The 56,683-nt window shown below is 72.6% G+C and carries 46 protein-coding genes and 3 pseudogenes (2 of these 49 cut by a window edge); 25 read left to right on the top strand and 24 right to left on the bottom strand.

The genetic code is table 11. From position 1 onward, the window contains the following. From AC0OLQ_RS25975 to AC0OLQ_RS25965, 3 genes and pseudogenes are all read right to left on the bottom strand, one after another. Positions 1–437 carry the 5' portion of a tetratricopeptide repeat protein gene (locus AC0OLQ_RS25975; RefSeq protein ID WP_484528459.1) on the bottom strand. It extends 91 nt beyond the left edge of the window, so 437 of the gene's 528 nt are visible here — the first part of the coding sequence; its start codon is at positions 435–437; its stop codon lies beyond the left edge, outside the window. A 91-nt stretch (positions 438–528) separates the two neighbouring features. Then, positions 529–1,506 (bottom strand): HEAT repeat domain-containing protein, encoded by a 978-nt coding sequence (locus tag AC0OLQ_RS25970; RefSeq protein ID WP_484528458.1) that lies wholly within the window; start codon positions 1,504–1,506, stop codon positions 529–531. 166 nt (positions 1,507–1,672) lie between these two features. Beyond that, positions 1,673–2,772: pseudogene (locus AC0OLQ_RS25965) on the bottom strand (serine hydrolase domain-containing protein). Between the two features lie 285 nt (positions 2,773–3,057). Here AC0OLQ_RS25965 and AC0OLQ_RS25960 point away from each other — a divergent pair. Continuing rightward, positions 3,058–3,939, top strand: a pseudogene (locus AC0OLQ_RS25960) (fructosamine kinase family protein). Between the two features lie 25 nt (positions 3,940–3,964). Here AC0OLQ_RS25960 and AC0OLQ_RS25955 read toward each other — a convergent pair. The 4 genes from AC0OLQ_RS25955 to AC0OLQ_RS25940 all read right to left on the bottom strand — a co-directional run bounded on the left by AC0OLQ_RS25955 (position 3,965) and on the right by AC0OLQ_RS25940 (position 9,040). Next, complete coding sequence (locus tag AC0OLQ_RS25955; protein WP_484528457.1) at positions 3,965–4,573, bottom strand: GNAT family N-acetyltransferase; 609 nt, start codon at positions 4,571–4,573, stop codon at positions 3,965–3,967. A gap of 1 nt (position 4,574) precedes the next feature. Further along, positions 4,575–5,201 carry a CGNR zinc finger domain-containing protein gene (locus tag AC0OLQ_RS25950; protein ID WP_484528456.1) on the bottom strand — a complete coding sequence of 209 codons (627 nt, stop codon included), beginning with the start codon at positions 5,199–5,201 and terminating at the stop codon, positions 4,575–4,577. Positions 5,202–5,276: 75 nt separating this feature from the next. Then, positions 5,277–5,807: a hypothetical protein gene (locus AC0OLQ_RS25945; RefSeq protein ID WP_484528455.1), complete on the bottom strand. Its 531-nt coding sequence runs from the start codon at positions 5,805–5,807 to the stop codon at positions 5,277–5,279. Between the two features lie 377 nt (positions 5,808–6,184). After that, complete coding sequence (locus AC0OLQ_RS25940) at positions 6,185–9,040, bottom strand: aconitate hydratase (protein ID WP_484528454.1); 2,856 nt, start codon at positions 9,038–9,040, stop codon at positions 6,185–6,187. A gap of 155 nt (positions 9,041–9,195) precedes the next feature. Between AC0OLQ_RS25940 and AC0OLQ_RS25935 the strand changes: the two genes are divergently transcribed. Both AC0OLQ_RS25935 and AC0OLQ_RS25930 read left to right on the top strand, forming a co-directional pair. After that, positions 9,196–9,552 carry a VOC family protein gene (locus AC0OLQ_RS25935; protein ID WP_484528453.1) on the top strand — a complete coding sequence of 119 codons (357 nt, stop codon included), beginning with the start codon at positions 9,196–9,198 and terminating at the stop codon, positions 9,550–9,552. Positions 9,553–9,575: 23 nt separating this feature from the next. Further along, positions 9,576–10,232 carry a DedA family protein gene (locus tag AC0OLQ_RS25930; RefSeq protein WP_484528452.1) on the top strand — a complete coding sequence of 219 codons (657 nt, stop codon included), beginning with the start codon at positions 9,576–9,578 and terminating at the stop codon, positions 10,230–10,232. 70 nt (positions 10,233–10,302) lie between these two features. Here AC0OLQ_RS25930 and AC0OLQ_RS25925 read toward each other — a convergent pair whose 3' ends face one another. Next, positions 10,303–10,953 carry a C39 family peptidase gene (locus tag AC0OLQ_RS25925; protein WP_484528451.1) on the bottom strand — a complete coding sequence of 217 codons (651 nt, stop codon included), beginning with the start codon at positions 10,951–10,953 and terminating at the stop codon, positions 10,303–10,305. Positions 10,954–11,830: 877 nt separating this feature from the next. Further along, complete coding sequence (locus tag AC0OLQ_RS25920; RefSeq protein ID WP_484528450.1) at positions 11,831–12,556, bottom strand: alpha/beta hydrolase family protein; 726 nt, start codon at positions 12,554–12,556, stop codon at positions 11,831–11,833. 79 nt (positions 12,557–12,635) lie between these two features. Between AC0OLQ_RS25920 and AC0OLQ_RS25915 the strand changes: the two genes are divergently transcribed. Then, entirely contained in the window at positions 12,636–13,004 is a 369-nt protein-coding gene (locus AC0OLQ_RS25915; protein ID WP_484528449.1) for an ArsC/Spx/MgsR family protein, read from the top strand. Between the two features lie 15 nt (positions 13,005–13,019). Here AC0OLQ_RS25915 and AC0OLQ_RS25910 read toward each other — a convergent pair whose 3' ends face one another. Then, positions 13,020–13,214 carry a hypothetical protein gene (locus tag AC0OLQ_RS25910; protein WP_357346182.1) on the bottom strand — a complete coding sequence of 65 codons (195 nt, stop codon included), beginning with the start codon at positions 13,212–13,214 and terminating at the stop codon, positions 13,020–13,022. Between AC0OLQ_RS25910 and AC0OLQ_RS25905 the strand changes: the two genes are divergently transcribed. Both AC0OLQ_RS25905 and AC0OLQ_RS25900 read left to right on the top strand, forming a co-directional pair. Further along, positions 13,213–13,872 (top strand): hypothetical protein, encoded by a 660-nt coding sequence (locus AC0OLQ_RS25905; protein ID WP_484528448.1) that lies wholly within the window; start codon positions 13,213–13,215, stop codon positions 13,870–13,872. The two genes, AC0OLQ_RS25910 and AC0OLQ_RS25905, sit on opposite strands and share 2 nt — an antisense overlap. A gap of 40 nt (positions 13,873–13,912) precedes the next feature. After that, on the top strand, positions 13,913–14,302 hold the full coding sequence (locus tag AC0OLQ_RS25900) for a hypothetical protein (RefSeq protein ID WP_357346174.1): 390 nt from the start codon (positions 13,913–13,915) through the stop codon (positions 14,300–14,302). 59 nt (positions 14,303–14,361) lie between these two features. Here AC0OLQ_RS25900 and AC0OLQ_RS25895 read toward each other — a convergent pair whose 3' ends face one another. Further along, positions 14,362–14,529, bottom strand: a complete 168-nt coding sequence (locus AC0OLQ_RS25895) for a hypothetical protein (RefSeq protein ID WP_484528447.1) — start codon at positions 14,527–14,529, stop codon at positions 14,362–14,364. A gap of 172 nt (positions 14,530–14,701) precedes the next feature. Here AC0OLQ_RS25895 and AC0OLQ_RS25890 point away from each other — a divergent pair, with 172 nt between their 5' ends. Both AC0OLQ_RS25890 and AC0OLQ_RS25885 read left to right on the top strand, forming a co-directional pair. After that, the gene (locus tag AC0OLQ_RS25890) at positions 14,702–15,598 is read left to right on the top strand and encodes an IS982 family transposase (RefSeq protein ID WP_484532264.1); all 897 of its coding nucleotides are present in this window, start codon (positions 14,702–14,704) and stop codon (positions 15,596–15,598) included. 148 nt (positions 15,599–15,746) lie between these two features. Then, on the top strand, positions 15,747–16,622 hold the full coding sequence (locus AC0OLQ_RS25885) for a hypothetical protein (RefSeq protein ID WP_484528446.1): 876 nt from the start codon (positions 15,747–15,749) through the stop codon (positions 16,620–16,622). Positions 16,623–16,677: 55 nt separating this feature from the next. Here AC0OLQ_RS25885 and AC0OLQ_RS25880 read toward each other — a convergent pair whose 3' ends face one another. Next, on the bottom strand, positions 16,678–18,135 hold the full coding sequence (locus AC0OLQ_RS25880) for an APC family permease (RefSeq protein ID WP_484528445.1): 1,458 nt from the start codon (positions 18,133–18,135) through the stop codon (positions 16,678–16,680). 370 nt (positions 18,136–18,505) lie between these two features. Between AC0OLQ_RS25880 and AC0OLQ_RS25875 the strand changes: the two genes are divergently transcribed. The 3 genes from AC0OLQ_RS25875 to pulA all read left to right on the top strand — a co-directional run bounded on the left by AC0OLQ_RS25875 (position 18,506) and on the right by pulA (position 25,596). Then, a complete protein-coding gene (locus AC0OLQ_RS25875; protein ID WP_484528444.1) occupies positions 18,506–19,177 on the top strand; it encodes a cellulose binding domain-containing protein in 672 nt (223 codons plus the stop codon). Positions 19,178–19,267: 90 nt separating this feature from the next. Next, on the top strand, positions 19,268–19,954 hold the full coding sequence (locus tag AC0OLQ_RS25870; protein ID WP_484528443.1) for a cellulose binding domain-containing protein: 687 nt from the start codon (positions 19,268–19,270) through the stop codon (positions 19,952–19,954). A gap of 143 nt (positions 19,955–20,097) precedes the next feature. Further along, positions 20,098–25,596 carry a pullulanase-type alpha-1,6-glucosidase gene (pulA, locus tag AC0OLQ_RS25865; RefSeq protein WP_484528442.1) on the top strand — a complete coding sequence of 1,833 codons (5,499 nt, stop codon included), beginning with the start codon at positions 20,098–20,100 and terminating at the stop codon, positions 25,594–25,596. A 65-nt stretch (positions 25,597–25,661) separates the two neighbouring features. On the opposite strand, the gene AC0OLQ_RS25860 is transcribed toward pulA, so the two are convergent. The 3 genes from AC0OLQ_RS25860 to AC0OLQ_RS25850 form a co-directional block, all read right to left on the bottom strand. Then, a complete protein-coding gene (locus tag AC0OLQ_RS25860) occupies positions 25,662–27,551 on the bottom strand; it encodes a hypothetical protein (RefSeq protein ID WP_484528441.1) in 1,890 nt (629 codons plus the stop codon). Between the two features lie 294 nt (positions 27,552–27,845). Then, the gene (locus AC0OLQ_RS25855; RefSeq protein WP_484528440.1) at positions 27,846–29,774 is read right to left on the bottom strand and encodes a hypothetical protein; all 1,929 of its coding nucleotides are present in this window, start codon (positions 29,772–29,774) and stop codon (positions 27,846–27,848) included. 300 nt (positions 29,775–30,074) lie between these two features. Further along, positions 30,075–31,550, bottom strand: coding sequence for an aminopeptidase P family protein (locus tag AC0OLQ_RS25850; protein ID WP_484528439.1), 1,476 nt, complete (start codon positions 31,548–31,550; stop codon positions 30,075–30,077). Positions 31,551–31,661: 111 nt separating this feature from the next. On the opposite strand from AC0OLQ_RS25850, the gene asnB reads away from it, so the two are divergent. Further along, positions 31,662–33,623 carry an asparagine synthase (glutamine-hydrolyzing) gene (gene asnB, locus AC0OLQ_RS25845; RefSeq protein WP_484528438.1) on the top strand — a complete coding sequence of 654 codons (1,962 nt, stop codon included), beginning with the start codon at positions 31,662–31,664 and terminating at the stop codon, positions 33,621–33,623. 57 nt (positions 33,624–33,680) lie between these two features. Here asnB and AC0OLQ_RS25840 read toward each other — a convergent pair whose 3' ends face one another. Beyond that, on the bottom strand, positions 33,681–34,829 hold the full coding sequence (locus AC0OLQ_RS25840; protein WP_484528437.1) for a lytic polysaccharide monooxygenase auxiliary activity family 9 protein: 1,149 nt from the start codon (positions 34,827–34,829) through the stop codon (positions 33,681–33,683). Positions 34,830–35,124: 295 nt separating this feature from the next. Between AC0OLQ_RS25840 and AC0OLQ_RS25835 the strand changes: the two genes are divergently transcribed. Continuing rightward, positions 35,125–36,054, top strand: coding sequence for a carbohydrate kinase family protein (locus tag AC0OLQ_RS25835; protein WP_484528436.1), 930 nt, complete (start codon positions 35,125–35,127; stop codon positions 36,052–36,054). A 13-nt stretch (positions 36,055–36,067) separates the two neighbouring features. On the opposite strand, the gene AC0OLQ_RS25830 is transcribed toward AC0OLQ_RS25835, so the two are convergent. Next, the gene (locus AC0OLQ_RS25830) at positions 36,068–37,315 is read right to left on the bottom strand and encodes a multidrug effflux MFS transporter (RefSeq protein ID WP_484528435.1); all 1,248 of its coding nucleotides are present in this window, start codon (positions 37,313–37,315) and stop codon (positions 36,068–36,070) included. Between the two features lie 57 nt (positions 37,316–37,372). Between AC0OLQ_RS25830 and AC0OLQ_RS25825 the strand changes: the two genes are divergently transcribed. Beyond that, positions 37,373–37,819, top strand: a complete 447-nt coding sequence (locus AC0OLQ_RS25825) for a MarR family winged helix-turn-helix transcriptional regulator (protein ID WP_484528434.1) — start codon at positions 37,373–37,375, stop codon at positions 37,817–37,819. A 14-nt stretch (positions 37,820–37,833) separates the two neighbouring features. On the opposite strand, the gene AC0OLQ_RS25820 is transcribed toward AC0OLQ_RS25825, so the two are convergent. Together AC0OLQ_RS25820 and AC0OLQ_RS25815 are read right to left on the bottom strand one after the other, a co-directional pair. After that, the gene (locus AC0OLQ_RS25820; protein WP_484528433.1) at positions 37,834–38,664 is read right to left on the bottom strand and encodes an MBL fold metallo-hydrolase; all 831 of its coding nucleotides are present in this window, start codon (positions 38,662–38,664) and stop codon (positions 37,834–37,836) included. After that, positions 38,661–39,065 carry a thioesterase family protein gene (locus AC0OLQ_RS25815; RefSeq protein ID WP_484528432.1) on the bottom strand — a complete coding sequence of 135 codons (405 nt, stop codon included), beginning with the start codon at positions 39,063–39,065 and terminating at the stop codon, positions 38,661–38,663. The genes AC0OLQ_RS25820 and AC0OLQ_RS25815 overlap by 4 nt, the downstream gene beginning before the upstream one ends. Positions 39,066–39,214: 149 nt before the next feature. On the opposite strand from AC0OLQ_RS25815, the gene AC0OLQ_RS25810 reads away from it, so the two are divergent. Continuing rightward, positions 39,215–40,303 carry a phosphatase PAP2 family protein gene (locus AC0OLQ_RS25810; protein WP_484528431.1) on the top strand — a complete coding sequence of 363 codons (1,089 nt, stop codon included), beginning with the start codon at positions 39,215–39,217 and terminating at the stop codon, positions 40,301–40,303. Positions 40,304–40,315: 12 nt separating this feature from the next. Here the strand turns inward: AC0OLQ_RS25810 and AC0OLQ_RS25805 are convergent, their stop codons facing one another. The 3 genes from AC0OLQ_RS25805 to AC0OLQ_RS25795 all read right to left on the bottom strand — a co-directional run bounded on the left by AC0OLQ_RS25805 (position 40,316) and on the right by AC0OLQ_RS25795 (position 42,863). Next, positions 40,316–41,611, bottom strand: coding sequence for a PH domain-containing protein (locus tag AC0OLQ_RS25805; protein ID WP_484532433.1), 1,296 nt, complete (start codon positions 41,609–41,611; stop codon positions 40,316–40,318). A gap of 485 nt (positions 41,612–42,096) precedes the next feature. After that, positions 42,097–42,624, bottom strand: coding sequence for a PH domain-containing protein (locus AC0OLQ_RS25800; protein WP_484532432.1), 528 nt, complete (start codon positions 42,622–42,624; stop codon positions 42,097–42,099). An 8-nt stretch (positions 42,625–42,632) separates the two neighbouring features. Further along, a complete protein-coding gene (locus AC0OLQ_RS25795; RefSeq protein ID WP_484528430.1) occupies positions 42,633–42,863 on the bottom strand; it encodes a hypothetical protein in 231 nt (76 codons plus the stop codon). 241 nt (positions 42,864–43,104) lie between these two features. On the opposite strand from AC0OLQ_RS25795, the gene AC0OLQ_RS25790 reads away from it, so the two are divergent. Genes AC0OLQ_RS25790 through AC0OLQ_RS25780 form a run of 3 tightly spaced genes read left to right on the top strand, consistent with a single transcriptional unit; the run spans position 43,105 to position 46,129 of the window. Then, positions 43,105–44,211 (top strand): AAA family ATPase, encoded by a 1,107-nt coding sequence (locus AC0OLQ_RS25790; RefSeq protein WP_484528429.1) that lies wholly within the window; start codon positions 43,105–43,107, stop codon positions 44,209–44,211. Then, on the top strand, positions 44,190–45,182 hold the full coding sequence (locus AC0OLQ_RS25785; protein WP_484532431.1) for a DUF58 domain-containing protein: 993 nt from the start codon (positions 44,190–44,192) through the stop codon (positions 45,180–45,182). Before AC0OLQ_RS25790 ends, AC0OLQ_RS25785 begins: the two co-directional genes overlap by 22 nt. Then, on the top strand, positions 45,179–46,129 hold the full coding sequence (locus AC0OLQ_RS25780) for a VWA domain-containing protein (RefSeq protein WP_484528428.1): 951 nt from the start codon (positions 45,179–45,181) through the stop codon (positions 46,127–46,129). Before AC0OLQ_RS25785 ends, AC0OLQ_RS25780 begins: the two co-directional genes overlap by 4 nt. 516 nt (positions 46,130–46,645) lie before the next feature. Here the strand turns inward: AC0OLQ_RS25780 and AC0OLQ_RS25775 are convergent. Beyond that, positions 46,646–48,796 (bottom strand): BTAD domain-containing putative transcriptional regulator, encoded by a 2,151-nt coding sequence (locus tag AC0OLQ_RS25775; RefSeq protein ID WP_484528427.1) that lies wholly within the window; start codon positions 48,794–48,796, stop codon positions 46,646–46,648. 177 nt (positions 48,797–48,973) lie between these two features. On the opposite strand from AC0OLQ_RS25775, the gene AC0OLQ_RS25770 reads away from it, so the two are divergent. The 6 genes and pseudogenes from AC0OLQ_RS25770 (at position 48,974) to AC0OLQ_RS25745 (ending at position 55,417) form a co-directional block, all read left to right on the top strand. Further along, on the top strand, positions 48,974–50,359 hold the full coding sequence (locus tag AC0OLQ_RS25770; RefSeq protein WP_484528426.1) for a hypothetical protein: 1,386 nt from the start codon (positions 48,974–48,976) through the stop codon (positions 50,357–50,359). 49 nt (positions 50,360–50,408) lie between these two features. Beyond that, positions 50,409–51,077: pseudogene (locus AC0OLQ_RS25765) on the top strand (hypothetical protein); the annotation flags it as partial. A gap of 926 nt (positions 51,078–52,003) precedes the next feature. After that, the gene (gene fabG, locus AC0OLQ_RS25760; protein WP_484528425.1) at positions 52,004–52,708 is read left to right on the top strand and encodes a 3-oxoacyl-ACP reductase FabG; all 705 of its coding nucleotides are present in this window, start codon (positions 52,004–52,006) and stop codon (positions 52,706–52,708) included. A 23-nt stretch (positions 52,709–52,731) separates the two neighbouring features. Beyond that, positions 52,732–53,499 (top strand): enoyl-ACP reductase FabI, encoded by a 768-nt coding sequence (fabI, locus tag AC0OLQ_RS25755; protein ID WP_484528424.1) that lies wholly within the window; start codon positions 52,732–52,734, stop codon positions 53,497–53,499. Positions 53,500–53,570: 71 nt separating this feature from the next. Beyond that, complete coding sequence (locus tag AC0OLQ_RS25750; protein WP_484528423.1) at positions 53,571–54,602, top strand: ferrochelatase; 1,032 nt, start codon at positions 53,571–53,573, stop codon at positions 54,600–54,602. Further along, positions 54,551–55,417, top strand: coding sequence for an HAD-IIA family hydrolase (locus tag AC0OLQ_RS25745; protein WP_484532430.1), 867 nt, complete (start codon positions 54,551–54,553; stop codon positions 55,415–55,417). The genes AC0OLQ_RS25750 and AC0OLQ_RS25745 overlap by 52 nt, the downstream gene beginning before the upstream one ends. A gap of 7 nt (positions 55,418–55,424) precedes the next feature. Here the strand turns inward: AC0OLQ_RS25745 and AC0OLQ_RS25740 are convergent, their stop codons facing one another. Beyond that, complete coding sequence (locus tag AC0OLQ_RS25740) at positions 55,425–56,219, bottom strand: hypothetical protein (RefSeq protein ID WP_484528422.1); 795 nt, start codon at positions 56,217–56,219, stop codon at positions 55,425–55,427. A gap of 161 nt (positions 56,220–56,380) precedes the next feature. Between AC0OLQ_RS25740 and AC0OLQ_RS25735 the strand changes: the two genes are divergently transcribed. Then, positions 56,381–56,683: the 5' end (the start) of a DUF3097 domain-containing protein gene (locus AC0OLQ_RS25735; RefSeq protein WP_484528421.1), read on the top strand. It continues 510 nt past the right edge of the window; 303 of the gene's 813 nt are visible here — the first part of the coding sequence; the start codon lies at positions 56,381–56,383; the stop codon falls past the right edge of the window.

The following is a 56,683-nucleotide window of genomic DNA, read 5'->3' as shown; positions in this document are numbered from 1 at the left end:
ACGACGGTGAGCAACTCGGCCACCGCCTCGTCCGGCCGCTGGGCGTCGTTGAGGGTCAGGGCGCGGAAGACGCGTACGGAGTCGGAGTCGGGGAACTCCCTGCGGGCCCGGTCGAGCACCGCCAGCGACTCGTCCAGCTCGCCGAGCCACCGCAGGGTGCTGGCGTACTGGCACAGGCACCGGCGCAGGACGTCGCCGTCGAGGCCGAGGGCGAGCGCCCGCTCGTAGTAGCCGCGGGCGGTCTCCTCCTGGCCCGCGGTGTCGTAGGCGCCACCCACCTCGTACACGAGGACGGGGTGGTCAGGGTGTTCGGCGAGCAGCGCCTGGAAGTAGGCGATCGTCGGCGCCATGTTCGCCCGGTCGCGCTGGTCGTAGCCGCGCTGGATCGCCTCGGCCAGTTCGGGCGTCACGTCGGTCGTCACTGCGGTAGCCCCCATGCGTACCAGTTGAAGATCAACTCACCCTATCGCAGGCCCAACGAGCGCGCGCCGGGTCGGCCGCCGCGAATGTCACCAGTTCTGGCCGGTGTCATTCGGAGGCGCGCAGTGCCGCCGTCGCGGTCTCCCGCACGGTCGGATTTGTGTCGTCGGTCAGTTGGGCCAGCAGCGGACGTGCGGGCGGCCAGCGTCGCAGATTGGCGGCGAGGACATTCGCGACCGCAGCGCGGACCCACCAGTCCGGGTCGTCCGTCCTGGACTGCAGCGCGTCGAGCGACACGCCCAGCAGGCCGAGGCCGCGGGCCGCCCCGGCCCGCACCGACGCCTCGGAGTCGGCGAGCAGCTTCCGCAGGGCGGCGGCTGCGGCCGGGACGCGATCGGAGTTCGCGGCCCGGCGGCCGATCGCCTCGCCCAGCGCCGAACGGACGTACCAGACGGGATCGGAGGTCAGCGGAACCAGATGATCGACGACCGCCGGCGGGGCGGACCAGGCCAGCAGGAGCACGGCGTCGTGCCGGATCCAGGCGTCCGGATCCTGCAGGGCCGTGACGACGAGCTCATATGCCTGCGGGTTCTCGTCCACCCTCGGCAGTGAGTTGAGGGCGGTCCGCCGGATCGCCGGATCGGTGTCGCCCAGCGCCTCGCGCAGCGTCCCCATGTCGGGCGACTCGAACACATCGCGGAGCGCCCACAGCGCGGCTCTGCGCAAGTCGGGATCATCGGCGGCGAGCATCGGGAGGATGACGGCCCTGCAGCCGACCCGATCGGCTCGCATGGCAGCGCTCAACGCCATGCCCAGTCGTTCCCCGTCATCGTCGTCCTCGCCGCGCAGCGCGTCAGCGAAGACCCGCAGGAACAACGGGAACACCTCGGCCCCGGACAGCCCGGCCAGGACGTGCGCCATCAGGTCCCGGCCGTACCAGTTGCGCTCGCGGGCGTAGCGTTCCAGCGCGGCCTGCACGGACGGTGCCGCCGCGCGATCACCGCTCGCAGCCAGCTCCCGCACGAGCGGCCACGGATCATCATCCAGCGTGCCGTCGGCGTACCGGAACAGGTCGGTCAGTGTCACCGGGACCTCCTACCCAAAGGTGAGGCGTAGACCGGATCTGTCTCCCGACGGTCCAACGCCCGCATGGCGGGGGCAGCGTATCCCCGTCGTCACCGGTCACTGGACCGGTCTCCGGGCGGCGCGTGCGGACACCGCCGCCTGACCTGGCGGTCTCCGGCGCGCGCGGTCAATCGTCGATCGCCTGGTAGACAGCGGTCCAGAAGTCCTGTGACCTCGGCAGCCTCTGGTCGCCCGCGTGCGCCCGCTGCATGATCAGGATCGTCGCCATGTCCCCGGCGGGATCGTTGTACCAGGCGGTGCCGTAGAAGCCGGGCCAACCGTAGCTCCCGATTGAGGGGCCCAGGTGCGTGCGGCGGGTGCGGACCGACATCCCGAAACCCCAGCCCATGGCGTCGAAGTACCCCGGCCAGAATCCGGAGACCGCCTTCTGCGCCGGGGTCAGGTGGTCGCTGGTCATCAGCAGCACCGAGGGCCGCGAGAGCACCCGCTCGCCCTGGTGGATACCGCCCGCGAGCAGAGCCGAGGCGAAGGCGAGATAGTCGTGGGCGGTCGACACGAGCCCGCCGCCACCTGATTCGAACGCCGGCCGGCGGCTCCACCGCCCGTCGGGGGCGTCTTCGACGACCGGCTCACCGGTGGCGGCATTGTCGCGCTCGTACGCCGTCGCCAGCCGGCCGAGGCTCTCAGCGCCCACGCTGAAGCCGGTGTCCTTCATCCCGAGCGGATCGCAGATCCGCTCGCGCAGAGCATCCCCGAAGGACATGCCAGTGGCCCGGGCGATGAGCACACCCGTCACGTCGGCGGCGGTGTCGTACATCCAGCGCTCACCCGGCTGGGGACGAGCGGAAGCGCGCCCAGCCGGTGCATCCACTCGTCCGGCGCCGACTGGCCGAGTGCGTTCAGCGCGTCGGAGATCGGGAACGTGCCCGGCTCGGCAAGGACCATGCCGGTGCCGAGGGTGAAGGTCAGCAGGTCCCGCAGCGTGATCGGGCGTCTCGCCGCAACAATGTTGTCCAGTGGCCCGTCGGGATCGGCGAGCACGGTCATGTCCGCCAGCTCCGGAAGCAGGTCGTCGACCGGGTCATCCATGCGGAGGGTGAGGTCCTCGACGAGCGTCATCGCGCACGCGGCGACGATCGGCTTCGTCATCGAGCCCATACGACAGATCGTGTCCCCTGCCATCGGCGTCTCCGACCCCGCGCCCTCGAACGCGAGATGCCCCGCTGCTTCGACCCGCACGTCGCCGTGGCGGGCGAGGACGGCCACCACACCCGGGACGAAGCCGGAGTCGACGTGACGCTCGAGCAGCTCTCGCAACCGAGCCAGACGTTTCGACGAGAAGCCACCAGCAGCCACCTGTCTCCTCCTCGTCTCGGCCGTTCGCAAGTTACACGTTGCGCGACCACCACACGTCCCCGAGGAAGAGGCTCCGTCCGAGCAGTACCGCTCATCGGCACGAGGGTGCGCTCGGCCCGGAGGTCGATCCTGCGGAGGCTGGTGTTCACATAAGATCTTGCGAACAAGCGCCCCGGACAGGAGGAGCCCGTCGTGATGCGGTCAACGGCGTTCCTGCTGGAGTGTCTGCACCGCGCCGGGATGCGCGATGCCGTCACGGTGGAGCCGGCGACGGGTGGGGTCGCGGCGCTCGCGGGCATCGCCACCCGCCAGGACGCGCCGTCGGTGTTCGTCAAGGCCTTCGCCGACCCGCCGGCCGACGACGTCTTCCTCGCGGAGGCCGAAGGGCTGGCCGCCCTCCGCGAGCTCGGCGGCGTGGCGACACCCGAGGTGATCCTGGCGGACCGGGAACTGATGGTGTTGTCGGTGCTGCGGCCCAGGCCGCGCAGCGAGACCTTCTGGGAGCAGTTCGCGCACGCGCTCGCCCGCCTGCACCTGAGCACGACCCATCCCCGCTTCGGGTGGCACCGCGACAACTGGCTGGGCCGCCGCCGGCAGGTCAACACCTGGAATGACGACGGCTTTGCCTTCTTCGCACAGCACCGGCTGCTGCGGTGGCTCGGGCAGCCCCGCGTCGAGGCGGCACTCGACCGCGGAGACCGGGCGGCGCTGGAGCGGCTGTGTCACCGGCTGCCCGAGCTGCTGCCCGACCGGCCGGCATGCCTTACGCACGGCGACCTGTAGGCACAGAACGTCCTGGCCACCCCGGACGGGCAGCCCGCGCTGATCGACCCGGCCGTGTCCTACATGTGGGCCGAGGTCGACCTCGCCCATGTGTGGTCCACCTCGCCCCCGCCCGAGGCGCAACGGTTCTTCGAGGTCTATGCGGAGCTGACCGTTCTCGATGACGACTGGCGGGCCCGGATGCCGATCGTTCAGCTGCGGCAACACCTCGCCGTGCTGGCCCAGTTCGACGACGACTGGGGCGCGGGCGAACAGGTCCGCGCCACCCTTGCCCCGTTCCGGACGCGAACCTGAGCAGCGGCCCGATCGCCGTCTGCGGTCAGCGTTGCTTTCCGTCGGTGAGTGAGCGTCGGACGGTGGGGCGTCCCCGTCGCCGGCCGACTTCGGTGAAGCCGGCTCGTAGGAACAGGTTGAGGGTGCCGGGGAACAGGTCGGCGGCGGGGTGATTGTTCGTCGCCGCGATGGGATACGCCTCCACGTGCCGCGCCCCGGCCGCCTCGGCGGCTGCGATGACGGCGTCGAGCAGGACGCTCGCCAGGCCTTGACCGCGTCTGTCCAGGCGTACGTAGAAGCAGGTGATCGCCCAGTCGCCGGGCCTGCTCTGATCGCGGACCACGATGGGGGAACGGTCGAGTCGGGTGAACTCGGTGCGGGGGGCGGCAGCGACCCAGCCGACCGGCTCGTCGTTGTCGTAGGCGAGTAGTCCCGCGGCCGGGTGCTCGCTGGCGCGTTGCGCCATGAGCCGGCGGCGGGCATCGGGCGTGGACGCGGTGAAATCCCGGGCGGACAGCCGCCACCACATGCACCAGCAGCCCGCCTGGGCGCCACGCGGTCCGAAGAGCCGCTCCAGGTCGGGCCACCGGTCCGCGTCGAGTGGGCGGACGATGACATCGTTCCCGGTAGCGGGCTGGCGCGGTCGAGGCGCCATGTCAGTCCTGGCCCGTCAGGGGCTCGTCGCTTCGGGACTGCCGGCGGCGTTCCCGGTGGCGGGTCACCTTCTGCCGGTTGCCGCAGACACCCATGGCACACCAGGTGGCGGAGTGGTTGCGTGACGTGTCGTAGAAGACCCAGGCGCAGTCATCCGCCCGGCAGATCTTCAGCCGTTCCCACGTTCCGGCTCCCTGGGCCTGCTGGATCGATGTCATCAGCTGGCCGATGAACCAGTCGCAGTCCGTGCCGGCGGGCACGACCTGGAGCCGTCCATCCGGGTCCACGCGTAGCGCGACGGGGACGGACTGCGCAGTCTCTGACAGCGTGCGGGCGGCTTCGGCACGCTCGGCTTCGCCGGTTCCGACGCGGATCAGTGCGCGCAGCGCCGCGCGTACTCCCAGGAGCCGGTCAACGTCGCTTTTGGAGATCACCCAGCCGTCATCGAGCCGCCGACGGGTGTCCGGACCCATTTCGCCGGCGAGGAACCGCGTTGCCGCGGCAGGGTCGGCCAGTTCGTCGGTGCCTCGCTCGACGTGCACCGAGTTGAGGAAATCCTGCACCCGAGCCAGCGGCTCCGGCGCCCGCGCAGGTGCCGCGCGCGTCTGACCTGCGGTCAACTCGATCACCCTCCGCTTGACACCGGCTAATTCCGATGACAGGTTACACGTCGACGCGCGTAACCTGCGTCTGACTTACGCTAGTTACAGTAGGGTGCTCGTGGAGAATCGATCAGCACCGACCTCGGCCGCCGACCAGGCGCCCCCATCAGCGTCGGCGCCGGTTGGTCGCGACCCGGGTAAAACCGCAGCCACCAGCAGGCGTGGTACGCCGTCCACCCTGTTGCGGGATCGCGACTTCCGCCGGTTCTGGTCCGGGCAGACCATCTCCGTCGTCGGCGCCCAGATCACGGCTTTCACCATCCCGCTCTTCGCCGTTACCCAGCTGGGCGCCGACGCCTCCGACGTTGCGCTGCTGCGCGTGTTGGAAACGATCCGCTTCGTTGTCCTGGCCCTGCCGGTGGGAGCCTCGGCAGCGTCGGCGCCGTCCTCGGCGCGGCGCTGGCACCCCATGCGGTGCGTGCCGTCGGTTTCGGGCCGGCCTTCACCGCCGGAACGGCGGTCGGCTGCGCCGCCCCACTCCTCGTACCACTTGCCGGAACGGCACCCCAGCTCGCCGGCCCGCTGATCGCCATGTCGCACTTCCTCGCCGGAGCCGGCGTCGATATCCGTCATCGGGTCCGTCACGCTGCGTCAGTCGGTCACCCCGCCACGCCTGCTTGCCCGCGTCAACGCCGTCATGCGGCTGGCCAGCTACAGCGCCCTGCCAATAGGCTCTGCCGCCGCCGGCGTGCTCTCCGAAGCCACCACCGTCCGAACAGGACTCTTCATCGGCGCCGTCGGCCTTGCACTCCCCGTGCTCATCCTCCTGCTCTCACCCATACCCCGACTGCGCGACTCCTTCGATGCCGGCCCACCCCACGCACGTGAGACGCCGACGGCGCGTTCGCGTGATCCGTGAGATTCCCGATCCGCACCCGCCCGCGGGGCCGGAAACGCCGAAGGACCCCTCCCCGCGCTCGCGGGAAGGGGCCCTTCGTTCGGGTACGGCGTCAGCCGGCGATCATGCGACGCAGCACGTACTGCAGGATGCCGCCGTGCCGGTAGTAGTCGGCCTCACCGGGGGTGTCGATGCGGACCACGGCGTCGAACTCCACGCCGGTGTCCGTGGTGACCTTGACGGTGCGCGGGGTGTCGCCCTCGTTGATCGCGGTGACGCCGCTGATCGAGAAGGTCTCCGTGCCGGTCAGGCCCAGCGACTCGGCGGTGGTGTCGACCGGGAACTGCAGCGGCAGGACGCCCATGCCGATCAGGTTCGAGCGGTGGATCCGCTCGTACGACTCGGCGATGACCGCCCGCACCCCGAGCAGCATGGTGCCCTTGGCCGCCCAGTCGCGGGACGAGCCGGAGCCGTACTCCTTGCCGGCCAGGATGACCAGCGGAACGCCCGCCTCCTGGTACGCCATCGAGGCGTCGTAGATCGAGGTCTGCTCGCCGGTCAGGTGGTTGACCGTGAAGCCGCCCTCGACGCCCGGGACCAGCTGGTTGCGCAGCCGGATGTTGGCGAAGGTGCCCCGGATCATCACCTCGTGGTTGCCCCGGCGGGAGCCGTACGAGTTGAACTCGTGCCGCGCCACGCCGTGCTCGGCGAGGTACTTGCCGGCGGGGGAGTCCGCCTTGATCGAGCCGGCCGGGGAGATGTGGTCGGTGGTCACCGAGTCGCCCAGCTTGGCCAGCACCCGGGCGCCGGCGATGTCCTGCACCGGCTTCGGGTCGCGCTCCATGCCCTCGAAGTACGGGGGCTTGCGCACGTAGGTCGACTCGCCGTCCCAGGCGAAGGTGTCGCCCGTCGGGGTCGGCAGCGACTGCCAGCGCTCGTCACCGGCGAACACGTCGGCGTACGCGGCGCTGAAGCCGGTGGCGCCGATCGCCGAGGCGATGACGTCCTGGATCTCGGCGCTGTTCGGCCAGATGTCCCGCAGGAACACCGGGTTGCCCTGGGCGTCCTCACCGAGCGGCTCGTTGGCCAGGTCGATGTCCATGGTGCCGGCGAGCGCGTACGCGACCACCAGCGGCGGGGACGCCAGGTAGTTCATCTTGACGTCCGGGTTGATCCGGCCCTCGAAGTTGCGGTTGCCGGAGAGCACCGAGACGACGGCCAGGTCGCCCTCGTTGACCGCGGCGGAGACCTCCTCGGGCAGCGGGCCGGAGTTTCCGATGCAGGTGGTGCAGCCGTAGCCGACCAGGTTGAAGCCGAGCTTGTCCAGGTAGGGCGTGAGGCCGGCGCGGTCGTAGTAGTCCATGACGACCTTGGAGCCCGGGGCCAGGGTGGTCTTCACCCACGGCTTGCGGGCCAGTCCCTTGTCCACCGCGTTCCGGGCCAGCAGCGCGGCGCCGATCATGACCTGCGGGTTCGAGGTGTTGGTGCAGGAGGTGATCGCGGCGATGACCACGGCGCCGTGGTCCAGCTCGTACTCGACGCCGTCGGCCCCGGTCACCCGGACCGGGTTGGTGGCGCGGCCGCCGGCGCCCGCCGCGGCGGTCTCCAGGTCGCGCGGCTCGTCGGCCGGGTCGCTGAACTCGTTGGCCGGCGGGTCGCTGGCCGGGAAGGACTCGGCGCTGGCCTCGTCGGCCGGGCCGGCGGCGCCGGTCGGGAGCTTCTCGCGCTCCACGCTCGGCTTGAGGTCGCGCTCGCCGGCCGCCTGGCCCTCGGCGACGTAGTCGGTCAGCGCCGAGCGGAACAGCGTCTTGGCGCTGCCCAGCGGCACCCGGTCCTGCGGGCGCCGCGGGCCGGCCAGCGACGGCTCGATGGTGCCGAGGTCCAGCTCCAGCCGCTCCGAGTACTCCGGCTCGCGGTCCGGGTCGTGCCAGAGGCCCTGCTCCTTGGCGTACGCCTCGACCAGCGCGACCTGCTGCGGGTCGCGGCCGGTCAGCTCCAGGTAGCGGACGGTCTCGGCGTCGATCGGGAAGATCGCGACGGTGGAGCCGTACTCCGGGGACATGTTGCCGATGGTGGCCCGGTTGGCCAGCGGCACCGCGCTCACGCCGGGGCCATAGAACTCGACGAACTTGCCGACCACGCCGTGCTTGCGCAGCATCTCGGTGATGGTGAGCACCAGGTCGGTGGCGGTGGTGCCGGCCGGCATCTCGCCGGAGAGCTTGAAGCCGACGACCCGCGGGATCAGCATGCTGACCGGCTGGCCGAGCATCGCGGCCTCGGCCTCGATGCCGCCCACGCCCCAGCCGAGCACGCCCAGGCCGTTGACCATCGTGGTGTGGGAGTCGGTGCCGACCACGGTGTCCGGGTACGCCTGGCCGTTGCGCTCCATGACCGTGCGGGCCAGGTACTCGATGTTGACCTGGTGCACGATGCCGGTGCCCGGCGGGACGACCTTGAACTCGTTGAACGCGGTCTGGCCCCAGCGCAGGAACTGGTAGCGCTCCTTGTTGCGCTCGTACTCCAGCTCGACGTTGCGCTGGAAGGCGTCCTCGCGGCCGAACAGGTCGGCGATGACCGAGTGGTCGATGACCAGCTCGGCGGGGGCGAGCGGGTTCACCTTGGTGGCGTCGCCGCCGAGGTCGCGGACGGCCTCACGCATGGTGGCCAGGTCGACGACGCAGGGCACGCCGGTGAAGTCCTGCATCAGCACCCGGGCCGGGGTGAACTGGATCTCCACGCTCGGGTCGGCGGTGGGGTCCCAGCCGCCGAGCTGCTGGATGTGGTCGGCGGTGATGTTCGCGCCGTCCTCGGTCCGCAGCAGGTTCTCCAGCAGGATCTTCAGGCTGTAGGGCAGTCGGTCGTGGCCCTCCACCTTGTCGATCCTGAAAATCTCGTAGCTCGCGTCACCGACGCGTAGCTGGGTCTTCGCACCGAAGGTGTCGAGGCTCGCCACGTCGTACTCCTTCACACCAGCGACCTGAGTAGTCCTGAGCAGTTTGTCGCACCGGCCGGGGTGCTGCCGTGGTTAGGCAACACTTACCCGCGTCGGTCTCAACAAAACCGTACGTCCGTCTTGCTATTCGCGCAACCTCGTGCCAGGGTTCGGGACGAGGAGGTACCGCCATGATCCATCACGTCCTGCTCGCCTGCCCACGTGGCTCCGAGGACACATCGCGGGCGTTCTACGGCGGCCTGCTCGGCCTGGTCGAGAAGCCCAAACCGCCGGCCCTCGCCGCCCGCGGTGGTTGCTGGTTCACCGGGTACGGCGTGGAGCTGCACCTCGGCGTCGAGGACGACTTCCGGGCCGCCCGCAAGGCGCACCCCGCGCTGCTCCGCCCCGACCTGGACGAGCTGGCCGCCCGGCTCGACGCCGCCGGCCACCCCGTGACCTGGGACGACGACGAGATTCCCGGCATGAGGCGGTTCCACACGTACGACCCGCACGGCAACCGCCTGGAGTTCCTCGCACCCGTCGACTGAGCTTCCGCGGGTAGGGTTCGGGCGTGGTCGACGTACAGCACTGGCTCTCCGCGCTGCCCCCCGGCGTGGTGTACCTGATCGTCGCCGGGGTGATCGGCGTGGAGAGCATGGGCATCCCGCTTCCCGGCGAGATCGTGCTGGTCAGCTCCGCCCTGCTCGCCGCCACCGGGGTGGTCGAACCCGAGTGGGTGGCCACCGCCGCCGCGGCCGGAGCCATCATCGGCGACTCCATCGGGTACGCCGTGGGCCGGCGCGGCGGCCGGCCACTGCTCGAACGGCTGGGCCGGCGTTTCCCGAAGCACCTCGGCGAGGCGCAGCTCGCCCGCGCCGAACAGAGCTTCGCCCGGCACGGTGTCTGGGCGGTCTTCTTCGGGCGGTTCGTCGCCCTGCTCCGCATCCTCGCCGGCCCGCTGGCCGGGGCGCTGCACGTGCCGTACCGCCGGTTCCTGCTGGCCAACGCGGCCGGCGGCCTGGTCTGGGCGTTCGGCACCACGTACCTGCTCTTCTCCGTGGGCCGGGCGGCCGAGCACTGGCTCAAGGACATCTCCTGGGCCGGGCTGGTCCTCGCGGTCCTCGCCGGCCTGGCCAGCACCTGGTGGCTGCGCCGCCGCGCCCGGCGACTGGAGTCGGTCGAGGCGGCCGCCGAGGCCGACGAGCCGGTGCACGCCGGCGACCGCTGACGCCAGACGCCGAAAGGGCCCGACCCCTGGTGGGGTCGGGCCCTTTCGTGTTGCTTGCTGTGCTGGTTCGTCAGGAGGTGCTGTAGCCGCGGGTGGCGATCCAGTCGGCGAGGTTGTCCACGCTCATCCGGTAGGAGGCCATGTTCGGGTCGGCGGAGTCGGCGATGGTCACGGTGTGGCCGTTGTCGCGGTAGCCGATGACGCTGATGTAGTGGCCGCCTTCGAAGGAGTGGGTGTTGCCGTCGGTGTCGGTGGCGGTGCCGGCGATGTTGGCGACGATCGCGCGGCCGTCGTCGACGGTGCGGACGATGTCAGCTCGCAGGGTGTCGGTCTGCTTGTCGTCGGCCTTGCCGTCCCGGATCTCGACGGACCGGTAGTGCTTGCCGGTCTCCTTGTTCAGGACGGGGGTGATGTCGTTGATGCTGTTGGTGCCCGCCTCGGTGGTGCCCATTTCCTTGGCCATGGCGTCGACGTCGATGTTCTTGCCGAGCACGCTGATGGCGTTACGGGCGGCGGCGGGGCCGCAGTAGTAGAAGTTCGGCTGGGCCTCGTAGCGGACGTCCAGCTCCCGCTCGCCGTGACCCTTACGGTCGGTGCTGACCTGGGCGGCCTTCTCGGCGGGGGTGGCCTGGGCGGCGATGGCCGGGCCGGCGATGCCGACGGTGGTCGCGGCGATGCCGGCGGCGGTCAGAACGGTGTTACGCAGCAGATCGGTACGCATGATGAGTGCCTCTCTGTCGGGGGTGAGCAGCACCCGCAAAGGGGTGCGCGTGCGGCTGGAAAGTCTTGGGCCCGGCGATCAGGGGTGACCTGCTCGGGCGGTCCGGGGGGTGTAACCGTCGGCGGCGGGGAAGCGATTCCCACGGCCAGGTTCCGACGTCTCGGGGGGATGTAACGACCGGGGGCCGGGGGTGATTCCCTGGCTCACCGGCTCGGACCGGTGGTGCGCGGTCCGGGGGATGTAACGGCCGGGGCCTGGAGGTCATTCCCTCGGCCGGCCCGGTGGACCCGGTAGTGCGGGGTCCGGGGATGTAACGACCGGGTGGGGGCCGGCCATTCCGAACGGAGCCGCCTCACCCTCGCAAGCGGCGGGGTGCTGCGCGATCTGCCATGTTCAACGACCCCGCCCCCGGCATGATTCCGCCTCGACGATGGCGCCGACCACCCGACACCACCGGCCGAAACCAGACACCAACCCCAGCACCGGCCACCACGAACCCGACATCCGCCCCAGCCGCACGGGCCGTGCTAACCCGGGCGCATCCAACGGATCCCAGGCCGGCCAGTCCGGGCACCACGAACGCGCCGGCGCTGGGAGAGTGCCGCCAACCCCACAAACCGGACAGCCGGGTGCTTTGGCGCTCATCGAGCCCCAAACCGCACGTCGCCCGGTGACGGACAACCGGATCTTGGGCACTTTCCGTTCGCAGCGAACGGAAACTGTCCAAGATTCAACCGGAGACCGTCGTCCAGCGGCCGCCCCTGGCCGAAAGGCATCGGGCTGGGGCTCGGGGGAGGCGTCGGGGCGCGTGGGTGGAACGCCATGTAGGTCACCGGTGCGCGGAGACCTACATGGTGTTCCACCGGGGGCCGTGGGGTCAGGCGGCGGTGAGGAGGGTGAGGAGGGCGTCGCGGGCGGTGCGGACGGCGGTGCGGGACTCCTCGGTGTGGTCCAGGGCGTCGAAGCCGTGCCGACCCTCCGGTACCGCCACGATCCGAACCGGCGTCCCCCGACGCGCCGCTGCGGCGGTGAACGCCTCGCTGGTGGCGGCGATCTCCGGGCGTTCCCGGCCGGCCAGGGTGAGCACGAGCGGCGGCGGATCGCCGGCCTGGTCGAGTGCGTCGATTGGGTGGAATCGCGGGTCGACCGGCCACCCAGGCAGGGTCGCGAGCAGCGGGTACGTCGCGGCGAGGCCGCGCAGCCACGGGGGCGGGTCGCGCAGCCAGTCGGCCAGCAGCAGGCCGCTGCCGGAGAAGAACCAGAGCGCCAGCCGGTCCGGGTCGACGCGGGGGTCGGCCCGCAGCAGGTCGGCCGTGCCGGCGAGGTGTGCGGCGGCGGCCGGCAGGTCGCCGGGGGTGTGCAGGGGGAGTCGGGGCATGGCGGCGAGTACGCCCTGCTCGGCGAGGAGGGCGCCGTAGCCCTGGTAGAGCAGCCACTCCCGGGGATCCGGGGCGCCGGGTGGCAGTGGGCCGCCGTGCACCAGGACGACCGCGGGCCGGGGGCCGTCGCCCGCCGGCAGGTAGAGGTCCACGTCGCCGTGCCGCTCGACCGGGGCCGGCGGCGGGTCGAGAACAAACTGTGTCTCCCAGAAACTGTTTTGCATGTGGCTCATCGTAGGTGAGGCCGCCCGGTCTTCGCTGCCCCGTCAGGGCCTCCACTGTGGGCGTGCCACCATGTCGGGCATGGAGATCTGGAACAACCCGTCCTGCTCGAAGTGCGCCACCGCCCGGGCTTCCCTGGACGAGGCCCGGGTGCCCTACCGGCTGCGGGCCTACCTGACGGAGCCGCCGAGCGCGGAGGAGTTGACCGAGGTGCTGCGCCGGCTGGACGCCCGGGCCTGGGAGATCTGCCGCACCGGCGAGCCGGCCGCCGCCGCGCTGGGCATGGCGGACTGGCCCCGCGACGACGCGACGGAGCCGCGCTGGATCGCCGCGATGGTCGCGCACCCCGAGCTCATCCAGCGCCCGATCCTGCTGCTGGACGACGGCAGCGCGCTGGTCGGTCGTACCCCCGAGGCCCTGGACGAAGCGGTGCGCCGCGCCGACCGGTGAGCGCGCGGCGGTGGGTCAGGAGGGGCGGTCGCCGGCCTTCGCGTGCCGCTCGCGCAGCCGGTCCCGGATCTCCTCCGGGGTGTACGCCCGGCGCCGCCGCTCGGCCCGGGCCACCACCACGCCGGTCGCCGCGACCCCGGCGAGGCCGGCCAGTCCGAGCAGTTTCCACCACCGCATCCGTTGCCGCTTCGGCATAGGGTAGTCCTCCATGAGCATCAGCCTGGACGAGGCGGTGGAGCTGACCCGGACCGGCGACCTCTGGGTCTTCCGCGGGCGCAGCGTGCCGGACCGCGCCATCCAGCTCACTACGAACAGCCCAGTCAACCACGTGGGCATGGCGGTGGTGCTCGACGACATGCCGCCTCTGATGTGGCACGCCGAGTTGGGCCGCTCCCTGCCGGACATGTGGACCGGCGCCCACCAGCGCGGCGTGCAACTGCACGACCTGCGGGACGCGGTCTGCGTCTGGGCCAACCGCTACGGACAGCGGGCGTGGCTGCGCCAGCTCGAACCGTCGGCGGACACGGCGATGGAGGAGGCGGTGCTGCGGACCGTGGCTCGCCTCGACGGCACCCCGTTCCCGTCCACCGCGCAGCTCGCCTGGCGCTGGGCCCGCGGCCGGGTGCCGAACCTGCGCCTCGGCCTCTCCATGGACGACGGTGGCGGCGTGCCGGTCCGCGACCGGGCGCTGGAGACCGCGTACTGCGCGGAGGTGGTGGCGGTGACCTACGAGGCGATGGGGTTGCTGCCCGCCGGCCGCCGGCCCAACTGGTACGACCCGGGCCGGTTCTGGAGCGGCGACGACCTCGACCTCACGGGCGGCGCCCAGCTCGGGGCGGAGATCGAGGTGAGCATCCCGCCCCGCTGACCAGGTTTGCCGCGCCCGCCGTCCGGTAATGGAGAGCGGTGTGACGGCTTCCACGGACCTCGACACGCTCACCGACTTCTTTGACCGGTACGGCGTGGCGCTGACCACCGCCGACGTGCCCGCCATCGCCGGCTGCTACGCGCTGCCGGGGCTGGTGGTCGCCGACACCTACAGCTTCTCGTTCACCTCGCCGGCGGCCGTGGCGCTCAGCTTCGTCGGCGCGGCCCCCGACTACCAGGAGCGGGAACTGGTCGCGGCCAACGCGCAGATCGAGGACGTGCAGCAGGTCTCCGCGCTGCTCACCGAGGTGGCGGTGCGCTGGGAGTTCCTGGACAGCCAGGGCCGGGCGGTGCCCGGCGAGCGCTACCGCTACCTGCTCCGGGCCACCGACGACGGCCCGGCCATCTGCACCGTCATCCGCACCGCCTGACGGCGGTCGCCGCGCCCGTCGGCGCGGAACTCGGCAATCGTGACCAGGAAGCCGGCGGCTCAGCGGACCAGGGCCCGCGGCGCCCGCCGCCGGGGCAGCGCGTCGAGCAGCGCGCCGTCGGCCACGTCGGCCACGCCGGCCACGTCGGCGACGAAGGCGTCGACGGCCTCCCGGGTGACGCCCGGCATGCAGATCAGGTGACTGCGACCGGCGCTGCTGGCCAGCACCCACCTGCCGATCAGCGACAGAGCCGGGGAACGCTTGCACACAGTTGATAACGCCTGCACTCAGTGAAATCATCGGCCGGGCGAATTCCAGCTAGACGAGTGATTCCCAACTCTGGGTTGGGCGGCGTGGCGGGTTGACCAGCACAAGAAGAGAGGGCATCGATGGTTGTTTGTGAAGACAGACCTCGACACCCTCTTGACCGCACTGTACGTCCTGATCGACGACCACGTCATCCCGCCGCATCGACGTGGGCCGGGCCGACCCAAGCGGCTGTCCGACTCCGAGCTGGTATGCCTGGCTGTGGCCCAGGTGCTGCTGGGTGCCCGCTCGGAGCACCATTGGCTGCGCCTGTGCTACGGCCGGCTCGGGCATCTGTTCCCGTACCTGCCCAAACAACCCGGATACCACAAGCGGGTCAAGGCCGCCGCGCCGCTGATCTGCCGGGCCACGCTGTACCTGGCCACGCTGTGCCCGTCGTGGCGCGACGACCTGCGGTTGCTGGATGCCACCCCGGTCCCGTGCGGCACGTCTCGGCCCACCGTGCAGCGTTCGGCGTTGGCAGAGATCGCCGGGTACGGCTACTGCGCCTCCCATTCGCGCTGGTACTGGGGGTTGAAGCTGTACCTGATGACCACCGCCGAGGGAATGCCGGTGGCGTGGTGCCTGGCCAACCCCAAGATCGGAGAGCGGGAGGTGGCCGAGGAGTTGCTGGCTCACGCCCGCGAACTGGGCTCGCTGTGCAGCGGCATGGTGGTGTTGGCGGACAAGGGCCTGTCCGGCAAGCAGATCGATCGGTACGCCGCCGAGCAGGTCGGGGTGCTGCTGGCCCGCCCGGACCGCAAGGACGAGCAACGCCGCTTCGGCAACCTCGCCGGTGTCCGGCAGTGGATCGAGTCGGTCAACGACACCCTGAAAGGCCAGCTCAACCTGGAAGGACACGGTGGGCGCACCCCGGCCGGAGTGTTCGCGCGCGTCGCGCAGCGGCTCCTCGCGATGGCCGCAGCGATCTGGCACAACTGGCGGACCAACGCACCCGTCAAGCGTTCCTTGATCGCGTACGACCACTGATCAATTCGGAATCACTCGTCTAGCCGGGAGCTGCCACGTGTCGCAGGATCACCGCTCGCCGCTGCCACGTCCGTCCGATGAGGCCACCTGGGGCCACCGCGCGGCCGACCGGCCGGCGTACCCGCCGATATCGCCGGTCAGGCCGCGGGTGGGGTGGGGAAGCCGCCGGCTCTCCGGGCCGGGCGCCGCGGCACCCGCACCGGCGCACCCGGTGACGCCGGGCGGCTACGGCGCGCCGGGCGCCCGCGGGTACGCCGCCGGGCCGGCCCCGGCGAGGTGGTCGTTGGGCGACGCGGCCGGGTCGACTGCCCGCGGCCACGCCGACCAGGCGGTCCAGCACCAGATCCGGCAGGCGGTGGTGCACCGGGTGCAGTACGCGAACGCCCTGCACGCCTCGCACTACTGGGACCTGCGCCGGACCACGCCGGTCGGGCCGCACGCGCTGATCTTCCTCTACGCCAGCCTGGACCCACGGTCCACCAATCCGCGCCAGCCGTACCACGAGATCAAGGCGGCGTCGCGGCTGTTCCGGGACGGCAGCGAGGTGCGGGATCTGCCGGCGCTGCTCGCCGAGCTGTGCGAGATCGCCGAGGGCTACCTGGCCGGGGGCGGGGTCTTCGACCCGGTCAGCCAGATGACCCAGGCCGGCGAGCCCATGCCCGCCGGGGCGCGCTACGTCGGCGTCTCCGTGTCGACCCTGCTCGGCAGCGGCGACGACGTCGGCGCCGAGCCGGCCGGGGTCGGCGGGACGGGGATCCCCGGGCGGAACCTGGTGGTCATGTCCGACGACAACGTGCTGGTGGTCGAGCGCTCGGCGCGGGCGCACGAGCAGGTCGTGGTGAACTCCACCGCCCCGCACTTTCCCGGCGGGGGCGTGGAGTACCGCAGCTGGCTTCCGCTCACCCCGGAGCAGCAGGTCCACCCGGCCTGGCGCTGGTTGCAGCACCTCAACCAGCTGGTGATGACCGGCCAGGAACGCAAGTTCGCGCTGGCCGGGTCCGCCGTGGGCCGGCGCCGGCGCTGAACACGCCGACGGCCCACCCTCGAGTCGGGGGCGGGCCGTCGCGCGTCCGCGCGTCCTACAGGGACCGGCCGACCAGATCCTGCTCGATCACCGCGAGTGGGCGCGGCTGGCCCTGCCCGACGTTTTCCAGCACCTCGGGGCGGGTGGCCGTGAGGACTGCGGCCCAGACCAGCCCCACCGCCGCGGCGGCCGCCACCGCGCCGGGGACCAGCCACTTCGTGGCGGAGCCCGCGGGCGCTCCGAGCACGGCGGAGAGGTTGACCAGCGTGGTGAGCAGAGCCGCGCCGACCAGCGCCGCTCCGATGGAGGGCGCGATCGTCCGCTGCCAGGCGCCCTCCTCGCCGCCGCCCCTGCGGAAGAAGGCGATCGTGGCGACCGAGGTGGCCGCCATCATCAGCAGCACCGCGATGGCCGCGACGCCGGAGAGCCAGCTGAACATGATGGCGACCGGGTCGGCCCCGGTCAGCGCGAAGACCAGGATGATCGCCAGGGCGATCGCCGACTGGAGCGCCGACCCGGCGATCGGCGCGCCGCCCCGGCCGACCCGCTCGAATACCGCCGGCAGCACCCGCTCCCGGCCGAGGCTGAAGGCGTACCGGGCGATCGAGTTGTGGAAGCTGACCATCGCGGCGAACACGCTGGTCACCACCAGGATGGTCGCGACGCTGCCGAGGACGGGGCTGGCGTGCGCCTGGAGGATCGAGAACGGCAGCCCGGCGTTCGGGTCGCGGGACTGCTCGACGACCCGGTCGGGGCCCACGGCCACGGCCAGGGCCCAGGCGGCGAGCGCGTAGAGGACCGCCAGCAGGATCAGCGCCGAGTAGGCAGCCCGGGACACGGCCTGCGGCGACCGGGACTCCTCGGAGTAGACGGCGGCCGACTCGTAGCCCACGAACGAGGCCGCGCAGAAGGCGACCACCCCGCCGATGCCGGGGACCAGCAGGTTGCCGGGGTCCAGCGGCGCGAAGCTCACCGACCCGCCGGCAGGGTGGGTGAACGAGATGAGCACGAAGAGCAGGATCACCGCGACCTCGGCGGCCAGCACCGCGCCCAGCAGGCCGACGCTGATCCGCGCCTTCAGCACGCCGACCAGGGCGACCCCGGCCCAGGCGAGCAGCGCCCAGGCCCACCACGTGCCGCCGAGGCTGTCACTGGCCACCGCGCCGAGCAGCCCGTACAGGCAGGTCTGGATGGCGTTGTAGCCGAGCAGCACGACGGGCGCGGCGACCACGCCCCAGAACCGTCCGAAGCCGGCCGCCAGGGCCGCGTAGAAGACCCCGGCGCTGGAGACGTAGCGGGCCATGGCCAGGTAGCCGACGGAGAAGAAGAGCAATGCGGCCGCGATCACGAGGAAGCCGAGCGGTGTGCCGGTGACGCCGGTCGAGGCGTACGTGGCGACGATCGCGCCGGCGAGCACCGCCATCGGGGAGGAGGCGGTCGCGCTGAACACCAACAGGGCGCCGGTGCCGAGGGACTTGCGGATGAGCCCGGTTGGCGCGCTGGCAATCTGCATGGAGCTGCTCCGAGTGGGGGAGGAGGGGTAGTCGGGGCGGCAGGGGGGTCGGCGGCCGACCGGCGGTGGCGGAGCGGACGCCCGTCGACGGCCTCCATGATGGACAGTGCGGGCGCGGGTGCGCGACCCTGCCCGGACCTGAGCCATCGAGGAGCTCCGACGGCTGAGCGCGGACAGCGTAGCCGACGACGCGGCGCGACGTGGTGGGTGCGGGGCGTGGCGAAGGGTCGGCCGGTGGGGCTCGATCCGGGGCTCGTGATCATCCGTTCCGGGCGTCCCGGATGTCCGGTCGGGTCGGATCGCCCCCGGCGTGATGTGCCGGTGAGGCGCGCTGGCTACGCTGGCGCGTCGACTATCAGGAGGGGGCCGCATGAGGGCCGGGCCAGCCCAGCCGTCCGACGCGCCGACGGCGCCGCGGGCGCTCACATCGGCGCCGTGGATCGTGGTGCTGCTCGGCGTCGGCCTGGCCGTCAGCCTGTTGGTGGTCGCCCTCCTCGCGCTTCGCGGGGAGGAACGCCAACCGGTGCCGGCGCCCGCCCCGCCGATGTACCTCCCCACCCTCGGAGTGGAGACCCCCACCGCCGCGCCGACGGCCGAAGCCGCGACCGTCGCCGCCACCGGGCCGGCGACGCCGTCGCCCAGCGCGAGCCCCTCGCCCACGGCCGGCGCGTCCCGGTCGGCGACGCCGCGGCCCCGTGCCTCGACGCGGGAGGCCGCGCCGGGTGCGCTCACCGCACGGTACGAGGCCACCGCGAGCGACCGGAGCGGGTTCGAGGCGCGGCTGACCGTGGTCAATGGCTCCGGTGGCGGCCAGCGCTGGGAGGTCGAGCTGCTCTTCGCCGGCAACGTGAAGACGATCGAGGCCTCGTCCACCTCGGGGGTGTCGGTCAGCACCGAGGGCAGCGGGGTGTTCGTGCTGCGCGGCACCGGGCCGCTGCCGGCCGGGCAGAGCGCCACGGTGCGGTTGCGGTTCGGCCGTACGGGCACCGGTGACCGGCCGGGCCAGTGCACGGTCAACGGCGCGGACTGCGTGATCGGCTGAGACTGAGCGCCGGCGGCGGGTGGACCTCGCGCTGTCCGGCGATCCTCGCGGTGGTTACGCTCGCCCGAGGGGGATCGACTGGGGAGGGTCATGTCCGGCACGCGACGCGCACGCCCGTCATCCGGCGCCGCCATCACCTCCTCGCCGTGGATCGTCGTCTCGATCGGCGTGATCGTCATGGTGGTCCTGCTGCTCGTGGCGCTCGGCTCGGTGCGCGGGCGGCGGACGTTCGCCGAGGCCCCGCCGCCGGCCCCGACGATGTCGCTGCCCCAGGTGCCGGTCACCACTCCCGCCACCCCCTCCACCCCGGGCGCGACCACCCGGCTGTCCGCGTCCGCCACCGGGCCGGTGACCCCCGGGCCGTCCCCCAGCTCGAGCGGGGTGCCCGCCCGGCCGAAGCCCAGCCCGTCGGCGAGCGCGGGCAGCCGCAGCGCGCAGCCCGCGCCACCGCCGCCCGCTCCTCCGGTGACCGGCCGGTACGGGGTGGTGAGCAGCTTCGACGGCGGGTTCATCGGTGAGGTGCGGCTGGTCAACACCGCCGACCAGGCGCAGGGCTGGACGGTGCGGCTGACCTTCCCGCGGGGCCGCCTCGTGACCGCCTGGGTCAGCGGCGCGGAGCAGGGCAGAGGCAGCTTTTCCGACGGCGTCTTCACCTACCGGGGCGGGGCGGACCTGGCGCCCGGGGAGTCGGTGGCGCTGCAGTTCCACTTTGAGCAGACGGGCACGACCCGGCCGACGACCTGCACGGTCAACGACGCCAACTGCTCCGGCTTCTGATCCTCGACCCCGGTCGCCTCCCGATTCGCCTTGCCGTGTTTCGCAAGACGGCTGCTTTGTTGCGACTCTGTTTGCAAGGTATTGCAGAATGTTTCGACGAGGGCTAGCGTGCGGGCGAATCAGCGACCAGAGAAAGGCCGTCGATGAAACCCCCGCCGATATCCCGCAAGGCCCTGGCCGCCCTGGCCTCCTCCCTCGTGCTCACCCTCGTCGGCGTGCCGGTGGCCCTCCACCAGGTGGGTGCCGACGGCAGCGACCGCCCCGCCGCCCCGGACGTGCTGGCCGCCGCGGGCGCCGCGCAGTGGAGCCGGGAGCCGTCCGCCGAGACGCTGCTCAAGGCCGGCAGCAGCAGCGCGAAAGCCGAGCAGTTCTACTTCGTCCTGCCGGACCGCTTCGCCAACGGCGACAAGCGCAACGACACCGGCGGGCTGACCGGTGACCGGCTCAGCACCGGCCTGGACCCCGCGGACAAGGGCTTCTACCACGGCGGTGACCTCAAGGGGGTCATCGACCGGATGGACTACATCCAGGGCCTCGGCACGACGGCCATCTGGCTCGCCCCGATCTTCAAGAACCGGCCCGTGCAGGGCACCGGCGCGGACGTCTCCGCCGGCTACCACGGCTACTGGATCACCGACTTCACCCAGGTCGACCCGCACTTCGGCAGCAACGCGGAGCTGAAGAAGCTGGTCGGCCTCGCCCACCAGCGGGGCATCAAGGTCTACCTGGACATCATCGTCAACCACACCGCGGACGTCATCCGGTACGCCGAGGACAGGTACGGCTACGTCGACAAGAAGACGTCTCCCTACACCGACGCGCAGGGGCGGGCCTTCGAGGACCGCAACTACGCCGACGGTACCCGGGCGTTCCCGCAGGTCGACAGCGGGTCGTTCCCGTACACCCCGACCTTCGCCAGCGCGGCCGACGCCAAGGTCAAGGTGCCGTCCTGGCTGAACGACCCGACCATGTACCACAACCGGGGCGACTCCACCTTCGCCGGTGAGAACAGCGAGAACGGCGACTTCTTCGGCCTCGACGACCTCTGGACCGAGCGTCCCGAGGTGGTCCGCGGCATGACCGACATCTACGCGCAGTGGATCGGCAAGGCCGGCGTCGACGGTTTCCGCCTCGACACGGTCAAGCACGCCAACCTCGACTTCTGGCCGCAGTTCACCCGCGGCATCGACGCCGCCGCCGCCAAGGCCGGCAAGCCCGACTTCTTCATGTTCGGCGAGGTCTACAGCGCCGACCAGGAGATCGAGTCGACCTACGTCCGGCAGGGCGGCCTGCCGGCCACCCTGGACTTCTCCTTCCAGGAGGCCGCGCGGGGCTACGCCGCCGCCGACGGCTCGGCCAGGGCGCTCGCCGACGTGTACGCCAGGGACGACCTCTACGCCGCCCGGGACACCGACGCCAACCGGCTGACCACCTTCCTCGGCAACCACGACATGGGCCGGATCGGCTCGTTCATCGCGACCGCCGGCGGGGACGACGTCAGCCAGCTCCGCCGCGACCAGCTCGCCCACCAGCTGATGTTCCTCACCCGCGGCCAGCCGGTCGTCTACTCCGGCGACGAGCAGGGCTTCACCGGACCCGGCGGGGACAAGGACGCCCGGCAGGACATGTTCGCCAGCCGGACGGCGGACTACCTCGACGACGACCTGATCGGCACCACCCGTACCCACGCCGCCGACCAGTACGACACCACCCACCCGCTCTACCGGACCATCGCCGAGCTGGGTGAGCTGCGGCAGGCCCACCCCGCGCTGCGGGACGGCATCCAGGTCACCCGCTACGCGGCCGACGGCCCCGGCGTCTTCGCCTTCTCCCGGGTCCTGCCCGCGGACCGCACCGAGTACGTCGTCGCGGTCAACAACGCCGCGACCGCGCAGACTGTCACCGTGGACACCTGGTCGGCCGGCGCCACCTTCAGCGGCGTCTACGGCGGCGCGGGCACCACGACCGCCGGCGCCGACGGCATGCTGGGCGTCACCGTGCCGGCCATGTCGGCCGTGGTGCTCAAGGCCGACCGGGCGATCCCGCAGGCCGGCGCGGCCCCGCGGATCACCCTCACCGAGCCGGGCGACACCCCGGTGGCCACCAAGGCCGCCGTCACCGCGCAGGTCACCGGCGGCCCGCTGGCGACCGTCACCTTCGCCGCCCGGGTGCCCGGCGGCCGGTGGACCCTGCTGGGCAGCGCGCACCGGGCGCCGTACACCGTCCACCACGACCTGACCGGCCTGGCCGGCGGGACGAAGGTCGAGTACAAGGCCGTGGTCCGCGACGGCAAGGGACGGGTGGCCGCCGCCCGCACCACCGGTGTGGTCGGCACCCCGGCGCAGAGCGCCTCACGGGACTGGGCGGTCGTGCACTACCAGCGGCCCGCCGGCGGGTACGCCGACTGGGGCCTCTACACCTGGGGCGACATCGACCCGGCCTACCAGACCGAGTGGCCCAAGGGGCAGCCGTTCGCGGGTGAGGACTCCTTCGGCCGGTTCGCCTGGGTCAAGCTGAAGCCGGGCGCCCAGTCGGTCGGGTTCCTCGTGGTCGACAAGGACGGGAACAAGGACGCCCCGAACGACCGCACCATCGACGTGACGCAGACCGGCGAGGTCTGGGTCAAGCAGGGCGACCCGACCCTCTATCCGACCCGGCAGGCCGCCACCGGCGAGCCCGACCCGCCGGTCGACCAGAGCACCGCGGTCATCCACTGGCGCAAGGCGGACGGGAACTACGACGGCTGGGGCCTGCACCTCTGGGACGGCGCCGCCAACCCGACTGACTGGGGCAACCCGCTGAAGCCGGAGAAGATCGACGCGTACGGCGCGGTCTTCCGGGTGCCGCTGGCCGCCGGCGCGACCGGGCTGAACTACATCGTGCACAACGGTGACGTGAAGGATCAGCCCGACGACCAGCGGCTGGACTTCGCCACCGCCGGGCACGAGGTCTGGCTGCTCGCCGGGGTCAAGGGCCGGCTGCTGCCACCGACCTCGTCCGGCGTGGCCAGGGACCTCGACATCACCAAGCAGAAGGCGCAGTGGATCGACCGGTCCACCGTGGCCTGGCAGACCGGGCCGACCGACGGCAAGCGGTACGCCCTGGTGGCCGCCCCGGTCGGCGGGCTCGCCATCGCCGACGGGGAGCTGACCGGGACGTACACCACGCTGCCGCTGCGGGCGGGGCGCAACGGGCTGACCGAGGCCCAGCGGCAGGCGTACCCGCAGCTCTGGGCCTACCGCGCGTTCACGCTGAACCGCGCCGACCTGGCCAAGGTGCCCGCGGCGCTGCGCGGCCAGCTCGTGGTGACCGAGCGGGACGCCGACGGCAACCTGCTCGGCGCCACCGGGGTGCAGATCCCCGGCGTCCTCGACGACGTCTACCGGCCCGCCACCCGGGCGAAGCTCGGCCCGACGTTCGCCGGCAAGGTGCCCACGCTGGCCGTCTGGGCGCCCACCGCCCGGAAGGTGTCGCTCCAGCTCTTCTACTCGCCGACGGCCGAGCCGACGACCGTGGCGATGCGCCGTGACGACACCACCGGCGTCTGGTCGGTGCGCGGCACGAGGTCGTGGACCGGCCGGTACTACCGCTACCAGGTGGAGGCCTGGCAGCCGGCGGCGCAGAAGGTGGTCACCGCCGCGGTCACCGACCCCTACTCGGTGGCCCTCGCGCCGGACTCGACGCACAGCCAGATCGTCGACCTGGCCGACCCGGCGCTGGCCCCGGCCGGTTGGGCGAACCTGCGCAAGCCGGCGGCGGTGCCCTCGGCGAAGGCGCAGATCCAGGAGGTGTCGGTCCGCGACTTCTCCATCGCCGACACCACCGTGCCGGCCGACCGGCGGGGCACCTACCTCGCCTTCACAGACCCGGAGACGGCCGGGATGAAGCACCTCCGGGCGCTCGGCGACGCCGGGGTCAACTACCTGCACCTGCTGCCGGCGTTCGACTTCGCCACCATCCCCGAGCGGCGGGCCGACCAGGCGCAGCCCGCCTGCGACCTGGCCGGGCTGCCGCCGGACTCCGACGAGCAGCAGAAGTGCGTCGCGGCGGTGGCCGGGAAGGACGGCTACAACTGGGGGTACGACCCGCTGCACTACACCGTGCCCGAGGGTGGCTACGCCGTCGACCCGGCCGGGGCGAAGCGGACCACCGAGTTCCGGCAGATGGTCGCCGGGATCAACCAGGCCGGCCTGCGCGTGGTGATGGACGTCGTCTACAACCACACCTCGGCCGCCGGCACCGACCCGAAGTCGGTGCTCGACCAGGTGGTGCCGGGCTACTACCAGCGGCTGCTGCCCGACGGCACCGTCGCCAACTCGACCTGCTGCGCCAACACCGCCCCGGAGCACGCCATGATGGGCAAGCTCGTGGTGGACTCGCTGGTCACCTGGGCCAGGGCGTACAAGGTGGACGGCTTCCGGTTCGACCTGATGGGCCACCACCCGAAGGCGAACATCCTGGCCGTCCGCGCCGCGCTGGACGAGCTGACCCCGGCCCGCGACGGCGTGGACGGGAAGAAGATCCTGCTCTACGGCGAGGGCTGGAACTTCGGCGAGGTCGCCAACGACGCCCTGTTCGTGCAGGCCACCCAGGCCAACATGGCCGGCACCGGGATCGGCACCTTCAACGACCGGCTCCGCGACGCGGTGCGCGGCGGCGGACCGTTCGACGGCAACCCGCGGATCCAGGGCTTCTCGTCCGGGCTCTTCACCGACCCCAACGGGGACGACGTCAACGGCTCCGCCGCGGAGCAGAAGGCGCGGCTGCTGCACCAGCAGGACCTGATCAAGGTGGGGCTCACCGGCAACCTGCGCGGCTACCGGTTCACCGACTCGTCCGGCCGGCCGGTCACCGGCGCTCAGGTGGACTACAACGGCTCGCCGGCCGGCTACACCGCCGCGCCGGGCGAGGCGGTCACCTACGTCGACGCGCACGACAACGAGATCCTCTACGACGCCCTCGCGTACAAGCTGCCGCAGGGAACCGCGGCGCAGGACCGGGCCCGGATGCAGGTGCTCGCCCTGAGCACGGTGGTGATGGGGCAGGGGACCGGGTTCGTGACGGCCGGCTCGGAGCGGCTGCGCTCCAAGTCGCTGGACCGCAACTCGTACGACTCCGGTGACTGGTTCAACCAGATCCGCTGGGACTGCGCCCAGGGCAACGGCTTCGGCGCCGGCCTACCGCCCGAACAGGACAACAAGGACAAGTGGCCGTACGCCAAGCCGCTGCTGGCCGACCCGAAGCTGGTGCCCGACTGCGCCGCGATCGACCTGGCCGACGCCCGGTACGCGGAGCTGCTGAGGATCCGGCGTTCCTCGCCGGTCTTCGGGCTGACCACCGCCGACCAGGTGCAGAAGCGGGTCGCCTTCCCGCTCTCCGGCGACCGGGAGACCCCGGGCGTGATCACCATGACCCTGGACGCCCGCGGGCTGGGCGGGAAGTGGAAGTCGGTCACCGTGGTCTTCAACGGCACCCCGGAGACGGCGAAGCAGACCGTCGCCGGCCTGCGCGGGGCGAACGTTGCGCTGCACCCGGTGCTGAGGAACTCCGCCGACCCGGTGCTCCGGACGGCGTCGTTCGACCGCTCCGGCGGCACGTTCACCGTGCCGGCGCGCAGCGTGGCGGTCTTCGTCCAGAGCTGACCCCGATCACGGTCCGGCCCCCCGCCACCAAGGTGGCAGGGGGCCGGACCCGTTGTGCAGCTGGTTCAGTTGAAGCAGTCCTTGACGGTGCCCGCGCAGTTGGTCGGGTCGTTGTTGGACACGGTGGACTTGTCGTCGAGGCGGACCTTGCCCTTGTGGTTGAGGATGCCGCCGGCGACGCGGTGGTTCTTGGAGCTGTCGGTGGCGGTGTTCTTGGTGACGTGGGTCTTGGTCAGGGTGACCGTGCCCTTGTTGTTGAAGATGCCGCCGCCGTTGAGGGCGGTGTTGCCCTTGATCTCGGTGTCCCGGAGGGTGAGGGTGGCGTTGTCGCCCTCGTCTTCGGGCCAGTCCTGGTAGCCGTCCTCGACCTTGTCCAGGCCGGTGGCGCCGTTGAAGATGCCGCCGCCGAACCGGCCGGCGCTGTTGTCGAGGATCTTGCTGTCGGAGATGGTGGCCGAGGCCTCGTCCTTCTTGTCGCGGCCGTCCTGGCCGTACTCACCGTTCTGGCCGTACTCACCGTTCTGGCCGTTCATGGTGTTGTCGTTGCGGCCGTCACGCTTCTTCTCTTCGCCGCCGGTGTTGACGATGCCGCCGCCGTCCTTGTCGGCGTGGTTCTTGATCACGGCGACCTTGTCGAGGTCGAGGTTGGTGTCGCGGGCGTAGATGCCGCCGCCGCTGTCGCAGGCGCTGTTGCCCTTGATGTCGGACAGGACGATCTTGACGAAGCCGCCGGCGCTGAAGATGCCGCCGCCGTTCTCGCCGGCCCGGTTGTCCTCGATGGAGGTCTTGAAGATCTCCACGCTGCCGGCCTTGTCCCGGTCGTCATGCCGGTTGTCGGAGCTGAGGTCGTTGCCCTTGTGGTCGTCCCGGTCCTTGCCCTCGCCGTTGGCGATGCCGCCGCCGTTCTTGCCGGCGGTGTTGTTGGCGACGTGGGAGTCCTTGACCGTGAGGACGCCGACGGTGAAGATGCCACCGCCGTTCTTCTGGGCGTGGTTGTCCTCGATCTTGCTCTCCTCGACGTCGACCCGGCCGAAGTTGGCGATGGCGCCGCCGTTGCCCTCGGCGTTGTTGCGGGTCAGCGTGACCTTCTTCAGGTGGGCGCTGCCGCCGCGCTCGACGAGGATCGCGCCGCCGTCGGCGTCGCCCTCCTTCTTGTTGTCGTTCTGACCCGGGCCGTCCATGGGAGCCGCACCGCCCTGGCCGCCCTGGGCGGCCGGCGGGGTCTGCGGCCCACCGGGGACCTGCGGCCCACCTGGTCCGCCCGGTCCGCCCGGTCCGCCCGGTCCGCCCGGTCCACCGGGTCCGCCCGGTCCACCGGGTCCGCCCGGTCCGCCGGGTCCGCCCGGGTTGCCGTACTTGAACTCGGCGGCGTTGCCGTCCTTGACGGTGAGGTCCTTCAGGGTCAGGTCGCCGCCGTCGACGACCCGGAAGATCCGGAAGGCGTCCTCGGAGTCGCGCTTGATCGTGGCGTCGTTGCCCTTGATCGTGAGCTCCTGCCGGATGGTCGGCAGACCGGAGCCGTCCTTCTTGTCGCTGAAGCTCAACTCGTAGGTGCAGTGCTTGGCCAGCTCGAGCGTGCCGCCGTGGTCCCGGTTGGCCAGGTCGACAGCCTCGATCAGCTTCTCCTCGTCACAGGGCACCTCCCGCACGCGCCCGTGCTCGTCGTGGTCCCGGCCCTTGTCCCGGTCGCGGTCGCCGCGGTCCTTGCCGTCACCGGCGGACTCGTCCGCGGCGTTGTCCGCGCCGCCGTCGTCCTTGAGCTGCTGGGCGGTCGACCACTTCACGTCCGCGAGCCGGTGGGGGCCGGTGGCTCCCGTGGTCGCGTACGCCACGCCGGCGAGGCTGACCGCTCCGGTCAGGCCTACGACGCCGGTGGCGAGCCAGAGCCGACGACGACGGATCGGGGAGGTGGTCTCACGGGTGGCGTCATCGTTATTGCGAAGGTAGTTGGACATCGGAGCTCTCTGCCCTCTCCTTGTACCGACAAGGTCGCTTCGCCTCGGCGAGGAGACCTTCGCTACAAATCGGTTGTAGCTGCTGAAGAACACCGTATGGGAATCTTCTTCACCTGGTGCTCTTATACGAAAAAAGCCCACATTCGGGCGTGGGCGGTGCGGCGAGCGCAGAGCGGCGCGGAGCGGGCCGGGGGTGTCACGGGCGGCGAAGGCCACCGCCGCGGGCCGAAAGGGGGTGGGAACCCCTTTCCGCCGTGGCGCGGCGGAAAGGGGTTCCCACTGTTATGTGGTGGTTCAGTTGAAGCAGTCCTTGACGGTGCCCGCGCAGTTGGTCGGGTCGTTGTTGGACACGGTGGACTTGTCGTCGAGGCGGACCTTGCCCTTGTGGTTGAGGATGCCGCCGGCGACGCGGTGGTTCTTGGAGCTGTCGGTGGCGGTGTTCTTGGTGACGTGGGTCTTGGTCAGGGTGACCGTGCCCTTGTTGTTGAAGATGCCGCCGCCGTTGAGGGCGGTGTTGCCCTTGATCTCGGTGTCCCGGAGGGTGAGGGTGGCGTTGTCGCCCTCGTCTTCGGGCCAGTCCTGGTAGCCGTCCTCGACCTTGTCCAGGCCGGTGGCGCCGTTGAAGATGCCGCCGCCGAACCGGCCGGCGCTGTTGTCGAGGATCTTGCTGTCGGAGATGGTGGCCGAGGCCTCGTCCTTCTTGTCGCGGCCGTCCTGGCCGTACTCACCGTTCTGGCCGTACTCACCGTTCTGGCCGTTCATGGTGTTGTCGTTGCGGCCGTCACGCTTCTTCTCTTCGCCGCCGGTGTTGACGATGCCGCCGCCGTCCTTGTCGGCGTGGTTCTTGATCACGGCGACCTTGTCGAGGTCGAGGTTGGTGTCGCGGGCGTAGATGCCGCCGCCGCTGTCGCAGGCGCTGTTGCCCTTGATGTCGGACAGGACGATCTTGACGAAGCCGCCGGCGCTGAAGATGCCGCCGCCGTTCTCGCCGGCCCGGTTGTCCTCGATGGAGGTCTTGAAGATCTCCACGCTGCCGGCCTTGTCCCGGTCGTCATGCCGGTTGTCGGAGCTGAGGTCGTTGCCCTTGTGGTCGTCCCGGTCCTTGCCCTCGCCGTTGGCGATGCCGCCGCCGTTCTTGCCGGCGGTGTTGTTGGCGACGTGGGAGTCCTTGACCGTGAGGACGCCGACGGTGAAGATGCCACCGCCGTTCTTCTGGGCGTGGTTGTCCTCGATCTTGCTCTCCTCGACGTCGACCCGGCCGAAGTTGGCGATGGCGCCGCCGTTGCCCTCGGCGTTGTTGCGGGTCAGCGTGACCTTCTTCAGGTGGGCGCTGCCGCCGCGCTCGACGAGGATCGCGCCGCCGTCGGCGTCGCCCTCCTTCTTGTTGTCGTTCTGACCCGGGCCGTCCATGGGAGCCGCACCGCCCTGGCCGCCCTGGGCGGCCGGCGGGGTCTGCGGCCCACCGGGGACCTGCGGCCCACCTGGTCCGCCCGGTCCGCCCGGTCCGCCCGGTCCGCCCGGTCCACCGGGTCCGCCCGGTCCACCGGGTCCGCCCGGTCCGCCGGGTCCGCCCGGGTTGCCGTACTTGAACTCGGCGGCGTTGCCGTCCTTGACGGTGAGGTCCTTCAGGGTCAGGTCGCCGCCGTCGACGACCCGGAAGATCCGGAAGGCGTCCTCGGAGTCGCGCTTGATCGTGGCGTCGTTGCCCTTGATCGTGAGCTCCTGCCGGATGGTCGGCAGACCGGAGCCGTCCTTCTTGTCGCTGAAGCTCAACTCGTAGGTGCAGTGCTTGGCCAGCTCGAGCGTGCCGCCGTGGTCCCGGTTGGCCAGGTCGACAGCCTCGATCAGCTTCTCCTCGTCACAGGGCACCTCCCGCACGCGCCCGTGCTCGTCGTGGTCCCGGCCCTTGTCCCGGTCGCGGTCGCCGCGGTCCTTGCCGTCACCGGCGGACTCGTCCGCGCGGTTCTGCGCGTCCGCGTCCTCGCCCCGCTTGTCGTCCGCCTTGCCGGCGTCGCTGGCGTTCTGTGGCGCCGCCGCGTGGTTGTCCGCGACCCGCTGCGGGTCGTCGGACTTGTTGTCGCGAGCGGCGAGGCCACCGAGGGCCGCCAGGCCGACGACGCCGGTCAGCCCGGCCACGCCGGTGGCGACCCAGAGTGCCCGCCGCCTGTTCGTCGGCGGGGGCATCGGTGCCCCGCCGTCGGAAGTCGTTACGTCGTTCGACATCAGAGCCTTCCGCCCTTTCGGTTTCTACCAAAGGGGTCGCACCGGATCTCAGTGATGCGACCAGCTACAAATGGGTTGCAGCCTCTGATCGCCACCGTATGAGAAGGATCCTCGCGACGCGGACGGATCCGAAGAAATCGCGCATTTGGCTCACATCCGGCCGGTCGGCGTGACCGGGGCGTAGCCGCCCCAGGAGGATCGTGAGCAGCGCAAACGACGACGGGCCCGGCGCCGGCGTCAAACCGCGAGAAACCTCGCAGACGCTGGCGGCGGGCCCGTCGTCGGGTGGTGCCTGTCGGGTCAGCCGGGCAGGCGGGGGCCGGCCTCGCGCTGCTCGGCCAGCCAGGTCTCCACCTCGTCCGAGCGGCGCGGCAGCCCGGCCGAGAGGTTCACCGCGCCGTCGGCGGTGACCAGGATGTCGTCCTCGATCCGCACGCCGATGCCGCGCAGCTCCTCGGGGACCAGCTCGTCCTCCGGCTGGAAGTAGAGCCCCGGCTCGACGGTGAGCACGTAGCCCTCGCCGAGCGGCCCGTCCCGGTAGGTCTCCTTGCGGGCGTTGGCGCAGTCGTGCACGTCGATGCCGAGCATGTGGCTGGTGCCGTGCAGCGTCCAGCGGCGGTAGACCGTCGACGCCGGGTCCATGGCCTCGTCGACGCTCACCGGCAGCAGGCCGAGATCCTTCAGCGCCTCGGCGAGCACCCGCATGGCGGTCAGGTGCACCTCGCGGAACGCCAAGCCCGGCTTGATCACGTCGATGCCGGCCTGCTGGGCGGCGTAGACCGCGTCGTAGACCTGGCGCTGGAGCGGGGTGAACCGGCCGTCGACCGGGAGCACCCGGGTGACGTCGGCGGTGTAGAGGTTGCGGTTCTCCACGCCCATGTCCATGAGCAAAAGCTCGCCCGGGCGGGTCGCGCCGTGGTTGCGCACCCAGTGCAGGATCGTGGCGTGCTCGCCGGCGCCGACGATCGAGCCGTACCCGACGTCGTTGCCGTCGTGCCGGGCCCGCAGCGCGAAGATCCCCTCCAGCAGCCGCTCGGAGACCGCCCGGTCGGCCGGGAGCGCCCGGGCCACATCCTCGAAGCCGCGGACGGTGGCGTCGCACGCCTCCTGGAGCTGGGCGATCTCCCACTCGTCCTTGACCAGCTTCAGCTCGGAGATCGCGATGGCCAGCTCGCGGTCGCGGCCCGGCTGCCCCTCGGCCCGCGCCCCGTCGTACGGCCGCACCGCGGCGTCCACCCGGGCGTCGAAGCCGCGCAGCACCCGGGTCCGCCCCGGCGCCAGCTCGGCCAGCGCCGCGTCCAGCTCGTTGAGGTCGGCGGTGGGCAGGCCCAGCTCGGTCGACTTCTCCTTCAGCGTCGGCCGCCGGCCCACCCACAGCTCGCCGTGCCGGCTGCGGAAGAACTCGTCGGTCGCCCGGGACGACCGGGGCCGCATGAACAGCGTGGCCTCGCCGCCCGGCCGCAGCACCAGCACGCTGTCCGGCTCCAGGTCGCCGGTCAGGTACGCGAAGTCGCTGCCCGGCCGGAACCGGTGGTCGGTGTCGTTGGCGCGTACCTTCTCGGTGCCGGTCGGGATGACCAGCGTCTCCCCCGGGAAGGCCTCGGCCAGCGCGGCCCGCCGCTTCGCGTGGTTGGGCACCTCCGGTCGGGGACCGACCGGCAGCTCCGTGTCCCGCCAGCCCTCCCGCATGAAGGACAGGAACGCCTCCGGGAAGTCCGGGTCGTGCGATTCGGTGCCGTCCGCCGGCTTGCCCTGCTGCGTCCGCTCCTCGGCCATTGATCCGCCTCCTCCGCCTCGTCGCTGGTCCAGACGGTACCGCGCGCGTGGCGGCGGGGAGTGCCTGCGGTGCCGCGACGGTGGCTTCCGCCGCGTGGAAAGATGACGGCCATGTGCGGACTCCTGGCCTTTTTCAGCGCGCGCGGTGACGCCGCCGCTCACCGCGACCACATCGCCGGAGCACTGGAGTGCCTGCACCACCGCGGCCCGGACGAGACCGGGGTCGAGGTGGTCGGCGACGCCTCCGGCCGGTACGCGGACGGAGTGTTCGCGCACAAGCGGCTGGCGATCATCGACGTGGCGCTCAGCCACGAGCCGCTGCCCTACGCGAACGACCGCTACCTGCTCACCTTCAACGGTGAGATCTACAACTACATCGAGCTGCGGGACGAGCTGATCCGGGACTACGGCGCCCAGTTCGCCACGAACGGCGACGGCGAGGTGATCGTCGCCGGCTACCACTACTGGGGTGAGCAGGTGCTCACCCGGCTGCGCGGCATGTTCGCCTTCGTGATCTGGGACCGGCAGGAGCGGCGGGCCTTCGGCGCCCGGGACTACTTCGGCATCAAGCCGCTGCACTACCTGGAGACCCAGGACGGGCTCTACCTGGCCTCGGAGAAGAAGGCGCTGCTGCCCTTCGCGCACTCGGCGTACCAGGGCGACGCGGGGATCGACACCGCCAACCTGAGCCACTATCTGACCCTGCAGTACGTTCCCGAGCCGGGCACGCTGCACAAGGGGATCAGCCGGATCGGGTCGGGGGAGTACCTGACCTGGACGCCGGGCGGCCGGATCGAGGTGCGCCGCTGGTACCGGCCGGTGTTCCGCCCGGCCCCGGTCGCCGACGAGCAGAAGCTCTACCACGAGATCCGGGAGACGCTGCGGGAGAGCGTCCGGATGCACATGCGCTCGGACGTGCCGGTCGGCTCGTTCCTCTCCAGCGGCATCGACTCCACCGCCGTGGTGGCCCTGGCCCGGGAGTTCAACCCGAACATCCTCACCTTCACCGTCGGCTACGACGTGCCGGGCTACTCCGAGATCGACGTGGCCCAGGAATCGGCCCGGCACCTCGACGTGACCACCATCCCGACCAAGATCGGGCCGCAGGACATGATCGAGGCGCTGCCGAAGATCATCTGGCACCTGGACGACCCGGTCGCCGACCCGGCCCTGGTGCCGCTCTACTTCGTGGCGAAGAAGGCGGCCGAGCACGTCACGGTGGTGCTCTCCGGCGAGGGCGCGGACGAGTTCTTCGGCGGCTACACCATCTACCGCGAGCCGCTCTCGCTCAACGCGGTGAACAGCCTGCCCGGTGGGGTGCAGAAGGGTCTGCGGGCGGTCTCCAAGGCCATCCCGCAGGGCGTCAAGGGCAAGAGCTTCCTGGAGCGCGGCACCACCCCGATCGAGGAGCGCTACTACGGCAACGCCCGGATGTTCACCGAGGAGGAGAAGCAGCACCTGCTGCGTCGCTACGACCCCTCGGTCCGCTACACCGACGTCACCGCGCCGATCTACGCCGAGGCCACCGAGCTGGACGACGTCACCAAGATGCAGTACGTCGACCTCTACACCTGGCTGCGCGGCGACATCCTGGTCAAGGCCGACCGGATCTCGATGGCCCACTCGCTGGAGGTCCGGGTGCCCTTCCTGGACCGCGAGGTGTTCAAGGTGGCGGCCGGCATCCCGGTCGACCTGAAACTGCCGCCGCGCTCCGAGGCCACCAAGTACGCGATGCGCCAGGCGTTGCAGGGCGTGGTGCCGCCGGCCATCGTCAACCGCAAGAAGCTGGGCTTTCCGACCCCGACCCGGGTCTGGCTGCGCGGCGAGATGTACGAGTGGGCCCGGCACGTGCTGGCCACCTCCGGCGCGGGGGACCTGATCGACCTGTCGTACGCGATGCGGCTGCTGGACGAGCACAAGCGGGAGGAGGCGGACCACTCGCGCAAGGTGTGGACCGTGCTGATCTTCTGCATCTGGCACGCCATCTTCGTGGCGAAGACCCTCGACCCGGGCATCCAGCGCAACCAGTCGGCCCTGCTCACCAAGCCGGTGGTCGGCAGCATGGTGCGCTGACGCGAGCGTGCCGAAGGGCCCCCGGGGCGTACCCCGGGGGCCCTTCTCATTTCCGGGTCAACGGCCGGTGCAGGTGACCGTGGGCAGGGTGTTGGTGCCGGTCGTGTTCGCGGTGAAGCCGAACGTGGTGGTGCCCTCCGGTGGGACGCTGCCGTTGTAGGCGGCGTTGGTGACCGTCACGGCCGCCCCGCTGGTGCTCACCGTGCCGTTCCAGAGCTGGGTGATGGTCTGGCCGCTGGGCCAGGTCCAGTTCGCCGTCCAGCCGCCGTAGGTCCGGGTGCTGTGGTTCATGATCATGACCTCGCCCTGGAAGCCACCGCCCCAGGCGCTGACCACCTTGTAGACCGCCATGCAGGCGCCGCCCGGCGTGGTCGGGGTCGGCGTCGGGCTCGGCGAGGTCGGGGTGGGCGTCGGGCTGGTCGGGCCCGGCGTCGGCGTGGTGGGGGCCGGTGACGGCGTGCCGCCGGAGCCGATTCCGGTCACCTCGCCGTTGCCGCCGTCGAAGGTCACGTCGGAGCAGCCGAAGAAGTTCTCCTGGCTGTCCGAGCGGACCCAGCGGGAGTAGATGATGTGCCGGCCGCTCTTGTTGGCCGGCAGCGAGCCGGTGAAGTAGTAGTGCCCGTCGTTGGTGCCCACCGAGCCGCGCTGCGGCGGGTTGGTCACCTGGAGGAACGGCTGCTCCTCCAGGTCGCTCCAGGCCAGCGGCCGGGTCGGGCTCCAGCTGTCCTTGGTCACGTAGAAGTAGAAGGTGCCCGGGTGGTGGGCCCAGTTGCTGTAGCGGAACTCCATCGACCGCCCGGCCGTCAGGTGGGTGACCGGCCAGTCGTTGCGGGCCTGGTCGTAGCCGCTGAAGTTCGGGTTGCCGCCGCTGCACAGCTTGCCGTCGGGGATGAACCCGACGGTGCGGCCGCCGGCGTCGGAGCGCAGCACGCTGAACCAGTTGTAGAGCGAGTTGGCCCCGCTCTCGGCGACCGCCGCCGCGCAGGCGGGGTTGGTCGGCCTGACCTCCCCGGTCGCGGTGAGGCCGTCCTTCCAGCAGAGGTAGGTCCGGGCGCCCGGGGTCATCGCCGCGCCGTGCGCGGCGGCCGGGTCGGAGCCGGTGGCCAGGGCGAACGCGCCCAGGGTCAGGGTGGCGGCCGCGGTGAGCAGCGCGGCCGTACGGGATCGGTGCACGGGAACTCCTGACTCGCGGGGCGCGACCCGCATCGGCCCGCCCCGCTGCGACGAGCGGATGCGACGATCGCGGTGCCACGCCCGGCGGTCGGAGTGCGGCCGGGGCCGTCGGGGGACGCGCACCGCCTGCGGTCCGTGTCACGGACCGGTCAGTGCCCTCGCGTCGGCTCGACCCGGCGGCGCGGCAGCCCCCGCGCGCCCTCCCGGCACGCGCAATCCCATCACGTCCGGGCATCCCGCGCAATAGCCGCCCGTCGATGCGGGAGTCTCGTCGCGCCGGGCCCCGCCATGCGCCAGGATCGGAGGTACACCGACGGAGGGAGCCAGGATGGGGTACGCGGTGGTGCTCGGCGAGGCGCTGGTCGACCTGCTCGACGCCGAGCACGACGGGGAACCTGTCTACCGGCAGGCGATCGGCGGAGGGCCGCTCAACGTGGCCGTCGCGGTGGCCCGGCTCGGCGGCGCCGTCGAGTTCGTCGGGTCGCTCGGTGACGACGCGCTCGCCGCGCGGATCCGCGCCTTTCTGTGCGCCGCCGGCGTGGGGCTGGCCGGGGCGGTCACGGTGCCCGCCCCGACGGCGCTGGCCGTGGCCACCTTCGCCGGCCCGGAACCGGACTTCCGCTTCTACGGCGAGCCCCGCTCGTACGCCCTGCTGACCGCCGACGACCTGGACGTGGCCCTGGTCGAGGGCGCGCAGGTGGTCTACTGCGGCTCGATCGTGCTGCTCGACCCGCCGGTGCTGGCCGCCGCCCGCCGCGCCTGGACGATCGCCGGGGCGCTGCGGGTCTTCGACCCGAACGTGCGCCCCAGCCTGCTCGCGGGCCCCGGCGCGCTGGACGGCCTGCGCGGGGTGGTCGCCGAGTTCGCCGCCAGCGCCCACCTGGTCAAGCTGAGCGCCGCCGACGCCCGCCACCTCTATCCGCACGAGCCGGTCGAGGGCGTCGCCGCGTACCTGCGGGAACTGGGCGCGGGGACCGTTGTGGTCACCCTCGGCGCGGACGGCGCCCTGGTCGCCGCCGCCGACGACGTGGTACGCGTCCCCGCGCCGAAGGTCGACGCGGTGGACGCCACGGGCGCGGGCGACTCGGTGATGGGTGCGCTCATCGCCGACCTGCTGAACGCCGGTGAGCCGGTGGACCCGACGGGCTGGCGGGACCGGGTGGCCTTCGCCCTGCGGGTGGCCGGGCTGGTCTGCGAGTCGCCCGGCGGGGCCACCGCCATGCCCACCCGGGAGGCGGTGGCCAACCGGTTCCGCTGACCGGCCGCCCGGGTCAGCGGGGGCGGGCCAGGGCGAGCACGGCGGTGAGGGAGAGGGCGGCGGCGGCGGCCAGCACGACGGCCATCGGCACGGCGCTGCCCTCGCCGCCGAGCCCGACCAGGGGTGCGGCGAGCGCGCCGATCACCGACTGCACGCCGCCCAGCAGCGCGGCGGCGGTGCCGGCGTGCCGGGCGTGCGCGTCCAGCGCCAGCGCGGTGCTGTTCGGCGTCACCATGCCCAGCGAGCCGACGAAGGCGAACAGCGCCACCGCGAACACGGCGAGACTGCCGCCGAGCGCTCCGGTGAGCACCCCGGCCGCGGCCACCACGCCCACCACGCCCGTGGTGACCAGCAGTCGGCGCGGGCTGAACCGGTCGAGCAGCCGGGCGTTCACCTGCCCGGTGGCCACCAGGGCGAGCGCGTTGAGGCCGAAGATCAGGCTGAACGCCACCGCGGAGACGCCGAAGACGTCCTGGAACACGAAGGACGATCCGGAGATGTACGCGAACAGCCCGGCGAAGGCGAAGCCCTGGGTCAGCGCGTACCCGAGGTAGATCCGGTCGGTGGCCAGCGACCGCATGGTCCGGGCGGTGGCGGCCAGGCCGCCGGTGCTGCGGCGTTCGGCCGGCAGCGTCTCCGGAAGGCGCAGGGCGACCGCGACGGCGAGCAGCAGCCCGATGGCGGCCAGGGTCAGGAAGACCGCCCGCCAGTCGCCGAACCGCAGCACCAGGCTGCCGACGCTCGGCGCGGCCACCGGCGCGACGCCGAAGACCAGGGTGAGCCGGGAGAAGTACTTCGCGGCCGCGCGGCCGGAGTAGAGGTCGCGGACCACGGCCCGGGCGACCACCACGCCCATGCCGCCGGCCAGGCCCTGGGCGAACCGCGCGGCGGCGAGCATCGGGGCGCTCGGCGCCGCCGCGCAGGCGAGCGCGAGCAGGGCGTACCCGACGACGCCGATCAGCACCGGGCGGCGCCGCCCCCACCGGTCGCTGAGCGGGCCGGTGACGAACTGCCCGATGGCGAGGCCGATCAGGCAGGTGGTCAGCGAGAGTTGGATGCCGGCCTGGTCGGCGCCGAGGTCGCGGGTCATCGCGGGGAACGCCGGCAGGTACATGTCCAGCGAGAGCGGGCCGATCGCGGTGAGCGTGCCGAGCAGCACCAGGAGGGTCGCTCCGCCGCCCCGTGCGGCCGGCGGGTCGACGGTCGGGCGCGCGACGGTCCGCACGGTCTGGCTCACGAGGTTCCCCCTGAGGTCGGTCATCTCGGGGTAACCTTAGCTCTGTACTCAGAACTATTGCGATGTGAAGAAGGTGACTCCGTGTCGAGGGAAGAGGGCATCGCGGGGTTCGGGGCCGTACTGGGGGAGCTGCACCGGCTGCTGCGCCGCAGAACCATCGCCCGGGCCAACCGCGACGCCCTGCCCGAGGCGCAGGTGGAGGTGCTCCACCTGGTCCGCGCCGAGCCGGGGATCAGCGGCAAGGAGGTGGCGCGGCGGCTGGGCACCGCGCCGAACACGGTCAGCACCCTGGTCAGCGACCTCACCGACGCCGGGCTGCTGGCGCGCGACCGCGACCCGGCCGATCGCCGGGTGGTACGGCTCACCCTCACCGACGCCGCCCGCACCCGGATGGCCGACTACGCGACCCACCGCAGCGCCCTGCTCACCGAGGCCCTGGCCACCCTCGACCCGCCCGCCCGCGACGCGATCCTCGCCGCCGCCCCGCACCTCGACGCCCTGCTCACCGCCCTGCGCGCCCGCCCCTGAACGCCCCAGCGCGCTCAGGCCGCGCCGTCGAGCTCGGCGTAGCCGCGGCGGGCGGCGATCAGACCGGGACGAGCGCCGAACGGCGACTCGGCGGCCACCCGCTCGGGCGGGGCGTTGCCGGTGTGGCCGGCCCGGATCAGCCAGGCCTGCCGGGCGAGCTGCGCGTGCTGTTCCCGGACGAACTCCACGTCCACCGGATCGCCGTGCCCCGGCACCACCACCGTGGCCGGCGTGGTCAGCCGGAGCAGCCCGGCCACCGCCTCCGGCCACTGCACCGGGTACGACTCCTCGAAGGCCGGCGGCCCGCTCTGCTCCACCAGATCGCCGGCGACCAGCACGTCCGCGTCCGGCACGTGCACCACCAGGTCGGCGTCGGTGTGCCCGTGTCCGGGGTGGTGCAGCACCACCCGCCGGCCGCCCACGTCCAGCACCGCCTCGCGGTGCACCGGGTGGGTCGGGGCCAGCAGCTCGGTCCGGGCCAGCTCGGCGGCCAGCTCCGGCTGCTCCGCGCGCATCTCCTCGTACGCGGCCCGGCGCAGCTCGTCCGGGTGGTCGCGGAGCACCGCCGCGGCCTGGGCGTGCGCGTACACCGGGCGGGGCGGATCGGCGGCCAGGGTGGCGTTGCCGAAGCAGTGGTCGAAGTGGTGGTGGGTGTTGACGATCGTCCACGGGTGCGGGGTGACCGCCCGGGCCGCCGCGGCCAGCTCCCGGGCCTGCCCGGCGGTGGAGAGCGTGTCCACCAGGAGCGCCGCGCCGTCGCCCACCACCAGCGTCACGTTGACCCGCAGCAGCGGGTCGCGCAGCACGTGCACGCGGTCGGCGACCTCGACGAACCGGGCGCTCATGACGCCCGCACGGCGCGCTCGACGAAGCGCTGCCGATCGACCAGCGCCCGCTCGACCCGCCCGGTGGCCACGACCTCGTTCCCGTCGGTCACGATCACCTCGAAGGTCAACCGCCGGCCGTCGACCTTGACCAGCTCCGCCCGGGCCGCCACGGTCCGGCCGACCGGGGTCGCCGCGCGGTGCTCCAGCTCGACGCAGGTCCCGACGGTCGTCGACCCGGCGGGCAGCCGGGCCGCGGTGGCCGCCACGGTCGCCGCCTCGGCCAGCGCGAGCACCCGGGGCGTGCCGAGCACCGGCACGTCGCCCGAGCCCACCGCCTGCGCGGTGTCCGTGTCGGTGACGGTCAGCTCGACCCGGGCGGTCAGGCCCGGGAGGAGAGGCGGGTCCGGCTGCTCCTGCATGGGCCGAGCCTAGTGCAGCGGCCCCGGACCCGGGCGGCGTCCCGACCGCCGCCCCGACCCTCCCAATCGCCCGCTCCGGGAACCGTCCAGCCCCGGCGGCGGACGGTCGGCGTCGGCGACCCCGTCGCACGCCGTTAACCTTGTCCGCGATGGCCGTGCTGACTGACCCCCCGCCCCCCGCCCCCGCCGGACCGACCGCGTCCCCCGACGGCGGACGCCGTCGCGTGGTGGCGATGGTGATCTGGGGGATGGCCTTCGTCGCCGCCTGGCTCGCCATCGGCCTGCCGACCGACCCGGCGTACGCGTTCCTCTGGATCTGGGCGGGCACCATCGCCTGGCACTCGTCCCGCCCGTGGCGCAGCCACCTGCGCTTCGCCCGGGACTGGATCCCGGTGGTGCTGCTGCTGGCCGCGTACAACTTCTCCCGGGGGTTCGCCGACAACGGCGCGACGCCGCACGCCATGGAGCTGATCGTCGCCGACCGGTTCCTGACCGGCTGGGCCACCGGTGGCGAGGTGCCGACGATCTGGCTCCAGCAGCACCTCTACCGGCCCGACCAGGTGCACTGGTGGGACGTGGCGGTCAGCTGGATCTACTTCTCGCACTTCGTGGCGACGCTCGCCGCCGCCGCGGTGCTCTGGCTGCGGGACCGGGCGCGCTGGGCCGGGTACATGCGGCGGTGGGGCTTCCTCTGCGCGGCCGGGTTGGCCACCTACTTCCTCTATCCGGCCGCCCCGCCGTGGTGGGCCGCCCAGAACGGGCTGCTCACCGAGGTGGCCCGGATCTCCACCCGGGGCTGGAAGGAGATCGGCATGCACGGCGCGGGCAACCTGCTCAACGCCGGGCAGATCGCCGCCAACCCGGTGGCCGCCATGCCGTCGCTGCACACCGCGTTCGCCCTGTTCGTGGTCCTGTTCTTCCTGCGCGCGACGCGGAAGCGCTGGTGGCCGCTGCTGCTGGCGTATCCGCTGGCGATGACCTTCACGCTGATCTACAGCGGCGAGCACTACCTGATCGACGTGCTGGTCGGCTGGACGTACGTCGGGCTGACCTTCCTGGTGGTGGGGCTGGCCGAGCGCTGGTGGGCGGCCCGCCGGGCCCGCCGGGCCGCGCTCGCCCCGGCCGGTGGGACCGCTCCGGCCGGCGGAGCCACCCCCGCCGTCGAGGCGACCCGGGCGTCCGACGCGGCCGACGCCGCGCCCGCCGCCGACCCGGCCACGGTGCCGGCCGAGCGCTGACCGTCCGGCTGCTCAGCCCGGCGGCCGGCTCCGGTCGGTCCGCCGGGCGGCGTGCGCCCGCGCGGTTAGCTCCGCCGCCAGCTCCCACGCCTCAACCAGGTCCCGGTCCAGCGCCGCCGCGCCCGACCCGCCGGCGGTGTCCGCGTGCACGGTGGCCAGCCGCAGCCGCCGCTGCGCCGGGCCCTGGGTCACCCGCACGCTCTGGATCCGGGCGTACGGCACCAGCGTCAACCGGCGGGTGAGCAGCCCGGACCGGGCCACGAAGACCTGCTCGTGGAGCCCGGCGCCCACCCTCGCCCGGCTCAGCGGGCGCAGCCAGCGGGCCCGCCGGGGCGGCAGCGTGGCGGGCAGCGCCCCCAGCCGGACGCCGGGCAGCACCTCCGCGACGATCAGCTCCCCGGTGGGCGCGTCGCCGACCGGTAGCAGCCGGTCCGGCCGGTTCCGGTCGTCCGGCTCGGCCGCCGAGTAGCCGGCCACCTCCAGCCGCAGCCGCAGCCAGCCCTTCATCCGCCAGAGCAGCGGCCAGGTCACCCCGACGGTCTGCACCCGGTGCAGCGGCACGGTCTGCACCCGGGTCTCCAGCAGCCCGTTGCGCACCCGCAGCGCGTCGCCGTCCCGGTCCAGCCGGAAGCCCCAGTCGTCGAGCACCCGGCGGACCGGTTGCAGCACCACGCCGGCCATCGCGGTCAACGTGCTGGCCACCGCGATGAACGACCAGGAACCCTCGGAGAGGAACTGCGCCACTACGAAGGCCACGCCGAACGGGAGCAGGAAGGCCTGCGGGGTGAGCAACTGGCTGACCAGCAGGTCCCGGTTGCGAACGCCGTGCAGCAGCCGCCCGGCCGGGGCCGGCGCGGGCGGTGTGCCGGCGGCGCGCGGGGCGGCCTCGGGGGCGCGGCCGGCTACGGCGAGCAGCCGGTTCCGCAGCGCGGTCGCCTCGGCCACGCTCAGGTACGCCAGCGGCGCCTCGGTCTTGCCCCCGCCGACCACCTCCAGCCGCAGCTCGGCCAGCCCGGTGAGCTGCGCGAGCAGCGGCCGGACCACCTCCACGGCCTGCAACCGCTCCAGCGGGATCGCCCGGGTACGCCGCCAGAGCAGCCCCTCGTGCACCCGCAGCTCGCGGCCCACCACGTGGTAGCCGGTGTTCCACCAGCTGACCACGGAGAGCACCGTGGCGCCGAGGACGAAGATCGCGACCAGCACGGCGAACCAGCCGAAGCCGACCCGGGACAGCGTCGACCAGGAGAGTCCGGCGATCACGACGACCAGCGACTTCGCGCCGTGCAGCGCCGGGCTCAGCGGATGCAGCCGCTGCCGCGGCTCCTCGCCGGCCGGCGCGGGCGCCCCCGGTCCACCGGGCGCGGGCGGCCCCCATGGGCCGGGTCCGCCCGGGGCGGGATGACCGGCCGAGGGCCAGGGCGGCGCGGGGTGGCCGTAGCCCGGCGGGCCGTAGCCGGGCGGCGGCGCGGGCCGGCCGTAGCCGGGCGGCGGCGCGGGCGGGCCGTAGCCGGGCGGAGGTAGGGGCGGGCCGTGTCCGGGCGGGGGCGCGGGGTGGCCGTATCCCGGCGGCGGCGCGGGATGGCCGTAGCCGGGCGGGGGTGGGGGGTGGCCGGGCCACGGTCCGGCCGGGGCGGCGGGGCCGGGCGGGTGGGCGTACCCGGGCTGCGGTGGCCAGGGGTGGCCGTTGTGTGTCGGCTCGCCCGCGGCCGGCGGCGGGGCGGCGGCCGGATCGCCGTGATCGGCGGGCGGTTGCGGCGGCGGGGCGCCGGGCTCCGGCTCGGCCGGGCCGTCGGTCACAGCCCCTCCGCCCGGTCCTCGCCGAGCGCGGTGAGCCGGTCCCGCAGCCGGGACGCCTCGGCCGGTCGCAGGCCCGGCACCCGGGCGTCGCTCGCCGCCGCGGCGGTGTGCAACTGCACGGTGGCCAGGTCGAAGGCGCGCTCCAGCGGCCCCGCGCTCACGTCGACGAACTGCATCCGGGAGTAGGGCACGATGGACAGCCGCCGGACCAGCAGGCCGTGCCGGACCAGCAGGTCGTCCGGCCGCTCGGCGTAACCCCAGGCACGCACCGCGCGGACGATGGTGACCGCCCGCCAGGCGGCCAGGAGCAGCGCCACGCCCAGGGCGGCGCCGAACAGCCAGTGGCCGGTGACCGCCCAGGCCACGCCGAGCAGCACCAGCGCCACGGCGAGCAGGATGCCGAGCCGGATCAGTTCCACCCAGATCAGGTCGCGGGAGATCGGCTGCCAGCGGACGGTCTCCGGCCAGGGCTCCAGGGGACCGGTCGGGGCCGGCGGCCGGCCGGCGAGGTCGTCACCGTTCACCGGTTCGCTCACGATTCGAGCGTAGGCGATCCGGGCACCGGTACGACCTCGCGGAGGAAGCCGCGCGCGTCGAGGAAGTCGCCCAGCGACCCGCGGTGCGCCGCACAGGCCAGCCAGGTCTTGCGCCGTTCGGGCGGGTGCAGGCGGGGATTGTTCCAGCGCAGCTCCCAGACCGCGAGGGCGCGACATCCCCGCGCCGAGCAGATCAGCTCGTCGTCGGGGGGAGTGGGAGTGGTCACCGGGGCGAGTCTACGGCCGCGCGCCCGGGAGCTTTAGCGCCGGGCGGCCACGGGGGGAGCCGCCCGGCGACGGGGTGAATCGTACACACGCCGGACCCCTTGTTGTCCACCCGTGTTCAGCGTTTTCCGGGCCCCGGGACGGCGCGGCGAAAATCGTCCCTCTCCCGCCCTCGGCTCTCAGCGAGGCATGACAGTCTTGATACGCACCACACCGCGACGACGACCAAGCTGTGGAGGACCGGTGGCCCAGCCGACCACGCCCGACGCCCCGACCCCGACCGAGGCCGCCCCGGACGCGCCGCCCCCGGCGACCACCACCCCGGCGCAGGACGCCACCCTGCTGGAGCGGGCGCTGTTCGAGATCAAGCGGGTGATCGTCGGTCAGGACCGGATGGTCGAGCGGATGTTCGTGGCTCTGCTCGCCCGGGGCCACTGCCTGCTCGAGGGCGTGCCCGGCGTCGCCAAGACGCTCGCCGTGGAGACCCTGGCCAAGGTGGTCGGCGGGTCGTTCGCCCGGGTCCAGTTCACCCCCGACCTGGTGCCGGCCGACATCATGGGCACCCGGATCTACCGGCAGTCCAGCGAGAAGTTCGACGTCGAGCTGGGGCCGGTCTTCGTCAACTTCCTGCTCGCCGACGAGATCAACCGGGCCCCGGCGAAGGTGCAGTCGGCGCTGCTGGAGGTGATGGGCGAGCGCCAGGTGTCCATCGGCGGCGAGACCCACCGCGTACCGGACCCGTTCCTGGTGATGGCCACCCAGAACCCGATCGAGCAGGAGGGCGTCTACCCGCTGCCGGAGGCGCAGCGGGACCGGTTCCTCATGAAGATCGTGGTGGGCTACCCGACCGACGCCGAGGAGCGGGAGATCGTCTACCGGATGGGCGTCGCCCCGCCCGAGCCGGCGCGGGTCTTCGACACCCCGGACCTGATCGCGCTCCAGCACAAGGCCGACCAGGTCTTCGTGCACAACGCGCTGGTCGACTACGCGGTCCGGCTGGTCCTCGCCACCCGGGCCCCCGCCGAGCACGGCATGCCCGACGTCGCGCAGCTCATCCAGTACGGCGCCAGCCCGCGCGCCTCGCTCGGTCTGGTCCGGGCCACCCGGGCGCTGGCCCTGCTGCGCGGCCGCGACTACGCCCTGCCCCAGGACGTGCAGGACATCGCCCCGGACATCCTGCGGCACCGGCTGGTGCTCAGCTACGACGCGCTCGCCGACGACGTGCCGGCCGACCACATCGTGCACCGGGTGATGTCGACCATCCCGCTGCCCGCCGTCGCGCCCCGGCAGCAGGCCACGCCGCCGCCACCGGCCATGCCGCACGGCGGCTGGCCCGGGCAGCGGCCGTGACCCCACCCACCCGGCTGCCGGCCGGGAACGAGCGCTCCGGCGCCGTCCTCGCCCGGTTGCAGCTCATGGTCACCCGCAAGCTGGACGGGCTGCTCCAGGGCGACTACGCCGGGCTGCTGCCCGGACCGGGCAGCGAGGCGGGGGAGTCCCGCGAGTACCGCCCCGGCGACGACGTGCGCCGGATGGACTGGCCGGTCACCGCTCGCACCACCATGCCGCACGTCCGGCGTACCGTGGCCGACCGGGAGCTGGAGACCTGGCTGGCGGTGGACCTCTCGGCCAGCCTGGACTTCGGCACCGGGCAGTGGCTCAAGCGGGACGTGGTGGTCGCCGCCGCGGCCGCCCTGGCCCACCTGACCGTCCGGGGCGGCAACCGGATCGGCGCGGTGGTCGGCACGGGCGCGCCCGCGCCGGCCGGCCGGTGGCGGGGCGGCGGCCCGCCCGCCGGGCCGGGGACGCTGCACCGGCTGCCCGCCCGGGGCGGGCGCAAGGAGGCGCAGGGACTGCTGCGGGCCATCGCCGGCACCGAGATCCGGCCCGGCCGCAGCGACCTGGGCGTCCTCGTCGACATGCTCAACCGCCCGCCGCGCCGGCGGGGCGTGGCGGTGGTGATCTCCGACTTCCTCGCGCCGCCGCCGCAGTGGGGCCGGCCCGTCCGTAAGCTGCGGGTCCGGCACGACGTGCTGGCCATCGAGGTGGTCGACCCGCGTGAGCTGGAACTGCCCGACGTGGGGGTGCTGCCGGTGGTCGACCCGGAGACGGGGGAGCTGCACGAGGTGCAGACCGCCGACCCGGGCCTGCGCCGCCGGTACGCCGAGTCGGCGGCCGCCCAGCGCGCGGCGATCGCCGCCGAGCTGCGCACCGCCGGCGCGGCCCACCTGCGACTGCGTACCGACCGAGACTGGCTGCTGGACATGGTGCGTTTCGTGGCCGCGCAGCGGCACGCCCGTACCCGAGGGACGACCCGATGATCCGTTTTCTGCAACCGTGGTGGCTGCTGGCCGTGCTGCCGGTGCTCGCCCTCGCCGCCGCGTACGTCTGGCGGCAGCTGCACCGCCGGCAGTACGCCATGCGGTTCACCAACGTGGACCTGCTGCGCACCCTCGCGCCGAAGGGGCTGGGCTGGCGGCGGCACGCGGCGGCCACCGCCTTCCTGCTCTGCCTCCTGGTGCTCGCCACCGGGCTGGCCCGGCCGGCGATCGACACCAAGGAGCCCCTCGAACGGGCGACCGTGATGCTCGCCATCGACGTGTCGCTGTCGATGCAGGCCGACGACGTGGCGCCGAACCGGCTGGAGGCCGCGCAGGAGGCGGCCAAACAGTTCGTCGGTGAGCTGCCGGAGAGCTACAACCTCGGGCTGGTTTCCTTTGCCAAGTCGGCGAACGTGCTGGTCCCGCCGACCAAGGACCGGGGCGCGGTGACCAGCGCCATCGACGGCCTGGTGCTGGCCGAGGCGACGGCCACCGGCGAGGCGGTCTTCACCTGCCTGGAGGCGATCCGCTCGGTGCCGGCGGACGGCGCGGCCGGCATCCCGCCGGCCCGGATCGTGCTGCTCTCCGACGGCTACCGCACCTCGGGCCGCTCGGTGGAGGAGGCGGCCGCGGCGGCGCAGGCGGCCAATGTGCCGGTCTCCACCATCGCGTTCGGCACCGACTCCGGGCAGGTGGACATCGGCGGCCAGCTGCAGCGGGTGCCGGTGGACCGGATGGCGCTGTCGCAGCTCGCCGAGACCACCCAGGGCTACTTCTACGAGGCGGCCTCGGTCAGCGAGCTGAAGCAGGTCTACCAGGACATGGGCAGCTCGATCGGGTTCCGGACCGAGCCGCGGGAGATCACCCAGTGGTACGCGGGGATCGCCCTGCTCCTCGCGCTCTGCGCGGGCGGGCTGAGCCTGCTCTGGTCGTCCCGCCTGATCTGAGGCGCCGGGGCCCGGCCGGCGGTGGTCAGTGACCGCCGCCGGCCAGGACGAAGATGACGGCCACCCAGACGGCGGCGAGGGTGAAGCCCAGCGGGGCGACGTAACGGCTCATGGGACTGCTCCGTGGCGACGGACGGTCCGGGCGGGACGGACCGCGGGGGTGGATCAGGACGTACGCACACGAAGTCGTGACCGGGGTGCTCCGCCCGTGCCGCGCAGCACGGTCGCCCCGGCGAACGGCCGAGGAGACGGGGCGGTGCGGAGGGCGGGAAGCGGGGTCAGCCGCGCCGGCTGAGTCGTGGCTCAGCGGGGCTGACGGTCGGCCCGGCCACGACTGGGAGGATCGCTATCTCGCACAGCGATCACCTCCTGCGGTCGGCGGGGCTCGACGGCGGGCGACCCACTGCCCGCAAACGCTGATGATCGTACACCCGCGGCGCGCGCGGCACGCACTCGGCCGACCGGGCAGCCGGGCGTGACATCCGGCCGCCCGGGCCGTGCCCAGGTGGGTCTGGTTCAGGCGGCCTTCGGGCCGCTGATCCGCTGCCAGGACACCAGCCGGCGCAGCGCCGCCGACCGGGCGGCCGGCAGCTCGTGCCGCTCGGCGAGCTCCCGGCCGTAGGCGCGCAGCAGTCGGTGCATCTGGAAGTGCTGGCCGTCCACCGGGGTGAGCAGGCTGACGTCGGCGAGCCGGTCCAGCAGGTCCTCGGTCTCCGCGACCGGGTGATCGAGAAGTGCTCCGGCGGCCGCGACCGTGATCCGCTCGAGCGGTGCGACGGCCACCAGCCGGAACGCCCGCGCGGCGGGAGCGGACAGCCTCGCCATGCCTGATCCGAGGACCGCGCGCAGATCGAGGTCACCGGCCCGCAGCACGTGCAGGGCCTGGTCCGGGTCGGCGAGGCGGCGAGCCAGGGCGGCCGTCGTGCAGCCCGGCCGACGGGCCAGCAACACGCCCGCGATCCGCAACGCCATCGGCAGGCGACCGCAGGAACGCACCAGGTCCCGCGCCGCCGCGTCGCGTCCCGGCCCGGCGGTGCCGGCCACCGCGGCGAGCATCGCCAGCGCGTCGTCGGTCGACAACACGGCCAGTTCGAGGCGGCGCGCAGCCTCCAGGTCGACCAGGCGGTTGCGGCTGGCGACCAGCACCCGGCTGGGGCCGGAGCCCGGCACCAGCGGCCGGACCTGGGCCGCGTCCCGGGCGTCGTCCAGCAGGATGAGCAGCCGCCGGTCGGCGAGCAGGCTCCGGAGCAGCGCGGCAGCCGCCGCCTCGTCCTCCGGCAGGTCCGACTCGGCGACGTCGAGCGTCCGCAGGAATCGGCGCAGCACCTCGGCGGCCCGAGCCGGCCGCGCCGAGCTGCCCCGCAGGTCGGCATGCAGATGGCCGTCCGGGAAGAGAGAAGCCATCCCGGCCGCCGCGGCGGCCGACAGCGCTGACTTGCCCACCCCGGGCAGGCCGGTGATCACGCAGACCGGCAGGGCCCGGCGGCCGGCGTGGCCGGCGTCGTCGAGAAGCCGGCGCAACTCGGCCCGCTCCGCCTCGCGACCCGTGAAGTCGGCCGGCGGCGCGGGCGACTGCCGCGGTGTCGGCGCGCTGCGCCGGGCGGCGGAGGATCGGGTCCGGTGCCACTGCTGCCGGAGCAGCCGCTCGCGGTACGCCCGGAGTTCGGGGCCCGGGTCCACCCCGAGCTGGTCGGCGAGGCGGCGCACCACGCCGTCGTAGCAGGCGTACGCCTCGCCCTGCCGCCCGGTGGCACCGAGGGCCAGCGCCAGCCGGCCGTGGACCTGCTCGTCCAGCGGGTGCCGGCCGGCGAACGGACGCAGGACGCGGACCAGGCGGTCGTACTCGCCGAGCTCGTCCAGCAGGTCGGCGCAACGCGTCGCCTCGGCGGTGCCACGGGCGACGAGCAGCATACGCGCCGGATGTGCGGTCAGGGCTTCCACGTCGGCGACGGGGTCGTCGCGCCACAGCTCCAGCGCCTGCTCCAGTTTCGTCGCGGCCGTCACGGCCGGCGAATCCTGGTTCGCCTCCCGGACCAGTCGTTCGAAGCGCCGCAGGTCGAGCTGCTCCTCCGACAGGTCGAGCCGGTAACCCCCGGGTACCAGCCGGAGCACTGTGGCCGCACCGCTGGCCGTGGGCTGCGGTTCGAGCAGCCGGCGCAGCCGCGCCACATAGGTGTGCACCAGGTTCACCGCCGAGCGCGGGGGATCCTCTCCCCACAGCACGTCGATCAGTTCGGCCCTGGACACCACGGTGCCGGGGCTGATCGCGAGCCGGCCGAGCAGCGCCCGCTGCCGGGGCGACGCGAGCAGCGGCAGCCCGCGGCCGCGCTGGATCTGCAGCGTGCCGAGCACCTCGATGCGGATGGCGGGCCGTGCCGCCGACTCGCCAGCCGGAACCGGGTCGGGACCCGCCGGCCGGGTGACCGGGTCGCGGGCCGCGCGGTGGAACTCGGCGGCCTCGGGCCCGGTCAACCGCAGGGCGTCGGCCAGGCGGGAGATGGATCCCGCGGTCGGGCGGCGGGTCCGGCCCTGCTCCAGGTCCCGGACCGCGGTCGGGCTCAGACCCGCCGTCCGGGCCAGTTCCACCTGGGTGAGGTCGGCCTCCTCGCGGCAACGCCGCAGCAGGCCGGCGAAACCGTACCCGGGCAGGCTCACGCCAATGGTCATGTCATCAACCCCCGTCACTGACTGTCTTGACCGCGACAGACGGTAGTACCGATCCGGTACCGGTGCCGTCCCTCCAGCACCGGTCCAGCGGCCGCCGGGAAGCTCGGACGCACGACCGGTCCACAGGGGATCCGTCGTGAACTGGAGATGTGCATGAATCGACGTGTGTTAAACGGAGTGTCGGGACTGCGACACTTCGGACTGGCCGCGGCCCTGACCGTGGCCGCGGTCACGGCGGCGTCACCGGCCGCCGCCAGCGACACCGAGCCGGCGCTGCCGCCGGCGCTGGCACCGATCACGACGCTGTACAGCGTCGCGCCGTGCGACCCGAACGGTCCGACGACCGCCGACGGCGCCCTGGCAACCGACCTCAACTCGAAGCTGAACGCCGACATGGCGGGCTACCTGACCGCCTACCGGGTGTCCTGCGCACGGGAGGTGGTCGAGGCGGTGCGGGCGCGTGGCTTCGCCTCCCGGGCGGCGGTCATCGCCATCGCCACGGTGATCGTGGAGACCCACCTGCAGAACATCGACGAGATGGTCGACCACACCAGCCTGGGATTGTTCCAGCAGCAGGACTGGTGGGGCACCCGTGAACAGCGGCTCAACCCCGACTACGCGACCGGCAAGTTCCTGCAGAAGATGGTCGAGCTCTACCCCAACGGGTCCTGGGCCAGTGCCCCGATCGGCACGGTCTGCCAGAAGGTGCAGGTTTCCGCCTACCCCGACAAGTACCAGGTGCAGGCCGCCGACGCGCAGATCATCGTGGACGCGCTCTGGGCTCCCGCGCCCCAGCCGTCGTACGCCTTGTCGGGTGACTGGTTCCGCACGGGTGAGTTCACGCCGGCGGTGGTGCAGCGGTCCGGTTCGGTGTGGGAGTGGAACATCAAGCGGTCGCAGTCCGGTGGTGCGGCGGATGTCAAGTTCACCTACGGGGACGCGGACATGGTGCCGGTGGCCGGTGACTGGGACGGCGATGGCGACTGGACGCCGGGGGTGGTGGCCAACGAGTCGAACTCGCGGCGGTGGTATCTGAAGAACTCGCTGGCCGGTGGGGTTTCCGACGTGGATTTCCTGTACGGGGGCAAGGACTACATCCCGGTCGCGGGGGACTGGGACGGCAACGGCACGTTCACGCCAGGGGTGGTGTCGAGGGACAACGGGGCGTGGAAGTGGGAGGTGCGTAACGCCAACAGCGGTGGTGCGGTGAGTGCGACCCTGCGGTACGGCAACTCGAACACGTGGCCGGTGGCCGGTGACTGGGACGGCAACAAGACGTGGACTCCGGCGGTGGTGGACGACACCGATGGTCCGCGGCGGTGGTTCCTGAAGAACGACCTCGGCACGGACGGGCTGGCCGACGTCCAGTTCAACTACGGCTCGCACGGGACGTATCCGGTGCCGGGCAACTGGAACGGCGCGACGGCGGCCACCGAGCCCGGGATCGTGGAGAACTTCGAGTCCCGGGTGTGGCGCTGGTACCTGAAGAACTCGGTCAGCGGTGGGACCGCCGACGAGTACTTCGACTACGGCAACGACGCCCCCTACCCCTACACCTTCTGACTCGGAGCCCTCAATGATGCGTAACGAATTCCTGTCGATGGAAAAGCTGGTGCTACGGATTCCACGCAGAGCCGCCGTCGTCATGTCCGCACTGATGATCGCCGGCGCTGTCGTCTCGCCCGCCCCGGCCAGCGCCGCCGAGAACCCGAACCCGTCCAGGATCACCGAGGCTTCCTGGTGGCTCATGGAGGAACTCCTGAAACTCGACCCGGGGACGCAGAACGGCGGTATCTACGCCAACAAGCCGGGCTATCACAACACCCGCGCAGCCAACGATCCGAGCAACTATTCCGTCCGTGACGCCGAGGACCAGGCCGGGCCGTCGGACAAGGCGGCCGCCTACGACTGGACCTTCCCGGAAGCGCAGAGCCTGGCGCTGGCGGCGGGCGAGACCGGCGCGGAGCCCGACCTGCTTCTTCCGTCCGGGCTGCAGGCCACGATCTCCGACTACAGCAACATCGCCCGTTACTCCAGCCGCCTCCTGGCATCCGGCAAGGATCCGAGCGACCCGCGTCTCGACGGCTGGCGGGAGTTCTACGGCCAGGCCGACACCGACAGCAGTGTGGAGGGGTGGGACTTCCGGTACGACACCGCCGTGTCATCGGACTCCTCGCACCTGTGGCACATTCACCTGAGCGAGGACCGCGGCAAGGTGTCGAGCTACGAGAACAAGAAGGCTCTGCTCAGCGTGCTGCGGGGCGAAACCGTGGAACAGTGGCTGAGCCGCGGGGCGTCGTACGCCTTGTCGGGTGACTGGTTCCGCACGGGTGAGTTCACGCCGGCGGTGGTGCAGCGGTCCGGTTCGGTGTGGGAGTGGAACATCAAGCGGTCGCAGTCCGGTGGTGCGGCGGATGTCAAGTTCACCTACGGGGACGCGGACATGGTGCCGGTGGCCGGTGACTGGGACGGCGATGGCGACTGGACGCCGGGGGTGGTGGCCAACGAGTCGAACTCGCGGCGGTGGTATCTGAAGAACTCGCTGGCCGGTGGGGTTTCCGACGTGGATTTCCTGTACGGGGGCAAGGACTACATCCCGGTCGCGGGGGACTGGGACGGCAACGGCACGTTCACGCCAGGGGTGGTGTCGAGGGACAACGGGGCGTGGAAGTGGGAGGTGCGTAACGCCAACAGCGGTGGTGCGGTGAGTGCGACCCTGCGGTACGGCAACTCGAACACGTGGCCGGTGGCCGGTGACTGGGACGGCAACAAGACGTGGACTCCGGCGGTGGTGGACGACACCGATGGTCCGCGGCGGTGGTTCCTGAAGAACGACCTCGGCACGGACGGGCTGGCCGACGTCCAGTTCAACTACGGCTCGCACGGGACGTATCCGGTGCCGGGCAACTGGAACGGCGCGACGGCGGCCACCGAGCCCGGGATCGTGGAGAACTTCGAGTCCCGGGTGTGGCGCTGGTACCTGAAGAACTCGGTCAGCGGTGGGACCGCCGACGAGTACTTCGACTACGGCAACGACGCCCCCTACCCCTACACCTTCTGACCCTCACGACGGGGGTGTCGTGCCAGTTCGGCGCGGCACCCCCGCCTGCTCTTCCCGCCGCTCGGGGCACCTCCCCGTTAGCGCTTACCTGCCGGTAACCCCTAGGCTCCGACCGACTGGGAGATCAGCTGAGCAGAGGGGGAACCGTGGCCCGTACGGTGCTGGTGACCGGCGGAAACCGGGGAATCGGCCTGGCCATCGCGCAGGCCTTCGCCAAGCAGGGCGACCGGGTGGCGGTGACCCACCGCAGCGGCGAGGCCCCGGCAGGGCTGTTCGGCGTGAAGTGTGACGTGACCGACGCCGAGTCGGTGGACGCCGCGTTCGCCGCGATCGAGGCCGAGCTGGGCCCGGTCGAGGTGCTGGTCGCCAACGCCGGCATCACCGACGACACGCTGCTCATGCGGATGTCCGAGGAACAGTTCACCCGAGTGCTCGACACCAACCTGACCGGCGCGTTCCGGGTCGCCAAGCGGGCCTCGACGAAGATGCTGCGCGCCAGGTGGGGCCGGATGATCTTCATCTCCTCGGTGGTCGGCCTCTACGGCGGCGTCGGCCAGGTCAACTACGCGGCCAGCAAGGCCGGCCTGGTCGGGGTGGCCCGCTCGATCACCCGCGAGCTGGGCAGCCGCAACATCACCGCCAACGTGGTGGCGCCCGGCTTCATCGACACCGACATGACCACGGCGCTGCCCGAGGAACGGCGCGCCGAGTACCGCAAGGCCATCCCGGCCGGCCGTTTCGCCGAGCCGGAGGAGGTGGCCGGCGTGGTCACCTGGCTCGCCTCGGACGCGGCCGGATACATCTCCGGCGCCGTCGTCCCGGTCGACGGCGGCCTCGGCATGGGCCACTGAGAAAGTACGGAGGAGATAGAACGATGTCCGGACTCCTGGCCGGTAAGCGGCTGCTGGTCACCGGCGTCATCACCGACGCCTCGATCGCCTTCTCGGTGGCGAAGCTCGCCCAGTCCAACGGCGCCCAGGTCGTGCTCACCGGCTACGGCCGGCTCTCCCTGGTCGAGCGGATCGCCAAGCGGCTGCCCGAGCCGGCGCCGGTGATCGAGCTGGACGTCACCAACGCCGAGCACCTGGCCGGCCTGGCCGACCGGGTGCGCGAGCACGTCGACGGCCTCGACGGGGTGGTGCACTCGATCGGCTTCGCCCCGCAGAGCTGCCTCGGCGGCGGCTTCCTCGACGCGCCCTGGGAGGACGTGGCGACCGCGCTCCAGGTCTCCACCTACTCCTACAAGTCGCTGGCCATGGCGGCGCTGCCGCTGATGTCGGCGGGCGGCGCCGTGGTGGGCCTCACCTTCGACGCCACCAAGGCCTGGCCGGTCTACGACTGGATGGGCGTGGCCAAGGCCGGGCTGGAGTCCGCCTCCCGCTACCTGGCCCTGCACCTGGGCAAGCAGGGCATCCGCAGCAACCTGGTCGCCGCCGGGCCGCTGCGCACCATCGCCGCCAAGTCCATCCCCGGCTTCGACCAGTTCGAGGAGGCCTGGGCCGAGCGCGCCCCGCTGGGCTGGGACCTGACCGACCAGGAGCCGGCCGCCCGGGCGTGCCTGGCGCTGCTGTCGGACTGGTTCCCGGCCACCACCGGCGAGATCGTCCACGTCGACGGCGGCTACCACGCGATCGGCGCCTGACACCGGGCGCGAAACCCGCTCGTCCCGGGGTGGTCGCCGGACCGGCACGGCCGTCGGGGGAGAATGGCGCTATGGCGTACGACGCGTTGGTGCTGGTCTCCTTCGGCGGCCCCGAGCGGCCCGAGGACGTGCTGCCCTTCCTGCAGAACGTGACCCGGGGGCGGGGCGTGCCGCCGGAGCGGCTCGCCGAGGTCGCCGAGCACTACCTGCACTTCGGCGGGGTGTCCCCGATCAACCAGCAGTGCCGTGACCTGCTCGCGGCGATCCGGGAGGACTTCGCCGCGCACGGCGTCGACCTGCCGGTCTACTGGGGCAACCGGAACTGGGACCCGATGCTCGCCGACACGGTGGCGCGGATGCGCGACGACGGGATCCAGCGGGCCCTCGCCTTCGTCACCAGCGCCTACGGCGGCTACTCGTCCTGCCGGCAGTACCAGGAGGACATCGCCGCGGCCCGGGCCGCCGTCGGCCCGGACGCCCCGCTGATCGAGAAGCTGCGCCAGTTCTGGGACCACCCCGGCTTCGTCGAGCCGCACGCCGACGCGGTCCGGGCCGCGCTGGCGCAGCTCGACCCGGCCCGGCGGGACAGCACCCGGCTGGTGTTCACCGCGCACTCCGTCCCGGTGTCGGCGGCCGCCACCGCCGGCCCGCACGGCGGCCGGTACACCGCCCAGCTCGCGGAGACGGCCCGGCTGGTGCACGCCGCCGCCGCGCCGGACCTGCCGTACGACCTGGTCTGGCAGAGCCGCTCCGGGCCGCCGCAGGTGCCGTGGCTGGAGCCGGACATCAACGACCACCTGGCCGCGCTCGCCGGCGAGGGCGTGACCGGCGTGGTGGTCAGCCCGATCGGGTTCGTCTCCGACCACCTCGAGGTGGTCTGGGACCTGGACACCGAGGCCCTCGACACCGCCAAGCAGCTCGGCCTGGACTTCGTCCGCGCCGGCACGCCCGGCACCGACCCGCGCTTCGTGGCGATGGTCCGCGAGCTGGTGCTGGAAGGCACCGCCCCGGACGGCGCGCGGTTCCGTCGCCGCCTCGGCGAGCTGCCCACCTGGGACACCTGCCCGGCGCTGTGCTGCGTGCCCCCGGCCCGCCGTCCGTGAGCCCGACCACCTCCGACACCCCCTGGGGACGACAGATGCATGACCGCAAGCCGGTGCAGAGCTGGCTCACCGACATGGACGGCGTGCTGGTGCACGAGGGCCAGCCGGTGCCCGGCGCGCCCGAGTTCATCAAGAAGCTGCGCGCCTCCGGCAAGCCGTTCCTGGTGCTCACCAACAACTCGATCTACACACCGCGCGACCTGCAGGCCCGGCTGGCCCGGATGGGGCTGGACGTGCCGGAGGAGGCGATCTGGTCGTCCGCTCTGGCCACCGCCCAGTTCCTGGCCGACCAGCGGCCCGGCGGCACCGCGTACGTGATCGGCGAGGCCGGCCTCACCACGGCGCTGCACGCGGTGGGCTACGTGCTCAGCGACTTCGCCCCCGACTACGTGGTGCTGGGGGAGACCCGCACCTACAGCTTCGAGGCGATCACCAAGGCGATCCGACTGATCAACGACGGGGCCCGGTTCATCTGCACCAACCCGGACGCGACCGGCCCGTCGGTGGAGGGCGCGCTGCCGGCCGCCGGCTCGGTGGCCGCGATGATCTCCAAGGCGACCGGGGTGGAGCCGTACTTCGTCGGCAAGCCGAACCCGATGATGATGCGCTCGGCGCTGAACACCATCGACGCGCACTCCGAGTCGACCGCCATGATCGGCGACCGGATGGACACCGACATCCTCTGCGGCCTGGAGGCGGGGCTGGAGACGATCCTCGTGCTCACCGGCATCAGCAGCCGGACCGAGGCGGAGCGCTACCCCTACCGGCCGTCGCGGATCGTCGAGTCGGTGGCCGACCTGATCGACGAGGTCTGAGCCCGGCTCAGGGGCGCAGCGGGGCGTTGCAGGCGGCCACCAGGGCCTGCCGGCAGGCGGTGGTCAACGGCCGCAGCGCCGCATCTCGCTGCTGCGCCTCGTAGGTGTTCACCGCCCCGCCCGGGGCGCTCTCCCCGGCCAGGGCGAGCACCCGGTCCAGCACGGCCGCGCGGGCGAACAGCCGGCGGGACCGCGGGTCGAAGCCGGGCGGCAGGTCGGTCCCGCCGTCCGGGCGGCGCAGCGCGGCGAGCGCGCCGGCCAGCTCGGGCCGCCACTGGGCCACGTCGAGCCGGGTCAGCGCGGCGGTCGTCTCGGCCAGCGCCGCCGCCAGTTCGGCCTCCGCCTCGGCCGCGCCGGGCGTGACCAGGGACGCCTTCGGCGCGTCGACCGGCAGCGGGTAGACCCGCCAGAGCACCGTCTCCCAGGTCATCCCCGAGCCCGAGGTGTGCGTGCGCACCTCGGGGACGAACCCGAGCCCGCTGGCCACCACGGCCTCGCCGGCCAGCAGCGCCGCCCCGGCGAAGTCGCCGGGGCCGGGCAGCCCGCGCGGGTCGCCCGGGGCGGGCAGCACCAGGCGGATCTCGTCCGGGGAGAGCTTGGCCAGGCTGGGCAGCGCGTCCCGCAGGGACACGTCGGTCCAGGTGCCGGGGGCGTCGGCGACCAGGTGCTCCTCGTCGCCGGCGATCTCGTCGGCGACCTCGTCGAACGGCACCAGGCCGGCCCGCCAGGCGCGTACCCAGGCGACGAAGCGGCTCGACCGGCGCGGAGCCAGCGTGGCCGCGCCCGTTGCGGGGGAGGACATGCCGAAAGGGTACGTGCTCGCCGCCGTCGCTGTCTCGGCTGCCGCTCCGGCGGCGTGACCTGCCCCCAACTACCCCCTTCGCCCCTTTCTGTGCCACCGGTGGGACGCCTGGTCGGCGCGTCGCCGGGCGACGCGCCGGGCCGGTGACTAGCGTGATCCACATGGCGGGGCGATACGACGGCGACGTGCTGGCGGGTGACTGGCGGCGGCGGAAGGTGATCCCGGAGGTCGACGCCGAACCCGAGCTGGTGGTCGAGGACGCCGACTCCGGGTTCTGCGGCGCGGTGGTCGGCTTCGAGTCCGGCGCGGTGGTGCTGGAGGATCGGCACGGCCGGCGGCGCAACTTCCCGCTGCTGCCCGCCGCGTTCCTGCTCGACGGCAAGCCGGTCACCCTGCGCCGCCCGGCCCGCGCCCCGGTGCCCGCCGCCCGGCGGCGCACCGCCTCCGGCTCGATCGCGGTCGAC

The organism is Micromonospora sp. Utrum1, from assembly GCF_057197805.1.
Note: the sequence above shows the minus strand (reverse complement) of the source record. Positions and strands in the feature narration are given on the sequence as shown.

What these genes read in the sequence shown, in the direction of transcription:
- AC0OLQ_RS25925 (WP_484528451.1), bottom strand. Translation starts at nt 10,953, where the DNA reads ATGCGTACCGATCTGCTGCGTAACACCGTTCTGACCGCCGCCGGCATC.
- AC0OLQ_RS25955 (WP_484528457.1), bottom strand. Translation starts at nt 4,573, where the DNA reads ATGGCGCCTCGACCGCGCCAGCCCGCTACCGGGAACGATGTCATCGTC.
- AC0OLQ_RS25775 (WP_484528427.1), bottom strand. Translation starts at nt 48,796, where the DNA reads ATGACCATTGGCGTGAGCCTGCCCGGGTACGGTTTCGCCGGCCTGCTG.
- AC0OLQ_RS25855 (WP_484528440.1), bottom strand. Translation starts at nt 29,774, where the DNA reads ATGTCGAACGACGTAACGACTTCCGACGGCGGGGCACCGATGCCCCCG.
- AC0OLQ_RS25915 (WP_484528449.1), top strand. Translation starts at nt 12,636, where the DNA reads ATGGAGATCTGGAACAACCCGTCCTGCTCGAAGTGCGCCACCGCCCGG.
- AC0OLQ_RS25750 (WP_484528423.1), top strand. Translation starts at nt 53,571, where the DNA reads ATGGCGTACGACGCGTTGGTGCTGGTCTCCTTCGGCGGCCCCGAGCGG.
- AC0OLQ_RS25880 (WP_484528445.1), bottom strand. Translation starts at nt 18,135, where the DNA reads ATGCAGATTGCCAGCGCGCCAACCGGGCTCATCCGCAAGTCCCTCGGC.
- AC0OLQ_RS25780 (WP_484528428.1), top strand. Translation starts at nt 45,179, where the DNA reads ATGATCCGTTTTCTGCAACCGTGGTGGCTGCTGGCCGTGCTGCCGGTG.
- AC0OLQ_RS25920 (WP_484528450.1), bottom strand. Translation starts at nt 12,556, where the DNA reads ATGCAAAACAGTTTCTGGGAGACACAGTTTGTTCTCGACCCGCCGCCG.
- AC0OLQ_RS25840 (WP_484528437.1), bottom strand. Translation starts at nt 34,829, where the DNA reads ATGCGGGTCGCGCCCCGCGAGTCAGGAGTTCCCGTGCACCGATCCCGT.
- AC0OLQ_RS25810 (WP_484528431.1), top strand. Translation starts at nt 39,215, where the DNA reads ATGGCCGTGCTGACTGACCCCCCGCCCCCCGCCCCCGCCGGACCGACC.
- AC0OLQ_RS25935 (WP_484528453.1), top strand. Translation starts at nt 9,196, where the DNA reads ATGATCCATCACGTCCTGCTCGCCTGCCCACGTGGCTCCGAGGACACA.
- AC0OLQ_RS25830 (WP_484528435.1), bottom strand. Translation starts at nt 37,315, where the DNA reads ATGACCGACCTCAGGGGGAACCTCGTGAGCCAGACCGTGCGGACCGTC.
- pulA (WP_484528442.1), top strand. Translation starts at nt 20,098, where the DNA reads ATGAAACCCCCGCCGATATCCCGCAAGGCCCTGGCCGCCCTGGCCTCC.
- AC0OLQ_RS25905 (WP_484528448.1), top strand. Translation starts at nt 13,213, where the DNA reads ATGAGCATCAGCCTGGACGAGGCGGTGGAGCTGACCCGGACCGGCGAC.
- AC0OLQ_RS25875 (WP_484528444.1), top strand. Translation starts at nt 18,506, where the DNA reads ATGAGGGCCGGGCCAGCCCAGCCGTCCGACGCGCCGACGGCGCCGCGG.
- AC0OLQ_RS25740 (WP_484528422.1), bottom strand. Translation starts at nt 56,219, where the DNA reads ATGTCCTCCCCCGCAACGGGCGCGGCCACGCTGGCTCCGCGCCGGTCG.
- AC0OLQ_RS25820 (WP_484528433.1), bottom strand. Translation starts at nt 38,664, where the DNA reads ATGAGCGCCCGGTTCGTCGAGGTCGCCGACCGCGTGCACGTGCTGCGC.
- AC0OLQ_RS25815 (WP_484528432.1), bottom strand. Translation starts at nt 39,065, where the DNA reads ATGCAGGAGCAGCCGGACCCGCCTCTCCTCCCGGGCCTGACCGCCCGG.
- fabI (WP_484528424.1), top strand. Translation starts at nt 52,732, where the DNA reads ATGTCCGGACTCCTGGCCGGTAAGCGGCTGCTGGTCACCGGCGTCATC.
- AC0OLQ_RS25945 (WP_484528455.1), bottom strand. Translation starts at nt 5,807, where the DNA reads ATGACGGATATCGACGCCGGCTCCGGCGAGGAAGTGCGACATGGCGAT.
- AC0OLQ_RS25910 (WP_357346182.1), bottom strand. Translation starts at nt 13,214, where the DNA reads ATGGAGGACTACCCTATGCCGAAGCGGCAACGGATGCGGTGGTGGAAA.
- AC0OLQ_RS25870 (WP_484528443.1), top strand. Translation starts at nt 19,268, where the DNA reads ATGTCCGGCACGCGACGCGCACGCCCGTCATCCGGCGCCGCCATCACC.
- AC0OLQ_RS25835 (WP_484528436.1), top strand. Translation starts at nt 35,125, where the DNA reads ATGGGGTACGCGGTGGTGCTCGGCGAGGCGCTGGTCGACCTGCTCGAC.
- asnB (WP_484528438.1), top strand. Translation starts at nt 31,662, where the DNA reads ATGTGCGGACTCCTGGCCTTTTTCAGCGCGCGCGGTGACGCCGCCGCT.
- AC0OLQ_RS25850 (WP_484528439.1), bottom strand. Translation starts at nt 31,550, where the DNA reads ATGGCCGAGGAGCGGACGCAGCAGGGCAAGCCGGCGGACGGCACCGAA.
- AC0OLQ_RS25860 (WP_484528441.1), bottom strand. Translation starts at nt 27,551, where the DNA reads ATGTCCAACTACCTTCGCAATAACGATGACGCCACCCGTGAGACCACC.